Raw genomic sequence first — 55,792 nt, 5'->3', positions numbered from 1 at the left:
CGCGGCGGGGGCCAGGAGCGGCCGGGATACGCCTCGGCCAGGCAGGCCAGCAGCTCCTCTCCCTGCCGGGAACGGTAGGACTTGGGATAGGCCGCAAGCAGCAGACGATTCATGCCGGGGCCGCTCCGGCATCTCGCGAGTGTCCGATGACGAAGGCCGCCGCCTGCTGCATCCGCAGCGCCTCCCGGCCGAGCGCCTCGGTGCCGTCCTCGGTGAGCCGGTAGTAGCGCCGCGCCCGCCCGTCCACGATCTCCTCATCGCCGGCGGCCACCAGCCCGGCCCTCTCCATCCGCTCCAGCGCGCCATAGAGGGTGCCGACAGCGATCCGGAGCCGCCCGTCGGTGGCCTGCTCGGCAGCCTTGATGATGCCGTACCCGTGCAACGGGCCATCCATGAGCGCAGCAAGGATGAAGTACTGCGGTTCCGTCAAGGGCGGATTCCGTCTGGTCATGCGTCGAGTATATATCGAGCAACGAAATATATCGCCCAGCTCCGGGCGATCATCGGCAGCGCCTCCACTCCCGCGGCGAGCGTCGCCCTCTCCCGGCCGACGGGCGCGGCGGCGGTCTCCTCGACGCACCCGCGCGGCGTTGGCGCATGCTCACCGCGACCTGGTCCGGGCCGAGCGGGACATCACTCCCACCGTGTCCGCCGGACCCGCCCCGCCTCCGTTGCACCTTCCACGAACCAGACCCAGTTCGTCCGGACCGGAGACCAAAACGATCGCCAAGTACAAGCCAGCCGAACGCGGCCTGCCGTTCCCTATCTGAAGTTCAGCCAGGCTGGCCGACTTCACGGCAGCCGAGGGGGCGAGAGACGGTGTGTGGCGGGCGGTCGACCAGGACGGCAACGTCCTGGACATCCTGGTGCAGAGCCGCCGGAACAAGGCCGCGGTCAGGCGCTTTTTGCACAGGCTCGACCATCTGAAGCAGATCACCTTGCCGAGCTGCACCCCGCGCCGTGAGCACACAGCCCGAACCCGACTCCACCACGCCCCGGCACGCCGTCAGACACCACCACACCCGACAACGTGACGAACGCCGTATCACGCGATCTTCGGACCGCAGCGCATACCGATGTAGACGCAGCCCGTGCCGTCCCCCAGCGTGGAGAAGATCACGGGCATGTAGTCCTCGCTGAACGCCGCGCCCACCCCCGTGCCGGCGAAGACCGTCCCGGTCACCGGCACCAAATCGATCTCCAAGGGCTCGGAGAAGTCCTTCATGCCGTCGACGAACTCGTACACCGCATGGCCGACGCCGTTTCGCTCCGTCACGGTGATGACCACGCCCTCGCGCCGGTACGTGCCTACGAGCGGCGCGAAGTCGACCACGGGCGGCTGGGCCGGCGGGGCGAAGGGCTCCGGCATCCTCACCCCGGCCAGATCGGCGAGGAGTTCCCGGTAGAGCGCCGCGTACAGTTCTCGCGCACCACCGCCGTTGGTGAGCAGCACGACCGCGACGCCTGCCGGCGGCACGACGCGCAGGTAGCCGTACTGGCCGATGGAGGCGCCGTCGTGGCCGTAGCCCTGGACGCCGTTCCAGTCGTACAGGGTCCAGCCCAGCCCCCAGCCGTCCGCGCTCACTGTCCACTTGTCGGGGGAGTCGACGACGCGTCGCTGCATGAGTGCGACGGTTTCCTCGGACAGCACGCGTGTGCCGTTCTGCGCCACGCCGCCGTTGAGGTGCATCCCCGCGAGCCGCGCGACGTCCCCGGCCGTGGCGATGACTCTGCCGTACGGGCCCGCGGAGCGCGGCATCAAATCCCAGGACGGCGCCGGGTCCGGGTCTTGACCCGCCTCGCCCAGGTGTCCCATCGCCGCACGGAAGCGCAGTGCCTCTTCAGGCAGCGTCATGGTGTGCGAGAGACCGAGCGGTGTGAGGAGCAGGTCCTTCAGGGCTTCGTCCCAGACCTTGCCGGTCACCACCTCGATGATCCGGCCGAGGACGTTGTACCCGACGCTGCTGTAGGAGATCGCGGCGCCGGGCGGGCAGTCGAGGGCCACATTCCTCGCGGCCTCGACGTACTTGGCGAGGCAGTCGTCTCCCCGCCCGCTGTCGTAGGTGAAATCGCAGGTGAGGCCGCTGGTGTGGCTGAGCAGTCGGCGCGTGGTGATCGCCCTGGTCGCGTCGGGATCGGCGACAGAGAACTCCGGCAGCACGTCGACCACCGGCGCGTCCAGGTCCAGTTCACCTGCTTCGGCGAGCCGCATGATCAGGGTGGCCGTGTAGATCTTGGCGATCGAGCCCAACTGGAAGACCGAGTCGGTCGTCGCCTCCACGCCCGTGCCTCGGTGCAGCACACCACTGGCAAGCTCGTGGACGGTCCCGTCGACCAGAAGCGCCAGCGAGGCGGCCGGGACGTGATGCTCAGCGCGCAACGTGTCGAGGCGGGCCTGCCAGTGGGCGAGATCCAGCTTCCGGCCCGCTGAATTCCGGCTTCCCCACTCGCCGTTGACCTTCCAGCTGCCCTGCTCGTCCCAGCTCATGGCGTTCTTCGACATGTCGCCCCCTATTCGATGCGTACATCATTCCCCGACGCGAACACTGTACGCAGAGTGGAACGCTGTACGCAATGCGCGTACAGCGTGCGCTAAAGTTTGGAGACAAGCGTGACCACGCAGAGACGAGGGCGTATGCCAGCCGACAGGAAGCCGCACACATCGGTGTGGAGCCGTCCGCGCCCCCGGCAGCGGGAGCACCTGACCCGTGAGCAGATCGTCGCCACAGCCATCGAGCTGCTGGACGCGGAGGGCGTCGAGGCGCTCACCATGCGCAAGCTCGGTACCCGCTTGGACGCCGCGGCCACCTCCCTCTACCGACATGTGGCCAACAAGGACGAGCTGATCGAGCTGGTCGTGGACGACGTCTACGGAGAGCTGCGGATACCGGCCGCCGCCGACCGCACCCGGTGGCGCGCGGCGGTCACCCGCATCGCCGCCGATCTGCGGGCGATGACTCTGCGACACCCCTGGATCGCCCCCGAACTGGGCCAGGTCGGTCTCGTCCACATCGGCCCGAACGCCATGCGGATGGCAGCGGGGCTGCTCGCACAGTTCGAGGCGGCAGGCTTTCCCCCGGACGAGAAGGACCGGGCCGCGGGGACACTCACTGCGTACGTCGTCGGGATTGCGACCTCCGAGGCCGCGTACCTCTCACAGATCGCTCGCAGTGGCAGAACCGAGCAGGAGTGGGTGGCGGACCTGCGCCCGGCCTTCGACGAAGCCGCTCAGCAACACCCGCGACTGCGAGAGGGAAGCTCCGCCCGACAGGACGTACACCCCCAGCAGATCCGCGACGGCGACTTCGCGTACGGGTTGGACCGGGTCCTCGACGGCCTGACGGCCCGACTCGGCGCATGAAGCGACGTCCATCGCGACCATCAATCGCCCCTGGAGACCGTCGGGACCCGGCGGGACCCGGCGGGACCCGGCGGGACCCGGCGGGGGTCGCAGCCGCACCCAGCCACTGTCCTACACCGCCTCCCCCACCACCACGACCCAGCCGACCGGCCGCACCGGCCGCACCGGCCGCAGTCTGGGCGCGGTCTCCGAGCACCTCACCGACTTCCGCGAGGCCGGCCTGGTCACCAGCGCCCGCGATCGCGAGGGGGAGCGGGACCTCGGGACGGTGAAGGTGCAAAACGGGCCGGCAGCCATGCATCGATGTACAGCCCTCGTCGCCGGCACGGGATCCCACCGGCCTCCCTTCATCCACCGCATTGGGCGCGCCCCAAGCCCCGATGCGGCCATACATGGCACAAACATGTGTCCAGCGTCGCGGCCCAGGTGCATCCGAGCGGGACGGTTGGGCACAACTGTCCGCGACCGGCCCGATATCGACCAACTCGTCGAGAACGCGTTCAGCGAAGCCCTGCTGCCCACGGCGGCCGCGCTCGCCGCCGCGGGGCGTGGTGGACCTCAGCGATGTGACCTTCCTGGACTCCAGCGGTAGGTATCAATGCCCTCGTCGCCGTCTATGACGCGTCAGCGCCGCCGAAGGCCGACTGCGTATCGCCGCCCCGCAGGAATCGGTCCTGGGCGACTACAGGTGGTCGGCGTCGACGGGTTCATCACCTGCCACCCCACCCTCGAGCCGGCCCTGAACCCCGGAGCGTCCTACCCGGGCCGGCCTGGAGGGTCCTCCTGCCGCGAGTGGCGCTGCACGGTCTCCTCCAGCTCCCTGCGCACTGGCTCCGGCAGCGGCCGTCCCAGCGCCCGGCCGATCACCATCTCGGCCACCGTGTGCAGTTTGATGTTGGTGTGCTGCGAGACCTCACGCAGCACCTCGAACCCGGCGTCCGGCGGGAGCCGGCGCGCCGCGATGAGGACACCGATGGCCTGGTCGACCGTCGCATGGGAGCCGACCGCGTGCCGTAGCTGGGCATTCTCCAGCTCCAGGCGGGCCACCAGGACGTCGCGTGTACCGTCGGGCAGGTGCCGCGGTATGCGGGAGGTCGTCATGACTTCTCTCCATACAGGGCGGACGTTTCCATTACGCCTGCCCCGGACCCATCGCGGCAAGACGAACCGGCGCAACGCAAAGATCGCACACAGCGTGAAGAGGGGCTATTCACCGACCGTGGCCGGTGAATAGCCCGAGAGGCTGTCTTCCCAACCACTCCCCTGCCGGGTCACCCTCACTCGCATGCTCACACCACCGGTACCGCCAACGGAGCCGCGCCCGTGTCCTGGCCCCCTCCCGAGCGGGCGCCGGTTTTCGGGCACTTCCTGTTCATCTTGTTCCTGTGCACACGGCACCGCATCGTTGCGGCGCTCACCACCGACATCCAATCGTCCAGGACGACTGCGATGCGCCAAGGCCCGGATCATGCACGGAAGCGCGAGAGCCAAGATTCCCACCGGCAGCATCCGGAAGTAGTAGCTGGAGGAGCGTCGGCGGCAACCGCTTGTGAATCGAGTGGCTGGTGCAGGTCCAGGTAGCAGCGCCGCCGGACGCCGGGCCCCCCGCGTCCCGCGTCATCCGCTCCGTTGTCGCTGTTGCCCACCGTTCGGCGAGCAGTTGCTGAAAGGCGAGCGCGGTGTCGTCGTCGGCGGCCGCGACGTCGACGACGACGACCAGACACGGCTCACTCACGTGCGCCTAGTTGGCCGGGTTCACGTACACCACCGCGCCTGGCCTGCCAAGCGGGTCCCGCAGCGACAGTGCCTTCACCGAACCACTGCAGGCGGTCAGGGACTGTCGCCGCCCGCGTCCCGGCGGGCCAGCTCGCCGGGACGCGGGTCGTACAGCGCAGCCCGACGCACCGTACGAAGAACCGATCCGGCGTGAGGTAACGCCGTGGAGAGACTGGGTTCAGTGCCCGCACGAGCAATGGAGAAACCAGGGAAATCGACCGTGTGTTCCCGCGTTCACCGGGCACGAGGAGCGACGGAGGTTGATAACTATGGTTCCCCTGCTTCTCGTTCTTCTGCTGGCTCTGATCCTCTTCGGCGCGGGCTTCGCGCTCAAGGCGCTGTGGTGGATCGCTGTCATCGTGCTGGTCGTCTGGCTGCTGGGCTTCGTCATGCGCTCCGCGGGCGCGGGCGGCCGCAGGGGACGCTGGTATCGCTGGTAACCGGCTGAGCAGCAGCGTGCTGGTGGGCTCCGGATGCATCCGGAGCCCACAAGCATGTTCCGGATCAGGGCATCTCTCCGGGAAACCGGTGTAATTACCACCTTCCCGAGAACCGGGTGGGCCTCAAAGCCGGCCCGGTGGGCAGTGGAACCTGCGCCTCCGGACCACCGGACCTCAGCCGCCCCGACATCGCGCACCGCGCGCTCGCCAGACAGCCATCTGCCGTCGCAGGCCGCGGTGGCCCTACACCTTCCCAGCCCCAGTGCGACGGTCGCGGGCCGGGTGCGGAGAAGGCGTAGGATCCCCCGCTGACTGATTGAGGGAAGCGCTTCGACGCCTATCCTTTCGAAACTCGATGCAGGTTCCATGTGCATCAGCCCGTTCTCTCCGTCGCCTGGTTGCGCTAGGCTCCCCGACGTTTCGAAGCGCTTCGACTATGACGGCTTCGACACAGGCAGGCCTTTCGACTCAATGGAGAGTTCTATGCCGAGTTCAGCCGGTTTCACTCGCCGCCAGGTCATGACGACCTCCGGGGCCCTCGCCATCGCGGCGTTGTCCACCTCGACGGCCGCCGAGGCCGCCGCCCGGTCCACTGGTTCCGCCGCGTCGGCGTCCGCGCTGGACGTCGTCGCGAAGATGCAGCCCGGCTGGAATCTGGGCAACACCTTCGAGGCCATTGGCGCCGACGAGACGGCGTGGGGCAACCCGCGGGTGACCCGGGCGTTCTTCCGCAGGCTGAAGGCGCAGGGCTTCAAAAGCATCCGGGTCCCGGTCACCTGGGGCCAGCACGAGGGCCCGGCTCCGGCCTACACGCTCGACCCGGTGTTCCTGGCCAGACTCAAGCAGGTGGTCGACTGGGCCCTGACCGATGGTTTCTACGTTCTGATCAACATGCACGGCGACGCGTGGCAGTGGGTGCCGAACATGCCGACCCAGCATGACGCGGTCCTGGCCCAGTACACGGCCACCTGGAAGCAGATCGCCGCCGCCTTCCGGGACGAGCCGCGCCGACTGCTTTTCGAAAGCATCAACGAGCCCTTCTTCAACGGCAGCTCCGGCGACGAGCAGAACGCCGTTCTGATGAACGAGCTCAACACGACCTTCCACTCCGTCGTGCGCGCGACCGGCGGACGCAACGCCGACCGGCTGCTTGTCATGCCGACCCTGGGGGACACCCCGGATCAGCCCAAGATCGACACCCTGCTCGCCACCTTCGCCGCGCTCGACGACCCGAACCTCGTGGCCTCGATCCACTACTACAGCTTCTGGCCCTTCAGCGTGAACCTCGCCGGCTACACGACCTTCAACGCGGCCACCCAGCAGGACCTGACCGACACGTTCGACCTGCTGCACAGGTCCTTCGTGGCCAAGGGGATCCCGGTCGTCGTCGGTGAGTACGGGCTGCTCGGCTGGGACTCCGGCCCCGGCACGGTCGAACAGGGTGAGACGCTCAAGTACCTTGAGTATCTCGGCTACTACGCGCGTTACCGGGGTCTGACCACGATGTTGTGGGACAACGGCAGCCGCTTCAACCGTCGCACCATGCAATGGAACGACCCGAGCCTCTACGCGCAGATACGTTCCAGCTGGACCGGGCGCTCCGGCACCGCGTCCACCGATCAGCTCTTCGTGCCCAAGGGCAAGACCCCGACGGACGCGACGATCACGCTGAACCTCAACGGCACCAGGCTGACGAGGATCGATGTCGGCACCCGTCCACTGCTCCGGGGCGTGGACTACACCGTCAGCGGCAGCACCCTGACGATCGCGGCGGCGACGCTCGGCCGGCTGACCGCGTCGCAGGAACACGGTACGAATGCCGTCCTGTCCCTCCGGTTCACGGAGGGAATCCCCTGGGCCGTCAACGTCATCACCTATGACAAGCCGGTCCTGACGAGCGCGACGGGTACGACGACCTCGCTGGTGATCCCCACCGCGTTCAACGGGGACAGGCTGGCGACCATGGAAGCCGTCTACGCCGACGGCAGCCCCGCCGGTCCGCAGTCCTGGACAACGTACAAGCAGTTCAATGTGGCCTTCACCGTGGACTACGCCGCGGACACGATCACCTTGCCGACCGCGTTCTTCGGCGAGGTCACCGACGGCGCCCCCGTGACCCTCACCTTCCACTTCTGGAGCGGGGCGATCTTGACGTACACGCTGACCAGGTCCGGCACCGCGGTCACGGGCACCTCCGCCTGAGAGCGGGTCCATCAGGAATCAGACGGGTGCCCTGACGCCCGTCTGACCGGCACCGCGCGGCCCACTGACGACACCGGATGTCGCCTCTCCTTGCCGTTGGAAGACGTCCCCCGCCCCGTTCCGACGGCTTGTAGCAGGGCGGGCGACGGCTTCGATGCCGGACGCGGCCCCTACCCCACGGAGCGGGCGCGCGCCCGGGCATGGACAGGCACCTTCCAGGGCCACGCGCGCCCGTCGCCACCCCACGGCGGCGGGCTCGCTGACGGTCGTTTTCCCTTCCCGACCCTTCCCGGCCCTTCTCGCCCGGGTCGGACTGTCATACAATCACGCGGACCGCCTCACGGAGCGTCCGGACACCGGGGCCATGCATGGACCGCCCGCCGCTCAGCCGTGTGTCACCCGGTTGAACGTTCCGAGTCAGTCCGCGAAACTCGGGCGTGGAGGCTCGATGCCGCTTGGGTTGTACGATCGCCGTACCGTATCCTGATCCCGTGACCGCATCAGGCAACTCAGCGCCCCGTAGCCCCGGCGAATCCGTCGATCTGGCCGCCCAGGTCGGCCGGGTCGCCGCACCTCTGCGTCAGCAGGTGCTCGATGTGCTGCGGCAGGCCATCCTCAGCTTCCACTACGCGCCTGGTCAGCGACTGGTCGAGCGTGAGCTGATCGAGGAGATCGGCGTCTCGCGCACCACCATCCGCGAAGCTCTGCGCGAGCTGGCGGCCGAGGGTCTGGTCAAGACCATCCCGCAGAAGGGCGCCGTCGTCGTGGTGCCCTCACTCCAGGAGGCACTGGAGCTCTACGAACTGCGCGCCGCCCTGGAGGCGCTCGCCGTGCGCCGGTTCACCGAGGTCGCGTCGGACGACCAGGTGGCGGAGCTGCGCGGCGCGTTCGAACAACTGGCCGAAGTTGCGAACGGCGACGGTGACACCCTGCAGATCCTCAAGGCCAAGGGCCAGTTCTACGACGTCCTGCTGCGCGGCTGCGGCAACCGCTCGGTCCACTCCACGCTCGGCGGTGTCCAGGCCCGCCTCAGCCTGTTGCGGGCCACCTCCCTGGCCCAGCCAGGGCGCACCGCACGCAGTGTGCAGGAGTTGCGCGCCATGGTCGAGGCGATCGAGGCGCGCAATCCCGAGGCAGCCGTGCGTGCGTCGAACCACCACGTCGAGCAGGCGAAGCGGGCGGGGCTGGAGGGGCTGTCCGCCACCAGCGGGCTGCCGTTCAGCACCGCCTCGCGCTGAACCGCCTCACTGTGAGCCGTCTCGCTCTGAGCCGCACCGCCTGAACCGCACCGCCGGGAGTCAGGGGGCGCGGTCCAGAACACGTGCCTGCGGTAAAACGCGCTTGCGGTTCAGTGCATGACGTATCCGCCGTTCGGTGACAGCGTCTGGCCCGTGTAGAACGCCGATTCGTCGCCGGCGAGGAACAGGATCGTATGCGCGATCTCCTCCGCGGAGGCGGCCCGGCGCAGCACCCCCAGGCCGACGACCGCACGGCGGATCTCCCTGTCCGTCGGCAGCATCGGAGTGTCCGTCGCGCCGGGCGCCACCGCGTTGACCCGAATCCCGTCGTCCGCCACGAGCGCGGCCACCGCACGGGTGAGCCCCAGCACGCCGGCCTTGGACGCCGGGTACATGGCCGGCAGAGGGAAGTTGGCGAGGGCTCCCACGCTGGAGACATTGACGACGGACCCGCCCGGCGGGGAGTTGCGACGCATCAGACGCACGGCGGCTCGCACGGAGTAGAACGTACCGGTCAGGTTGACCGCGATGACCTCCGCGAAGTCCTCGTCGGTGAGATCGCAGATGTCGGCCTGGGCGCCCGAGATGCCTGCCGCGTTCACCGCGATGTCGAGTCGTCCGAACTCGGTGAGAGCGCGTTCGTACGCGGCGTCCACCTGACCGCTGTCCCGTACGTCGGCGCCGACCGGGATCGCCCCCTCGATCCCGGTCACCGCCCGGGCCGTCCCTTCGGCATCCAGGTCCACGGCCAGGACCCGCGCCCCCTCGTCGGCGAAGCGGCTCACCGTGGCCAGCCCGATGCCCGAGGCGGCGCCGGTGACCAGGGCGGTCCGGCCGGCGAGCAGGCCGCCGGCCCGCTGCCGGCGGCTGCTCCTCGATGACACGCTCATACGGCCCCGGTCCTCAGTTCGTCGCGGGGCCGGCGGGGTGGTCGAAGAACTTGTCGAGGTACGCCTGCGGCATCCACGCCTCGCCGTCCTCGACCTCTCCTAGATCGCTCGGCTTCGCGCCCTTGGGCAGATAGTCGGCCAGGTTCGCCTTGGTGATCAACGACGGCTCGCGGGTGATCGTGCCGACCTTCGGGCCCTCTCCCCCCATCACCATCATCCCGACGGAGAACCAGGCCTTCGTCTCCTGCGTGCCGTTGCCGCCCGTACCGGCGGTCTCATAGCCGTCGGCCGCCTCCAGCTTCTTCCAGGAGGCCAGCGACGAGGCGGACGCCCCGGCGTCCACCACTTTGGGGACCTTCCGTCCGGTCGAGTCGAAGGCCGCGTAGACGCCGGAGCCCATGACGCCGAGCTGCGCCACCATGTCGATTTTCTGTGGGTGGCTGGAGAGGAACTTCAGCAGCTCGGCCTTGGCCACGGGCGGCACGAAGGCGCCGTTGACCTCGCCGAGCACCTTCATGTCGGGGCATGCGGCCAGCACGTCCTTGACGGCCTGGTAGCCGATCTTCTCCGTCGACAGTCCCTGGAAGCCGCGGACGACGACGACATTGCCCTTGCCGTCGAGTTGCTTCGCGACGAGGGCGGCCGGCCGGGCGACGTTGAGGTAGGAGTTCTCCGCCACGTTCACGGCGTACTTGGAACGGATGGTGGAGGAGAGCGCGACCGTCACCACGCCCTTCTTGCCGGCCGCGTCGACCGCGGAGACCATCGCGTCGCCGGAGAGGGGCGTGACGTAGATGATGTCGACACCGGAGTCGACCAGCTCGTTGTAGCCGCGGATCTGCTCGGCCGGGGTCATGGTTGCCGGGTCGGTCATGATGCGCTTGACGAGTTTGCCCTGAACCAGCCCCTTGGCCTTGGCGGCGGCGAAGCTCACGTCCATCTGCTTGACGACGGACGCGGCGAACGCGTTCGAGGCCGGCAGATACGAGAAGCCGACCTTCGCGGCGCGGTTCAGCTTCTTCTTGTCCCGCCAGGCGCTCGCGAACACGTCCTCGCCGTAGGCGTTGTAGGCCTTCTGAAGCTCCGCGGGCAGGGCCTTGACAGCGCCGTCGGGGTCCTTGGGCGCGATGGTCGGCACCTCGCCGCAGCCGGCGGACGCCTTCCCCTGGGTGTCGGTCGCCCCGGAGGCGACCGTGCCGCCCGCCCCGCCACAGCCGGCGAGCAGGGCCGTGAGGACGATCCCGGTGGACGACGCCACGACGCTTCTGCGGGCGTGCCGGTAGCTGGATCTGTTCATGGAGAGCCTTTCTGAAACAGAGGATGAGGAGGGCGAAGAGGAGAGAGGGGGCAGGGAAGGGGAGAGGTCAGACCTGGTCGCGGAGCCTGCGCTCGCGGCCGTAGACCGCCATCGCGGCGAGGATCACGACGCCGTTGAGGATCTGCTGGTCGGCTTCCTGGAAGCCCAGGCCGACGAGCACGGTGGAGACCGCGGTGAGCAGCAGGACGCCGACGGTGGTGCGGGTGTAGCTGCCTGGACCGCCGAACGCCGTACCGCCGAGGACGACCGCGGCGATGCTCTGGAACAGGTAGGGGTTCCCCAGCCGGTTGTCGACGTTCCCCGCGAAGCCCGCCAGGACGACGCCGGCGAGGATCGCGAGGGCCGCCGCGATGGCGTACACCGTGACCCAGACCTTCCGGGTGCTGATGTGAGCGAGGTCCGCGGCCACCGGACTCGCGCCGGTGGCCAGCAGTCGCCGGCCGGGGCGGGTGCGGTGCAGCACCACGGAGACGACGGCGAGCGCGAGTGCCCAGACGACCACCACGGGGGGCACGGGGACACCGAGGGTCGACGCCGTGGGGGCGCTCAGCCGGCTCACCCAGCCGGGGGCGCCCTCTCCGGTGCCGCCGCCGCTGAGGACGGAGGTCACGCCGACGGCGATCGAGCCCGCGGCGAGGGTGACGATGATCGGGTGGATGCCGAAGCGGTGGCACAGATAGCCGACGAGACCGCCCATGGCGGCGCCGCAGGCGACGGCGACGGCGAGCATGACGGGCAGCGGCACTCCGGGGATGTCGCCGAACTGGGTGACGGTCACCGCGCCGGCCACGATGAACCCGGCGAGGGACAGGTCGATCCCCCTGATCAGTACGACGAGGGTCTGTCCGATCGAGGCGAGGCCGGTGAGCGCACAGAGCACCAGGACCGAGCGCATGCTCGTCGGTTCGAGGAACCCCGGCATGACGGCCGCGCCCCAGACGAGAACGGCCACGGTGAGCAGGAGCTGGACGAGCGGGAACCGTCGCTGGAGGGAGAGGAGCCGCTGTCCGACCGAAGGCCCTTGCGCGGCCACCGGTGCCGGGATGTCGCCGACGGGGGCGAGGGGGGCCCTGTCGAGCGAGCCTTGCTGCGTGGTCATCATCGCCTTTCCTTCAGTTCTCGTGCCGCGACGGCTCCGAAGAGCACTGCGCCGATGAGCAGGACGCCGTAGATCACCTGGAGCCATGTCTGCGGCACCTGGAGCACTCCGAGGAGGCTCTGCAGCAGGTAGATGGCGGCGGCGCCCGCGAGCGCGTTGGCGATTCCGCCGCCCCCGCCCTGCAGGGGGATGCCACCGAGGGAGACGGCGGCGATCGCGATGAGCGTGTAGGAGGTGCTCGTGCCGGCCTCGGCCGTGGACGCCAGCCCGATGAGGACCAGGCCTCCTACCGCCGCCATGGCACCGCCCAGGGAGTAGGCGAGGACGCGCACCGCGCCGACGGGTACTCCGCTGGTGAACGCCGTGACGTCGTTGCCGCCCACGGAGCGCAGCTGGCTGCCGTACGTCGTCAGTCTGGTGACCAGCAGCCAGAGGGCGGCCGGGACGGCCAGCGCGAGGAGGCCGCCCGGGACCGGTCCCATCGACCCCGCGAAGCCGGCCATCCAGGAGCCGGAGATGGTGGTGGGGCTGGGCGACAGTTTGAGGTCGACGCCGGTGAGTACGAAGAACATGGCGAGGGTGACGACGATGGGCTGAAGTCGGCCCAGGACGATGAGCAGACCGGTGAGGGTTCCGACCAGCGCGCCCACCGCCATGAGGACGGGCAGGGCGACATACCCGCCGAGGCCGGCCGGCTGGAGTTGGGTCGCGTAGAGGAGACCGCTCAGCGTCATCAGCGGGCTGACCGACAGATCGATACCGCCGCGTCCGCTCATGATCGAGGGCACGCTCGCCATGGCGGCGATGCCGAGCGGGGCCAGGGCGGCCAGTTGGGAGGTGGCTCCGAAGCGGGGTTGCAGGACGAGGTTGGCGATGAGGAGCGTGGCCGCCAGGAGAACCGCGAAGAGGTAGGTGTGGCGTGCGAACAGGGATCGGAGCGTGCGCCGGGGTGCGGGGGCCGTGTGCCGGGCTGTCCGGTCGGGCTTCGGTGCGGAGGTGCGGGAGGCGTGGTCGACGGTGCTCACGCGGCCACCGCCGCTCCGCCGAAGAAGGCGTCGACGAGCCGTTCCCTGTTCAGCTCTCCCCGGGTGAGTTCCGTGGCGAGCGAACCTTCCCGGAACACCAGGACGCGGTCCATCAGCTCGACGTGCTCGTCGACCTCCGAGGACAGCATGACGACGGTCAGCCCCTGCCCGGCCAACTCGCGCAGCAGGCGGTAGAGGTCGCGTTTGGCTCCCACGTCGATTCCCCTCGTCGGGTCGTTGAGCAGCAGGACGTCGGGGTCGGCGGCCAGCCAGCGGGCGATGACGACCTTCTGCTGGTTGCCGCCGCTCAGCGTGGTGATCGCGTCCGACGTACGGCCGAACCGGATGCCGAGCCGCTCCACGTAGTGGCGGAACCGCGTCTCGGCGGCGCGCTCGGACAGCAGCCCTTTCCTGACGTCCTGTTCGGCGGTGGCGATGGCGAAGTTGTCCAGGATGGACATCCACGGCAGGATCGACTCCCCGCGCCGGTCCCGCGCCACGTACGCGATGCCCAGGTCCCGTGCCTTGCCGGGGTCGGTCACCCGGTGTTCCCGGTCTCCCTCGATGCGTACGACGCCGTCGGTGTCGCCGTGGCCGACGAGGAGGCGGAGGAAGTCGTCCTGGCCGTGGCCCTCCAGGCCGGCCAGCCCGACGATCTCGCCCCGGCGCAACTGCGCCCGGCACGGCTCGGTGTCCGGCCGCAGCCGTGAGCCGGTGACCTTGAGGACGACCGGGGGTGCCTCGATGGCGGAATCGGTGGCGGTGGCCGAATCGGTGGCGGTGGCGGTGGCGGCGGGAACCGCGCGGGCCGTGTCCCGCACCAGGTGCGTGCCACCGGTCATCAGCCGGATCATCTCGTCGTGCGCCCAGTTGGCGCCGAGGGTGCCCACCGTGCGGCCCGACCGGAGCACGGTGACGCGGTCACCGATCTCCCGGATCTCGTCCATCCGGTGGGTGATGAGGACGATGCTCATGCCCAGCGCCGCCCGTTGCCTCACCAGCGCGAACAGGCGGGTGCGGGTGTCGTGGTCGAGGGCGGAGGTCGCCTCGTCGAGGACGAGCACCTTGGGGTCACGCAGCAGCGACCGGGCGATGCCGCAGGCCTGGCGGTCGCTGAGCTGGAGCGAGCCGAAGGGAGCGTCCAGCTCGGGCGGCGTGACGAGCAGCGCGGCGAGGATGTCCGCCGCCCTGGCACGGCGGCCGGCGTCACGGGTCACGGGGCGCAGCAGGCGGTCCGCGCCGAGCCACAGATTGTCAAGGACGGACCGGTTCTCGACGCCGAGCACCTCCTGGAACACCGTGTCGATGCCCGCGCGCAGGGCCTGCGCCGGGGTGCGCGGGGCGAAGGGCCGTCCGCCGACCGTGATGGAGCCGGTGTCGGGGCGGTGTACCCCGCTGAGGATCTTGACCAGCGTGCTCTTCCCCGAGCCGTTCTCCCCCACGAGGGCGTGCACCTCGCCCGGGAACAGACGGAGTGCGGCGTCCTGGAGGGCGATCGTCGGGCCGAAGTGCTTGCGTAGGCCGTCGACCGTCAGCACGGCTTCCGGCTCAGCTGTGAGCGGGTGGGTCGGCACTGACCCCTCCTGACTTGGGTGACTGATTCCAGACGGGATCCAGACGTATCCCAGATCGAATGATTGTCGTCTGGTCATACAATGTCTTGAGCGAGGCAGACGGTAGCGCGTCGCCGAAACCGGCGTCCAGAGGTGAATCGCCTCGAATTTGCTCGATGTTCGACGGGTGGACCAGGGGGATCCGCTGGAATACCCGAACCCGAGCGTGATTGTCGTCTCGTCATACAAAGAGTACGGTGGGCGAGCACCACCCGGGCGGGCCGGGTCGGCGAGCGCCAAAGGAGTGCACGTGTACCTCATCACCGGTGCCAGCGGAGGGCTGGCCCAGACCGCAGCGGAGCTGCTGCTGGAGTCGGTCCCCGCCGACCAGGTCATCCTGACGACGCGGGCACCCGGCAAGCTCCAGTCCTTCGCCGACCGTGGCGTCCACGTGCGGTACGCCGACTTCGCCGATCCGGCCGGCCTCGAAGCGGCCTTCAAGGGGGCGGAGCGGATGCTGCTGGTGTCCACCGCCCAGGTCGGTACGAGAATCGGTCTCCACCGCAACGCGATCGACGCGGCCCGGCGCGCCGGGGTGCGGTACCTCGCCTACACCTCGATCGTCGGCGCCGGTACCGCGGACAACGACGCCGTCGTCTGTCTGGAGCACCGCGCGACCGAGGAGATACTCCGCGAGTCGGGGCTGCGCTGGAACGCCCTGCGGGACGCCCAGTACGCGCAGGCGGTGGCCCACTTCATCGCGCCGGGCGCCGTCGCCATGGGCAGCATGGTCGGCGCCTGGGGGGAGGGCACGGTCGGGTTCGTCTCCAGGGAGGACTGCGCCGCGTCTGCCGTCGGCGCGCTCCTCGGACGCGGCGAGGACGACCGGGCCTACGAGATCACCGGCCCGGAGGAACTGTCCTACCGTCAGGTCTGTGCCCTGATCGCCGAGATCAGCGGCGCCGACATCGCGTACGTTCCGATCAGCGACGAGGAGCAGTACGCCGTCTTCGACTCCATGGGCGTGCCCCGGGAGTACGACGAGGCGGCGATCGCCGGCTCCCCGATCCCGTGGAACAGCGACGACATGGTCTCCTTCAGCCGGGCGATCCGCCTCGGCCACATGTCGTCCCTCAGCGACGCCGTCCAGATCCTGGCCGGGCGAGCGCCTCGCTCCATGCGCTCGGTGCTGGAGGAGGCCGCGGCCACCTGGCCGCCGGCCGCCCCGCCCGCCGACGGCACCGAGACCGTGGTGGAGGCCGCGCGATGAGCACCGACACGAACACGGACGCCGTCGACGACTCCACCTACCTCAGCGAGAAGGCACTGCGGCGCTTCGTCGACGTGCTCGGCGAGGACGGTGTCGTCCTCGGTGAGGGCCGCTTCCACGAGCAGTACCGCGACAAGTACTGGCACCGCGACGACGACACGTACGACCCCGCCGCAGTCCTGCTCCCGCGCAGCGCCGAGGAGGTCCAGGCGGTCGTCCGGATCGCGAACGAGTTCGGGGTGCCGATCTGGACCTCCTCGCAGGGCCGCAACTACGGCTACGGCGGCTCCTCGCCCCGCCTGAAGGCGACCGTGGTGGTCAGCCTGACCCGGATGAACCGTGTCCTGGAGATCAACCGCGATCTGGCGTACGCGGTGGTGGAACCGGGCGTGCGCTGGATCGACCTGTACGACGCGCTGAAGGAGTCCGGGAACGAGGATCTGATGGTGACCGTCCCCGACCTCGGCTGGGGCAGCGTCATCGGCAACTCCCTCGACTGCGGGATCACGTACCAGCCCTACGGCGCCGACTTCATGGCTCCGTGCGGGATGGAAGTCGTGCTGGCGAACGGCGAGTTGCTGCGTACGGGCATGGGTGCCATCCCGGACAACAAGTCCTGGCACACCTACAAGCGCGGCCTCGGACCGGTACTCGACGGCCTGTTCGTGCAGTCCAACTTCGGCATCGTGACGCGGATGGGTTACTGGCTGATGCCGCGCCCGGAGGCGTACGCCCCCTTCTTCCTGACGGTGCCGCGGGACGAGCACCTGGAGCAGGCCATCGACATCATCCGCCGGCTCCGCCTCGACGGCACGCTGCGCGGGGTGCCGAGCATGTACAACACCGTGACGCTTGCGGCCCAGTTCCCGGACGTGATGGGCCGCTTCGCGGGTGCCGACGGTGCCTTCAGCGAGGAGACCCTGAACGAGATGGCCGATGCCACCGGGCTCGGCCGGTGGGCGCTGCGCGGGGCGCTGTGGGGGGACGGCCCCGTCGTGGAGCACCAGTTGGCGAAGATCCGGGCGGCGTGGAGCGAGGTTCCCGGCGGGCAGGTGCTCTTCGCACGGACGTACGGGCCGCAGGAGTACGACGAGATCCGCTCGATCCCCGACAAGTGCCAGGGGGGTCTGCCCGGGCTCGATCTGCTCGACGCCATTCCGGAGGGGGTCGCCCATATCGGCTTCTCCCCCGCGATTCCGCTGGTCGGCAGCGATGTGCGGGAGGTCGTGGACCTCTTCGACCGGATCGTCAGGGAGCAGGTCGGGGTCAATGTGGCCGGAGGGCTGCTGATCATCAATGAGCGGACGGCGCTGTACGTCACCGGGCTCAACTACGACTATCGGGACGCGGAGCAGTGCCGTCGTGCCTACGACGCGCTGAAGGTGCTCGTGGCGGAGGCGGGGCGGCGCGGGTACGGTGAGTACCGCGCGCACCTGGACTTCATGGATCTGGCGTCCGCGCAGTACTCCTTCAACGACCACGCGTACCGGCGGTTCTGCGAGACGATCAAGGACGCGGTGGATCCGAACGGCATCCTGTCGCCGGGCCGGCACGGGATCTGGCCGGAGAAGCTGCGGCATCTCGCGGATCGCGGCTGACCTTCGTCACCCAGTTGTCACCGAGGTTCATGGCCGACGTGAATGAGGCCCCGGCTCGCTTGAGCCGGGGCCTCGGACGTGTTCTCGCTCGTGCTAGGTCAGCGCCGCCCCTCGTTCGAACGCGGCCTCGATCCTCGCCGCTCGCTCGCCCACCATCGGATACCACTCCGGATGCGTGACGATATGGGTCTCACCACGGGCCAGGGCCGCCAGTACGACGTCGCCCACCTCCACCGGGTCCAGCCAGCGCAGCTCGGCCAGTTCCGGGTCGTCGGAGATGTCGTTCTGGACGAAGGCGCTGTTCGCCGCCCCCGCGGGCCTGGTACGCAGCGACCGGGCGATGTTGCTGCGGACCGTTCCCGGCGCGAGGACCGCGGCGCCCACGGTCGAGTTCTCCCGCCGCAGCTCCTGCGCCAGCGCCTCGGTGAGGCCCATGATCGCGAACTTGGTCGTGGCGTACGCCCCGAGGCCGGGCATGTCGGCGACGAAGCCGCCCATGGAGGACGTGTTCACGATGTACGCCGGCTCGCCGTGCTGCTTGAGGAGCGGCAGGAACGCGTGCACGCCGTGGATGACACCGTCGAGGTTGACATCGAGGATCCACTTCCAGTCCTCGAGGGTCATGTCCGCGATGCGTGACTCCGGGGCCACACCGGCGTTGTTGAACACCAGGTGCACCTTGCCGAACCGGTCGACGACCTGATCGGCCAGCGTCCGCACGCTCGCGGCGTCGGAGACGTCGGTCCGCACTCCCACCGCCCCGATCTCCTCGGCCGCGACGTCCAGCGCATCCTGCTCGATGTCGGCGATCACCACATGGGCACCGCCCGCCACCAGCCGTTGCGCGATGCCCTTGCCGATGCCCGACGCGCCGCCGGTGACGACGGCGACGAGGCCGCTCACTTCCTTGATCACGGTCACTGGCCGGCCTTTCCGTCGATCGCGCCGACTGCCCGGCGGGCGGAGGGCCACACACCGTGCCGGCCCGGCGAGAGGATCCCGTTCGGGTCGACCGCGTCCTTGATCCGCTCGACGAAGCGGCGGTAGGCGTGGTCGTTGAAGGAGTACTGGTCGGCCGCCATGTCCATGAAGTCCAGGTGCGCGCGGTACTCGCCGTATCCGAGCGCCCCCACCTCGCTCACCAGCATCTTCGCGGTGTCCACCGCCGCGCGTACCTGCTTCTCGTCGCGTGTGTCGAAGCTGATGCTGCTGACGACGATGGCGCTGCGGTCGTTGATCGGGAAGATCGCGCAGACGAAGTTCGTTCCGGCCCGGTCGGTGACCAGCCGATGGATCACGTCCACGACGCGGCGCACCTCGCCACCGGTGAGCGGGACGACCGGCGAGAAGCCGATGTGGCCGACGAACTCCGGAACGACCTCCATCAGGTCCATGCTCGGGATGCCGGCCTGGACCTTCTCCATGAAGGTGGTCAGCTCGCCCCACTCGTGGCGCAGGAAGGTGCGGTGGTGGTCGACGCGCGAGCCGTCGATGGCCGCCCACGCCTCGCGGATGCGGCGCAGGTGGTGGTCGACGACGGGCCCGTCGCCCCACAGCGCGGTGCGCAACCCCCAGCGTCCGATGCCGGTGCGGGCGGCGAGGCCGTCCAGGGCCTCCTCGCTCGCCGGTCCCTCGGCGCCCATGAACTCCCCCAGCAGCTCGGGGAACTGGGCGGCCATGGTGATGGTGTTCTGCAGGTTCGGCACCCCGCGGATCACTCCGTCGAGGCGGAGTTCGCGGATGATGTCGACGGCCTGGGCGAGCTGGTCGTCCCGGGGGATGCTCAGGTAGAGCGGCGCGTACGCCTCCGGGCGGCGCTGGAGCCACACGCCCGCGCGCGTCACGATGCCGTAGTTGGACTGGATGAACAGCGGGTCGAGGACGGGGCCGAGGCCACGCTGGTAGACGTGCCAGGACGGGTTGCCGGGGACCGCCCCCATGCCGGTGCGCAGCAGCTCCCCGTCGGCCAGGACGACCTCCATTCCGCAGAGCTTCTGGAAGTCCGAGCCGTTCGGGCCGTAGGTGACCCCGTTGTCCAGGGAGTTGCCGATGACACTCCCCCACCCGAGGTCCGGGATCGAACACCACAGGCCGCCGTTGCCGGAGGCCTCCAGGGCGTCGTACAGGTCGAACCAGCGCACCCCGGGCTCCACGACGGCGTACGCCAGTTCGCGGTTGATCTCCAGGACCCGGTTCATCCGGCGGAAGCTGATCAGGAGGGAGCCTCGGACGCGGGGCGACGGGCCGCCGTAGCCGTTGTTGCGGCCCTGGGAGGAGGTCCACACGGGGATGCGGTACTCGTTCGCGATCCGTACGACGTCGCGCACCTGGTCGGTCGAGGTGGGGAGAACGACGGCGGAGGAGTCGTAGGTGCGGTCGCCCTGGAACCAGTACGGGTCGCGGTAGGTGTCGCGTTCGGCGTCGGTCAGCAGGACGGCGTCCGCACCGACCACCTCGGTCAGGAGGCGCACCACCTCGTCCGGCAGGTTGGTGTGTTCCTGCGTGGTCGTCGTCATCGTGAGCTCTCCAGTCCGTCCAGCCAGGCGATGACCGGCTTGACCGTCTCGGCGGAGTTGGCCTCCAGGATCAGCCCGTGGCCGTTGCCGACGATGCCGGCGTCGGCCAGCGGGAGCAGTTCGGCGTCCGCGCCCACCGTGCGCAGGAAGTCGACCAGGGGCGGGGACTGGGCGGCGCTGCCGGACGCGCTGCCGGTGACGACGGCGACCGGGGTGCCGCTGAGGCCGGGGATGCGATGGCCCGCGGGGTCGGCCTTCAGCCGGTCGGGGGAGTCGATGGCCGGCTCGGTGGTGAGCTCGGCGTACGTCAGGCCATAGGTGATCTCGCCGAGGCCGGGGAAGTCGGCGTACGGCGGTCCCATCGGTTCGATCGCGACGATGGCCTCGACCAGGTCGGGACGTCGGTTCGCGGCGAGCCAGCCGGCCGGGCTGCCCGCGGAGTGGGTGATGAGCACCGCCGGGCCGATCCGGTCCAGCAGGGCCGCGATGCGCTCCCCGTCCAGTCGCTGGCCCTCGGCGAAGTCGGCCAGGAAGAAGCCCATCGCCGAGGTGAGCTGCTGGAACTCGGGGCCGTCGAAGGTGCGGTCCCAGGGCCACTGGGTGTGGGACCCGGCGGCTTCCGGGGGCGCGAACAGGAAGCTCGCGAACTCCAGTGGCAGCGGCGGGGCCACCGGCCCCAGTCCGTCCGGGTGGTGCGGCGAGCGGCCGTGGCCGGGCCGGTCGACGACGTACACCGCGTATCCGGCGCGTACGAGGTCGTAGGCCCAGCCCGGTCGGCCGTCCGGGGTGCCGAGCCAGTCGGTGCCCTGGCCGCCGCCACCGTGGACCAGGACGAGCGGGTGGGGGCGGGTGACCTCCGCGGGTGCCAGCCACTCGACGTAGAGCGGTCCGCGCGGAAGGGTGCCGTGCGGGGTGGGGATCTGCTCGCCCGGTATCCAGAAGAAACCGGTGCGGAGGGTGATCGGCTCGAGCCGGTCGTCGAGATGGGGTGGGATGTCGGTCATGCTCGGTCGTCCTGTCTCGGCGGCCCAACAGGGAGGAGAGGGAAGGGAGTCGGCGGTCAGCGGGCCTCGGGCGGCGGGATCTCCAGGAGCAGGTTGGCCGTGTTGCGGAACGCCTGCTCGCGCAGCATCGGGTTGCGGTGGGTGAGGAGCGAGCTCATGTCGCGGAAGATCCGGTCGAATCGCTCACCCTGGCGCATGGAGCCGGAGCCGACGACGCGCAGCAGGTCGTGTTCGAGCGTCTCCCAGAGCTGGATGATGATCTCCCGGACCACGCAGGCCAGGCTCCAGTCGTCGACGAAGGTGTACTCGCGACTGCCGTCGACCGTGGCGCGGCAGAACTCCTCGTGCTGCGCGATGACGCCGTCCAGCGCCAGCTCGGCGGTCCTGATCTTCGTCCAGGCCGCGCCGTAGTGCCGCTGGTAGTCCACGTCGTACAGGCGGAGCTGGACGGGCGGGAGCGGGGTCTTGCGGGTGCGCATGAGGCGTTCGAACTCGTCGAGAGCGTGGTACAGGCCGCCCACCGCCAGGCTGGCCAGGGACACGGTGAAGGTGAGCAGCCCGCGTCCGGCGTACATGGGGTTGCCATGAAGCTGGGAGCCGACCGTGCCGTCCTTGACCGGGATGTCGATCATGTTGGCGTCCTCGACGACCAGGTCTGCCTCGACGAAGGCGTCGGTGAAGCGGATGCTCTCCGAGCCGGTGGCCTTCAGGCCGGTCGACTCGCCCCAGTTGTGCAGACGCTCGAAGGTCTCCTCGGGTGCGAGGAACATGCCCATCACCGGGGCGGAGCCCTCCTCCTGCTCGACCATGCACTGGCCGAGGTACCAGGTGGAGTGAGGGATGCCGGAGCAGTAGTCCACGACGCCGTTGAGAACGTACCCGCCGTCGGTCCGCTTCGCTCTGACCGTCGGCGCGGACACCGATGCGGCCCGGAAGTCGTGGTCACCGAACACCCGGTCCTGGACCTCCTTGGGGTACCAGGACGCGACGTGGAGGGCGTGGTTCGCGGCCAGTGCGAAGCACCAGGCGCTGCCCATGTCGCCGCGGGCGAGTTCCTTGCAGACCGCGAAGAACGTCCGGGGCGAGACCTCGAGGCCGCCGTACGTCTTGGGGACGAACATGTCGTAGAAGCCGTTCGCGACGAACTGCTCGTGGAGGTCGTCGGGGAGGTGGGTCAGCCGCTCCGCCTCCTCCTGGCGGGCGAGCAGTTCCTCGCGCATCGCCCGGGCCCGCCCGACGAGTTCCTCCTGCGAGGGCACGGCCAGGTCGGGCTGTGCGGCGGCGTGTGCTGTGGTCATCGATTCTCCTAAGCGGGGCGTGGCCGTGGTCAGGCGTGGGGGTTCGCGTCCGTGGCGCGGCGCAGTTGGTCCTCGCGGCGCATCTCCAGCGGGCGCCGCGCGTGCTGTCGGAGTACGCCGGAGACCTGGGCCAGGTCTCCGGCCTCGTATCCCTCGACGAGCCGGCGGTGGTCGTCGAGGAGGGAGCTGGAGGCGTAGCTCGCCGCGTCGAGCGCGCGCAGGTTGAGGCCCGGCAGGCAGAGACGGCGGTAGGTGTCGAGCAGGATCGTGGATCCGGCGAGTTCGACCATGTACTCGTGGAAGCGCTCGTTGGCGCGCACCCAGCCCTCGGGGTCGGTGAACCGGCCGTCCTTGACGAAGCCGAGGGTGTCCTCCATCAGCGCGCGCAGCCGCGCCAGTTGGTCGGTGGTCACCTTGCCGACGGTCAGTTCCGCGACGCCCGTCTCGATGGCGAGCTTGGCCTTGTAGACCTCGTCGATGATCGAGTCGGGGACGGGTGCGATGAGGTACTCCCCCGCCTGGCGCCGGATGAGCCCCTCGTCGGCGAGGGCGACCAGGGCGCGGTGGACGCGGTTGGTGTCCACCCCGAACTCCTCGGCCCAGCGGCCGGTGTCGATGACCTCCTCGATGTCGCTGCCGGCGTTCAGGACGCGGGCGCGGACCTCGCGCAGGACGTCGGCCTCCGGCGCCGTCTGCATCCGGCCGAAGCGGCCGCGGAAGTAGGCCAGCGGATGGCCGGGGTAGGACATCGCCTCCTCGACATGGGCGAGGAACACGTAGTGGGTGCCGGCCTCGACCTGTTCGGCGACCCGGCAGATCAGGTGGGCGATGGCACCGACCAGCAGGGGCGAGCCGTTCGACGCGGTCTCGGTGGGCACGCCGTCGTACTTGTCCGCTACGCGCGAGGCGAAGCGGGTCGCCAGCTCCACGTGGTCCTCGGCGAGGACGTTCACCGCGAAGGCACCGCTGTCACGCACCGCCGCGGCGGTGGCCGAGTTCCGGTTGAGGCAGATCAGCAGCATCGGGGGATCGTCGGTGAGCGAACTGACCGCGCTCGCGGTACTGCCGTACCGGATGCCGCCGCTCTCCGTCGTGATGACGGTGACGCCGGTGGCGAACCGTCCGATGACGTCGCGGAACTCCCGCGCGGTGACCGGACGGGAGCCGGACGGGGCGACGGATGACGGCGTGGACATCACAACCAACTCCTCTGAAGTCCCGGACCGGGGGCATGGGGCCTGCGGGGGACTGTATGACGATCGCACAATGACGTAAAGAGTGAGGCGAGGGCCGAGTACCAGAGTCGACGCACTGGTCGGCGAACCCATCTAGCGCCGTTTCCTGCATGCCTATAATATCGTCATACAAAGTTTCATGTCGAGAGGACAGCCCGATGAGCGCAAGCCTGTACGCCGCGGACTCCGCCCCCCAACCTGCGGCGGAGGGTACGGTCGATCACCTTCTCGAGGTGGCGACGAGGCTCCGCCCGGTCCTACGGGCTGCGCAGGCGGAGCACGAGGCGCTCGGTGGTTACTCGGAGGCGATCCACAAACAGCTCCTCGACGCCGGCTTCTACCGGATGCTCCACCCCAAGCGGTACGGAGGCCTCGAACTGCCGCTGGAGGACTTCCTCCGAGTGGCCGTGGAGATCTCCCGCGGCGACCCGGGGGTCGGCTGGTCCTTCGTCCTCGGCGCCGGACACGCCTGGCACGTGGCCTCCTTCTTTCCCGAACAGGCCCAGGAGGAGCTGTTCGCGGGCGACCTCATCGCGCCGGGGCGCACCATCCCGCGTGGCCGCGCGGTCCGCACCGCGCACGGTTACCGGCTGACGGGGACCTGGGACTACTGCTCCGGCTCGATGTGGAGCACCCACGCGATGCTCGTCGCCCACACCTTCACCGAGCGGGACGAGCCGCTCGGGCTGCGCGCGTACATCGTCCCGCGATCCGACTACGAGATCCTCGACGACTGGTCCGGCGTCCTGGGCATGCGGGCCTCCAGCTCGAACTCCCTCCAGGTCACGGACGCGCTGGTCCCCCAACACCTCAGCGTGGTCTACGACTTCAAGGACCACACGCTGGGCGACACGGGCACCGTCGGCTACCGGCTGCACCACAACCCGATGTACCTGGGCCGCACCCTCGCCTTCTTCAACTGCGAGCTCGTCGCCACCCAGATAGGCGCCGCCTGGGCGGCCTTCGACGCCTTCGACGAGCTCATGGCCACCCGCCCGACGAGCTTCCCGCCGATGATGCCGCGCACCGACTCCGCCGAGTTCCACCGCTGGTACGGCAAGATGCTCGCCCAGATCGACGCAGGCGAGACCCTGCTGCTCAGCGCGATGCGCCAGTACACCGAGCTGGGCCGGCGCTGGGAACGCACCCGCCAGGAGTTCACACCCGAGGAGGACGCCCGGCTGCGCGGCGTCATCCTTCAGGGCGCCCAACTGGCGAACCAGGCCGTCGACCTGGCGTTCTCCACCGCCGGATCCAGCTCGGCACGGCTCGGGTCGCCCATGGAGAAGTACTACCGGGACGTCGCGATGTTCAAGACGCACATCGCCGCCAAGTGGGACGTCACCTACGGGTCGGTCGCACGCTTCCACTTCGGACAGCCGCTGACCTTCTGACACCTCCGTCGCCATCCCTGCCGAAGAGAGAACTCCCATGGTCATCGACCCCGAAGACGTCGTCCAGGCCTTCGTCGACGCGCTCAACCGCCAGGACTGGGACCGTCTCGGCGAGCTGATCACACCAGACTTCACCTACACGATCCAGGCCTACGACCTGCCGGGCGCCGGCGCCCCGATGACCAGGGAAACCTTGGTCGGGGTCCTCTCGCAGATGCTCGCGCTCTTCGACGCGACCGGCCCGCAGATCGAGATCACCCGCCTCGTCGGCGACGGGAGCTGTGTCGTCGCCGAGGCCGTGGGCAGCGGCTTCTTCCGCGACGGCAGCCGCTACGACAACCGGTACGCGAACGTGTACGAAATCTCCGGCGACCGGGTCAGGGCGGTCCGCGAATACATGGACACGCAGCACACCGCGCAGTCGTTCGCCGCGGTGACCTCCGAGCGGGGAGACTGAGGCAGCACCCTGGAAACGGGACAGCGAAGGGGATCCAGGAGCGGCTGCGCTACAGCTCCTGGATCCCCTTCAGGCCCTCAAGGACGTTGGCGGCCACGCGCCGCATGTGCTTGGCATAGATCTCGACCGCGGTGTCCGCGTCCCGCTCCCTGACGGCGGCGACGATGTCGCGCAGTTCCTGGATCACTTCGGCGTGGTTCGTCGACATGCCCTTGACCACCAGGACGCGCACCTTGGCCTGGACGCCCTCCACCAGTTGCCGCAGCACCTCGCTGCCGGCACCGTCGTGCAGGACCGCGTTGAAGTCGCGCCGCGCGTCGAGCACGTCACGCGGCTCGGCGTCGTCCCGCGAGGCGACCTCGGCGAAGTGCTCCGCCGCCGCTTCGAGGGCGTACACCTTGGAACGCGGCGCCTTCTCGATGAACCGTCGCACCAGCAGCGTCTCCAGCGCGCACCGGACCTCGTAGAGGTCGCGCGCCTCGTCAAGGGTGGGCACCGCGACCACGGCACCCTTCTGAGGCACGACCTTGATCAGCCCCTCGGAGGTCAGTTCCCGCAGCGCCTCACGAACCGTGGTGCGGGAGACGTCGAGCTGCTCGACGAGCTCGCGCTCGACGAGACGCCGGCCCGGCTCCAGGCGGAAGTCGAGGATCGCCTCGCGCAGCGCCGTGACGACCTGCTCGCGCAGCGGCGCGGCGACACGGCCGACGGGGCTGGTGGTCCAGGCCGGGGCGAGAGAGGTCGAGTTCGAGGTCGTGGGCTTCGGGGCCGGAGGCATGATCCCTCACTCCTGCGTAGGTGGTTGATGGCGGAAGGACGTGATGACCCCGCTGAGGTCCCGGAGCTCTCCGGAGGCGTACAGCGCCTCGTTGATCCGGTCGAGGGTGTACCGCGCCGTCACGATCGGCCGTGCGTCGTACTCACCGCTCTCCAGGAGGTCCACGCAGCGGGGCAGGTCGCGGGACATCACGCTCTGGCCGTTCTGGCAGGACAGGACCCGTCTGCCGTGGATCGCGAGGGCGTTCTGCGGCAGCGAGATCCGGCCTTCCGCCCACTGCACGCCCGTCAGCACGACCGTCCCGGCCCGCCGCGACATGGCGACCGCCTGCTGCACCGCCTGTTCGGGCCCCGCGGCCTCGACGACCACGTCCGCGCCCCGCCCCTCGGTGAGGGACCGCACCTGTTCGACCGGATCGCCCTGCGTGGGGTCCACGACATCGGTCGCCCCCAGCCCGGCAGCCGTGGCACGGCGGTCGGCCAGCAGGTCCACACCGATGATCCGGCCCGCGCCGGCGACCCGGGCGGCCTGCACACACCACAACCCCAGGTGTCCCAGACCCACGACCGCGACGGACGCGCCCGGCGGGACCTCCGCCACGTTCACGATCGCGCCGTGACCGGTGGTGATGCCACAGCCCAGCAGGCTCAGGTGCGCAGCGGGCAGCGAACTGTTCACGGGCCACACCTGGCTGCGGTCCGCGAGGATGAACTCGGCGTACGCTCCGACGCCACCGGCCGCGCGGACCGGACGGCCCGCCGGGTCGGTGGCGACGACCGGCTCGGGCCTGTCGAAAAGACGGGCGCACTGGTCCGGCCGGCCGATGCCGCAGTAGAAGCACGCGTCGCACTGCGGTGTCCCGGCGACGATCACGAGGTCACCCACGCCGTAGCCGCGACCGCGGGCATGGGCGCCGCTGCCGCCGCAGCGCTCCACCACGCCCAACGCGGTGTGGCCGAGCACGACCGGCGGTTTCTTGCCGCGCATCGCCCGCCAGCCGAGCCAGTCGGTGGAGCAGAACGGCGCGGCGACCGTCCGTACCAGTACCTCGTGCTCGGCCGGATCGCGCAGGGCGACTTCCCGGACCGGCATGGGGGCGCCGAACGCCTCCAGCACCGCTGCTCGCATCTCGGCTCCCGTCAGAAGACGAACACGCCCGAGAGGTCCTCGAGCCGTTCGGACCGCTCGAGAGCGGTGTTGATGTCGTCGAGCCGGTACGTCGAGGTGATGACCGGCGACGGGTCGAGCACGCCACGTTCGAGCAGACGGATGTACGCGGGGAGGTCGCGGCGCATGCGGACGTTGCCGTTCTGGGTGCTGAGCACCTGCCGGCTCTGGACGGCGAGGGGGATCTGGCCGAAGGTGACCTCGCCGACCGCGTCCTTCAGACCGGAGAGCACGACGGTGCCGGCCCGCCGGGAGATCTCCAGCGCCAGGCGCTGCGCGGCGGGCGACCCGGCGGCCTCGATGACCTTGTCCGCCCCTCGTCCCTGAGTCACACGTCGTACGGCCTCCAGCGCGTCCTCGGGTGCGACGGCAGCCGTGGCTCCTGCCTTGGCCGCCACGCCTCGGCGCTCCTCCCGGGGTTCGATCACGACGACCTCGCGAGCCCCGGCCAGACGCGCCGCCTGGACGGCCCACAGCCCCAGGTGTCCCGCTCCCACGACGGCGACCACCTCGTCGGGCCGGACGCGTGCGACGTTGAGAACCGCCCCCACCCCGGTGGTGACCCCGCATCCGAGGAGCGAGAGCACCTCCCAGGGCAGGTCCGTGTCGACCGGGAAGACCTGGTTCTGCGAGACGTTCATGATCTCGGCGTAGCCGCCCACGCACCCGGCGGCGTTCACCGTCAGGCCGTCGGAGGTCCGGGCGACGTCCGGGTAGACACCGCCGAGGTCGAACAGTTCCGAGCACTGGTCGGGGCGGCCGATGCCACAGTAGAAGCAGTGGCCGCACTCGGGTGTGCCGGGGACGACGACGCGTTGCCCCACCTCGATGCCGCGGACCTGGCTGCCGACCTCGACCACCTCACCGGCCGAGGCATGGCCGAGGATCGTCGGCGGGACCTTGCCGAGGCGGCCGTGAAAGCTGGTGACGTCGGTGGAGCAGAACGGCGTCGCCTTGGTGCGGACCAGCACACGCGTGGGCGCGAGGTCGAGCAGTTCCACCTCCTCGACGGTCAGGGGCTGTTCGAAGCCTCGCAGCAGGGCTGCTCTCATCGTCGTCATCGGGTGGCCTCCCGCGTCCCGGCGGCTCCCGCCGCGTGCCGTGCGAGGAGCGCCTCGTCGGTCACCGCCACGTCCCAGAGCCCCGCTCCCCCGCCCCGGCGGTTGGTGTTCTGCACACTGGCGCCGCCGTCGACGGAGAAGATCTCGCCGGTGACGTAACTCGACTCGTCACTGAGCAGGAACGCCACGGTCGCGGCCACCTCCTCCGGCCGGCCCGCGCGCCGCAGCGGCGAGGTGCCCGCGCGTCGGCGCATGTCGGCCATCCCGGCCTCACCGAAGATCGGCGTGGGCACGATCCCCGGAGCGACGGCGTTCACCCGCACGCCGAGGGGACCCCCGTAGACGGCGGCGCCGTGGACCAGTCCCACCGTCCCGTGCTTGGACGTGGTGTACGCCAGCAGGTCGTTGCTGCCGCGCAGGCCGGCGATCGATGCGGTGACGACGATGGATCCGACGCTGCCGCGCTCCAGGTAGTGGCGGAAGGCCGCCCGTACGCCGAGGAAAGGGCCCCGCAGGTTGACCGCCATCACCTTCTCCCACTCCTCGACGCTCACGTCGACGAGGTCGGCCAGGGAGCCGGCGATCCCGGCGTTGAGATGGTGCAGGTCCACCCGACCGAAGGCGTCCACGGCAGCCCGCATGTAGGCGTCGACGCCGTCCTCGGTCGTCACGTCCGCACCGACGCCGACGGACTCGCCGCCGACAGCCGCGGCGACCTCCTTGGCGGCCGCCTCGTCCAGGTCGACGGCGACGACCCTCACGCCCTCCTCCACGAGCCGCTCCACCGTGGCCCGCCCGAGGCCACCGGCGGCCCCGGTGACGACGGCGACCTTCCCGTCGAGTCCGCGCAGTGTCATGTCTTTCCGCCTCACGTCTGTCGCAGTTGTCGGGCTTGTTCCTCGCGCAGCACCGGCAGAGCCTGGAGTGCACTCTGCATGCCCATGACCGAGGCGATCTCCATGACCTCCAGAAGCTCGCCGACGGTGGCGCCGTAACTCAGCGCGTTGTTCATGTGCGCCTTCCACCCCTTGACGTACAGGTGGGTGGAGGCACAGTCGAAGGCCGTGTAGACGAACTCCTTCACCTTCGGATCCAGGGAGCCGTGCCGCCACGACACCGAGGAGAAGTCGGTGTAGGCCTCGAACATCTCCGGGTCGAGTTCGAGGATCTCGTCCCAGAACTCGTGCCAGTAGCCACGGTTCTCGGTGAACCGCTCCTTCAACTGCTGTTGGTACGCGTCGATTTCGCCGGGTCCGTCGCGCAGGCCGCGTTCTTCGAGGATCTCGGCGAGCAGCGGCACCCCGAGGTTCATCGCGTGGATGCCCAGGGTCGTCGTCAGCTCGATGACCTCGGTGATCTCACCCGGCGTGGCGCCGAGGTCGAGCGCGCGGCGGATGTGGCGCCGCACTCCGGGGGCGTACAGGTGGGTCGCCGCCGCGTCGACGGCCAGGTAGATCAGTTCGCGCGTCTTGGGGTCCAGGTGCCCCTTGCGCTGGGGCACACCGGCCAGCCGTACGTACGCGGAGAGCAGTTCGGGCGCGAGTTCGAGCACCGCCTGCCACTGCTCGTCCCAGGCGCCGTGCAACTCGACGACGGCGTCCCGCAGATCGTTCTCGGGCGGCGCGCTCATCCGGCCACCGGCTCTCGGTCAGTGGAAGCGTCGAACGCCCAGCGGGCGATCTCGGTGTGGTCCGCGGTGTCGGGCAGGGCTTCGAGTGCGCGTTCCCAGAGGGCGACGGCCTGGTCGGCGAGCGGGCTCTCGGCGCCGAGCTGGTGGGCCAGGTGGACGGCGATGCGCATGTCCTTGACCATCAGCTTCATGGCGAAGCCGGAGTCGTAGGTGCCGGGCAGCACGAAGTTGGGGAACTTGTTGTCCGTCGAACCGCTGCGCCCGCTGGAGGAGTTGATCAGTTCGACCATGACGGCCGGGTCGAGCCCGAACCGCTCCCCCGCCAGCACGCCCTCGGCCGTGGCCAGCAGATGGGTGGCCGACAGCAGGTTGTTGATGGCCTTGAGCGCGTGTCCCGCACCCACCGGGCCGGCACGACGGGCGGTGCCCATGGTCGCCAGCAGCGGTACCAGTCGTTCGACGTCACCCTCGGCGCCGCCCACCATGATCGTGAGCTTGCCGTTCTCGGCGCCCTTGACCCCGCCTGAGACAGGGGCGTCGACGAGGGTGACCCCGCGGCTGCCGAGGACGGCGGCCAGGCGCCTGGTGGACAGCGGGTCGGAGGAACTCATGTCCACGACCGTGCTCCCCGGGGCCAGCGCCTCGGACAGCGCCGAATCACCGAGCACCGCCTCGACCACCGCACTGCCGGGCAGCATGAGGACGACGACGTCGGCGCCTCGCGCAGCCTCCGCCGCGGTCTCGGCGGTAGCGGCTCCGGCGGCGGCCGACGCGGCACGGGCGTCCCGGATCAGGTCGAACGCGGTCACGGAATATCCGGCGCGGACCAGGCGTACGGACATCGGCGCGCCCATGTTCCCCAGGCCGATGAAAGCCACCGACGGCAGGGCGGCGGGAGTCTCGGTGCGGTCAGGCATCGCCGTTGACCTCACCGATCACCTGCTCGGCGACACGGAAGGACTCCAGTGCCGCCGGGACGCCGACGTAGATGGCCGTCTGGAGGAGCACTTCCTGGATCTCCTCGGTCGTCACGCCGTTGGTCAGCGCGCCCTTGACGTGGACGCCGAGCTCGTGATTGCGGCCCAGGGCGGTCAGCATGGCGAGGTTGACCAGGCTGCGCGTGCGTCGCCCGAGTCCGGGACGGCTCCACACGGCGCCCCAGCAGTACTCGGTGACCAGCTCCTGCATCGGCCGGGCGAACTCGCTGACGTTGGCCAGCGAGCGCTCGACGTGGTCAGCGCCCAGGACCGCCTTGCGGATGGCGAGGCCTGCTTCGTAGGTGTCGCGGTGGGTGGCGTCCTGAGGGCTGACGTCGGCGTTCAGGGGCTCGGTCGCGGTGGTCGGGTGATCGGTTGCCATGGGTCTCAGTCCTCTGCGGTGACGGGAGCGGGGTACTGCTCGTGGCCGACTTCCTCGGCCCAGGCGGTCTTCCCGAGCGAGATGGCCGTGTGGGTCAGATAGGAGTCGGGGGCGGCGCCGTGCCAGTGCCGCTCGCCCGGCGGGCACCACACGGTGTCGCCGGCTCGCAGTGGGCGGACGCCGTCCTGTTCGGTCGCGACGAAGCCGCTCCCGGCCAACACCTGGAGGATCTGGCCGTGCTCATGGGTGTGCCAGTAGGTGCGGGCGCCCGGTGCGAAGTTGACGGTGTTGATGGTCACGCCGTCGGTGGCGGGCATGGTGAGGTGGGCGTGCACCGTGCCGGTGAACCGCGAGCCGGTCTTGGCGCCGGGGCCGTGCTGGGTGGTTCCGTGGATGAGTTTCACGACTTGTCCTTCCCGGCGTCGTACGCGCCGTCGTGGACGCGGACGCGCCCGGAGACGTCGCCGAGCGCGTCGACGACGGTGTTGCTGATGTCCTGCGCGTAGCCCAGCTGGAGGGCGAGGCCGAAGGAGGCGAGCGGGGCGGCGGAGTTGGGGCTCGCGACGCCGAGGCTCGTGACGAGGTCGACGTAGGCGAGGACGTCCTTCATCATCAGCGCGTTGGTCAGGCCGCCCTTGAGGTAGTCGCCCTGGATGATCTTCGGAAAGCGGTTCTGCGTCGCGAAGTTGACGCCCGAGCTGGTGTTGAGCACGTCGAGGAGCACCTGGAGGTCGAGTCCGGCCTTACGCCCGGCGACCATCACCTCGGCGGTCGCCGACAGGGCGATGGCGTTGAGGAAGTTGTTGAGCAGCTTGGCCGTGTGGCCGGCGCCGACGGGCCCGCAGTGGAAGACGTTGACGGAGAAGGCCGCGAGCAGCGGGCGCACCCGGTCGAGGGTCTCGGTGTCCCCGCCGACCATGAGGGTGAGCGTGCCCTTGTCCGCCGCGGCCGCGCCGCCGGAGATTCCGGCGTCGAGCAGGGTGGCGCCCCGCTGGGCGAGTTGTTCGTGCAGGTGCGTGGTGGAGGCGGGCGCCGACGTGCTGAGGTCGACGACGACCTGGCCTTCGCGGGCGCCTGCCAGCACGCCCCGCTCCCCGAGGACCACCGCTTCGACGACCTTGCTCTCCGGCAGGGACAGAAGGACGACGTCACACCTGCGCGCCACCTCGGCGACGGACTCGGCGGGGGTCGCCCCGCACGCGGTGACGTACTCCGAGCGCATGTCGTGGCCGAGAACCTCGTACCCGGCGGCCACCAGGCGGCGGGCCATCCGCCCGCCCATGTTGCCGAGGCCGATGAAGCCCACGGGCGCTGTCGTGCTGGTCATACTGCTCCTCCGCCTTGGGGAACTCGGGTGCCGCCGCCGACGGCACCGGGGACGTCCTCGGTGACGCGCGGGCCACCGATCACCGCGACGAACTCGCCCATCGGGCCGTCGAGCCGCCGGTGGCGGTCGAGCACGCCCGGGTCGTGGCCGGGGACGAGGATCGCCTGGCGGTCGGCGATGAGCTGGTTCATGTAGTCGAAGCCCCGGTACATCGCCTCGAGGTCGGCCACGACCAGGAACGGCAGGTCGCGCTCCAGCTCCTCGTAGTAGTGCGTGGCGTCGGAGGCCAGCAGCACCAGTCCCTCGCTGGTGTTGACGGTGAGGATCGCCTGTCCGGGCGAGTGGCCGCCCAGCTCGATCAGCTCCACGCCGGGCGCGATCTCCTCGTGGCCGTGGTGGAACACCATGCGCCCCTGCTCGTGGACGGCCCGCAAATGGTCGATCTCGGTCTCTTCCACGGTGTGGTGGAACTGGAACCGCCGCGCGCAGTCGCCCGTCCAGAAGTCGAACTCGGTCCGCGGCACGATCACTCGGGAGTCCTGGAACAGGTCCACGTTGCCCGCATGGTCGTAATGGGCGTGGGTGAGCACCACGGTGGCCTCGGCCGTCTCGACTCCCAGGCGGCGGTACGCCTCCCCGGGACGGATGAGATGACCCCGGTTCCGGTTGCGCCCGCCGAGCTCGCTGTAACCGGTGTCGACGACGATCGTGCGCCGCTCGTTGCGCACGATCCAGACGTAGTAGTCCATCCCGATGGGGCCGTCCGGCTCGCCGTACAGATGGTGGTTGAGGAAGACCAGACCGCGGGTCGTCGTACGGGAGGCGTACCGCACGATGAGCACCTCGTACGTGTCGTCGGCGAGTGATGGGCTCACTGTCACCCCGTATGATTGTCGGACAATTACTCGAGACGCACGTTAGCGCAGACCAGGGCGCCCCGCAACGGCCGAAGCGACCCCCTTGCATCGCCGGCATGGCCACAAACGGCGAAACTCCGTATTGACCTCGGGCGTCATATCGTATGACAATCATACGGCCTGCTGAGAGCCTCACTTCCGGCACGGCACTACCAGACAAGGAGACCCGAGCTATGACGTATCTCGTCGGCTCCCACCACGTGACGCTGTCCGTGGGTGGTGCGCAGGAGGACGTGGACTTCCACACGCGAGTCCTGGGCATGCGCTTCATCAAGAAGACCGTGCTGTACGACGGTTCGACGCCGATCTACCACTTCTACTACTCCAACGCGAACGGCGACCCGTCGTCCGTGGTGACCACGTTCCCGTGGGCACAGGCGGGGCTGTACGGCAAGCGGGGCACCAACCAGGCGCGCGAGGTTCTCCTCTCCGTTCCGGCCGGCTCCCTCGACTACTGGGTGAAGCGGCTGGGCGAGCACGACATCGAGGCCAGGCGCTTCGAGGCCCTCGGCCGGGGCCGGGTCGCCTTCCTGCACCCCTCCGGCATCGAGTACGTTCTGGTCGGCAACGAGAACGACCCGCGCGAGGGCTTCTCCGGCAACGGCGTGGCCCCCGAGGCCGCCGTCCACGGCATCCACGGCATGGGCATCCACGTGTACGACCAGGACCGCATGGTCGACTTCGGGAACGAGGCATTCTTCTCCCAGGGCAAGGTCGAGGAGGACGGCGACCTTGCCTCCTTCCAGGCCGGCACCCAGGAGTACGGCAACTTCATCGAGCTGCGCGGGAACCGCTCCGACGACCAGGGCACCTGGCGCTACGGCGCGGGCACCTACCACCACTTCGCCTGGAACCTCGACACCCTGGAGAACCAGGCCGCCGTCCGGTTCGACATCGAGGGCGCCGGCTACACCGACATCTCCGAGCTGAAGAACCGCACCTACTTCAAGTCCCACTACGTGCGGACTCCGGGTGGCGCCCTGTTCGAGCTGGCGGTCACCGATGACGAGGGCGGCTGGGACTGCGACGAGTCTCCCGAGGAGCTCGGCAAGAACTTCATGCTGCCGCCGCAGTTCGAGAGCGAGCGGGACGACATCCTCGCCCGTCTGGAGCCGGTCACGACCGACTGACGCTCCCCGCCCCTCCGCTCTCCCGGATCCGCCCGGGGCCCGGGCGCACCCATCACGCCCGGGCCCCGGCGCGCACCACCGTCCCCGCCCGCCCCCGACAGGAACGAACAGTGAGCCTCACCTTCGAGAACATCACGCTCGGCCAACGCGTCCTCTTCGGGTACGGCCGTGCCGCCCGCAACCTCGCCGCGGAGGCCGGCCGCCTGGGCGCCCGCAGAGTCATGGTGATCGCCGCGCCGGCCGAGGCCGCGATCGCCGACCGCGTCACGGCGGACCTCCCGGTGGTGCTGCGGCACGCCGACGTCCGGCCCCACGTACCCGTGGAGCAGGCCGAGGCGGCCCGCGCCGCGGCGTCCGCGTGCGACGCCGACCTCGTCGTCTGCGTGGGCGGCGGTTCCACGACCGGACTGGCCAAGGCCGTGGCGCTCACCACGCGACTGCCCATCGTCGCGGTGCCGACGACGTACGCCGGCTCCGAGGCCACGAACGTCTGGGGACTCACGGAGGCCGCCCGCAAGACCACCGGTGTCGACGACGCAGTCCTCCCGGTCGCCGTGGTCTACGACTCGGAACTCACCGTGTCGCTGCCCGTCGGTCTGTCCGTGGCATCCGGACTCAACGCGATCGCCCACTGCGTCGACTCCATGTGGGCCCCGCGGACCAATCCGGTCAACCAGGCCTTCGCGATGGAAGGCCTGCGGGCCGTCGCGGACGGACTGCGCCGGATCGTCCGGGCACCGGACGACATCGGCGGACGGGACGCCACACTGTACGGCTGCTACCTGTCCGGGGTGGCCTTCGCCTCCGCCGGCTCGGGGCTGCACCACAAGATCTGTCATGTGCTGGGCGGAGCGTACGACCTGCCGCACGCCCAGACCCACGCCACCGTGCTGCCCTACGTGCTGCAGCTCAACGCGCCGGGTGCGCCGGACGCGGCCCACCGGATCGCCGCCGCTCTGGGCAGCGCCACGCCGGTGAGCGGTCTGAACGCGCTGCGCGAGACGCTCGACGCCCCGCGCGCACTGGCCGACCACGGAATGCGCCGCGAGGACATCCCCGAGGCGGCCTGCCTGATCCTGCCGTACGTGCCCCAGGACAACCCCGTTCCGGTCGGCGCCGAGGAACTGACCGACCTGCTCACCCGTGCCTGGGCCGGGGAGCCACCACGAGACAGCGAGGCGGTCCGAGATGCCTGAGAGGCCCGGGACAGAGACGACGGCTTTCACCACCGCGCCCGACAACCCGCACCTGGCGCGCCCGCCACTGCCGCACGGGGCGCCCCTCGACCGGGCCGGGCTGGTGGTCTACGCGGTGCACGGGCGCGGGCAGGGCCCGGGCTTCATGGTCGAGCAGGCCGATCGGGTCAACCTCCCCGGCGTGGCCTGGGTCGTCCCGGGGGCGGCCGGCGACACCTGGTATCCGCGCGGCTTCCTGGCACCGCTGGAGGAGAACCAGCCGCACCTGGACCATGCCCTGGACACGGTACGCACCCACCTCGCCGACCTGGAGCGCATGGGCTGGGCCGCACGGGACGTGGTGCTGTTCGGCTTCTCCCAGGGCGCCTGCCTGCTCTCCGAATACCTGCTGCGGGACCAGCCGTCGTGCGCCGGCGCGTTCCTGCACACCGGCGGCTACCTCGGGCCGGTGGCCAAGCCCTGGGCCTCGCGGCCGGAAAGCGGCCTGCCCGGCACCGAGATCGTGCTGTTGTGCGCACAGGAGGACGAGTTCGTCCCCCTCGTGCGGGCCGAGCGGACGGCCGGCGCCCTGGCTTCCCTGGGCGCGAGGATCGAGCTGACCACGTACGACGACCCGCTGCACCACCTCAACGAGGACTCGGTCGTCCGTCTGCGGCGTATGCTGCGCACGCGCCTGCTGGAGCGGGCCGAGGTGGTCACGGAGAGCGGGCACCGGAGCGAGAGCCGTCCCGCCCCGTGACGACGACCGCGGCGACCGCCCCCGACGCCCCGTGCGGGCTCATACGGCGAAATCGCACCACACAAGGCATTGATTGTATGACGAGCCGGCCGTAGCCTCGCTGCCGTGGAGCACGAAGGCTCATGGGCGAGGAAGCCCCACTCGCGCCTGGAGTCGGCCTCGCTGATGGCCGACTCCAGGGACCGCGTGCTGCGGACGGTGCGCGAGGACATCTGCTGGTCACGGCTCATTCCAGGGCAGCGGCTCGACGTGAACCTCGTCGTGGGACGTACCGGCGTCGCGCGGAGCGTGGTACGGCAGGCCCTCCGTGACCTGTGCGACCAGGGCTGGCTGACCACCGTGGACGAGGAATGCGTGGTGGGCGTGCCCTCGCCGGAGGAGGCCGCCGAGATCGACGAGGTCCGGCGTGCTCTGGAGGAGGTCACGGTGCGGCGCTTCGTCGCACATGCCTCCGACTCGCAGCTGAGGGCACTGCACGGCGCCTTGATGGAGTTCGAGGACCTGGCGGAGCTTCCCCCGGACCCGTCGGCCCTGCTGCAGGCACGGGACAACTTCTACGGACTGCTGCTGCGTGCCGCCGGCGTCATGGTCACGCTGGACGCCCTGGTGAAACTGCGGGCACGGATCATCGTGCTGATGTGTGCCTCCCTGTACTCGCCCGGCCGCGCGCGTGCCGCGGGAGCCGAACTGCGAGCCGTCTACGAGGCGCTGGCCGATCGCGACGCAGAACGGGCCGTCCTGGCCTGCGCCACGCATGTGGACCGTTCGTACGAAGCGGGCTTCCGGGCACTGGCCGCCCTGGGCGACCCCGAGCCCGGCACCTCGCTGAACTGAGCGCGGCCCGCGGGCCCAGGCGGCGGCCCGGGCTCGAATCCCTTTGATCCCACTCCATTGCTCGGACTCATGCCTCGAAGTATTGTATGACAATACTACGCACACACGGTCTGACGTGACGGTTTCGTCAGTCGGTGCCGACATGCGTGTACTCGCTCCCCCTTCCCGACTCACAGGAGCCCTCTGATGAGCACCGGCACCTCCGCAGCAGCCCCGCCCCTCACCCAGGGCCTCGACCTCCGTCGAGCCGTCCGCCGACGCCGACTCGCCTTCTACGGACCTGCTTTCGTCGCCGCCGTCGCCTACGTCGACCCCGGCAACTTCGCCACCAACTTCCAGGCGGGAGCCCGGCACGGCTACCTGCTCGTCTGGGTCCTCGTCTCGGCCTGTGCGGTCGCCATGTTCATCCAGTACCTGTCGGCCAAGACGGGTCTGGCCACCGGACGTGACCTGCCGACGCTGTGCCGGGACAGCTTCCGCCGCCCGGTCGTGGTGGGACTGTGGGCGCAGGCCGAGGTCGTGGCCATGGCCACCGACCTGGCGGAGTTCGTGGGCGCGGCGATCGGTCTCTATCTGCTCTTCGGTGTGCCCATGCTGCCCGCCGCGCTGATCACCGCCGTGGTGAGCTTCGCCATCCTGGCCCTCCAGCGGCGCGGCTACCGCCCGTTCGAACTGGCGATCGTCTTCCTGCTCGGCGTCATCGCCCTGGGCTTCGCCTACACCCTCGTCGCCGCCGGCGGCCAGTCCGCCTCGGGGCTGGCTTCGGGGATGACTCCGGCCTTCCGCGGCACCGACTCGGTGGTGCTGGCCATCGGTATCATCGGTGCGACGGTCATGCCACACGTCATCTATCTGCACTCGGCCCTCACCGCGCAGCGGCAGGCGCCTGACGGCCCGGCGGAGCGCAAGCGTGCCCTGCGCACCCTGCGCGTCGACACCACGCTGGGCCTGAGCCTGGCCGGACTGATCAACCTCTCGATGCTCTGCGTCGCCGCCGCCGTCTTCCACGGTGCCCCCGGGGGTTTTGACGGCAGTCTCAGCAGCGCCCACCAGGGCTTCGACCGGCTCGTCGGCGGCGGCGCCGCGCTCGCCTTCGCCGCCGCGCTCCTGGCGTCGGGCCTCTCGTCCTCAGGCGTGGGCACCTACTCAGGCCAGGTCATCATGGAGGGCTTTCTGCGGATGCGGATCCCCCTCTTCCTCCGACGGGCCATCACCATGGCACCCGCGCTGGTCGTCCTCGCGCTCGGCTTGTCGCCGGACACGGTTCTGCTGGCGTCGCAGGTGGTGCTCTCCTTCGGCATCCCGTTCGCGCTGGTTCCCCTGGTACTGATCAGCCGCCGCCGGGATCTGATGGGAGATCTGGTCAACCGCCGCGTGACCACGTTCGTGGGGTGGGTGGCGGCCCTGCTCATCTCCGGTATCAACCTCTATCTGCTGCAGCAGGTCTTCTTCGGCTGAGGTCAAGGGAGTCGGGCCCGGCCGGTCCGCTGTCGGACGGACGGGGTCCGACGCCCCTGACACCCGGCCGGGCGACCTCCCTACACGTGCTCGAAAGGATGCGTGCACCGCTCGCGCCGACGGGATCGCCGAGCGAGATGCCGGAGCGCAGCCATCGAGGCGCTGCTCGTGACTCCTCCCCCGGCCGGAGCCGGGGGTTTCTCGTCATGCCGGGTCTGCGTGGCGAGGGACTTCTCTCCAGCCGCCTGTTCACCCGGGAAGCGGCACCTCGTCTTTTCCGCCTCGAAGTGACCCGTCATAGGTGTGACGGATGTGGAGGAGAAAACTCGTCACCCGGGTCGGCCGTGGGCACGGCGCGGACGTGGTGGCGGAACACGAGCAGGCCGGCGAGGGTCGCGCCCGCGAACCAGGTCAGCTGGACCGCCAGGTCCCGGAGCGGAACCGTGGCGGAGAAGCCCGCGGCGGTGGCGGTCTGCATGGCTCCGTACGAAGGCAGCAGGCGGACCAGCGGGCTGTCGGCTCCGGAACTCATGACGGGGTTCTGCAGCGCCAGATCGATGATGCTCGTCATCACGATGACGAACATGCCCTCGACCTCCCGGTTCAGCACGCAGCCGAACCCCACGCCTAGGGCGCCGTACGTCAGGGCGGCGCAGAACAGCGCGGCGAAGAGCGCCAGGGGCCGGCTGGGCGACACGGTCAGGAACGTGACCGCGGTGGCATAGGCCGAGACAGCTGCGGCGGACAGGGCGAGGGCGGCCACCTTGGCGAGGACGAGGTGCGGCCAGGGGTAGCCGGCCGCAGCCAGGCGCCGGTCGAAAGCGCTCCGCTCGAAGGCCGCCGCGAACATCATGAACCCGGCGATCAGGGTGACGGCGTTGAGCGCCCCGCTGATCGCGGTCAGCTCGTTGCCCGGAGGCGTCAGCCACTGCCCGGTGGTCCGCAGCCGCACCGGCGAGGGTGTGTCGGGCATCGCCAGATACGTCAGAGACGTCCACAGCGGCAGGAAGACGGCGACCAGGACCAGGGCGAACCGGTTACGGGCGTGTTCGATCAGCGCGTAGCGGGTGGCGGTGACGAGCAGGGACACGTGTCCCTTCATCGGGCGTCCACCGGCCCTGGCCGCAGTAATCCGTCGCTCAGCGTCCACACCTCGTCCAGGCGGTCGATGTCGTGGGCGAGATGGGAGACGACGAGGATCGAACGACCGGAGTCCCGCAACTGCCCGGCGAGCTCCCAGAACCTTCGACAGGTGTCCCAGTCGAAACCCTGATACGGCTCGTCCAGCAAAAGCACGGCTCCGGGCCTCCCACCTCACCTTCCGCATCGACTACTTCCGTCCGACGGCCACCCTGACGGTCCGGATGCTGCCGGAGGGGATCGACGTCATCGAGGGGGCGACGGACGTGCGCCCGGACGTACGGCTGGCCATGTCCGCCGACAACGGCGACCGCTTCTGGCGCGGCGAGTACAACGCGGCCGTCGGTCTCGCCACGGGGGAGGTCCGTGCCCGGGGGCCGGTGAGCAAGCTCCTCGGTCTGCTGCCCCTGGCCAAGCCCGTCTTCCCGCTCTACCGGGAGATGGTCGCCGCCAAGGACCGGAAGACCGGGCGGTGAACCCCCGTGCCCCAGCACGCCGTTGAGGCGACAGCCGCCCTGCAGCACACACCCGGTGCGCCCTTCGCACTGGAGTCCGTGGAGCTCGGCCCGTTGGCGGCGGACGAGATCCTCGTCCGCATGGCCGGGGTTGGTGTGTGCCACACGGACTGGACGGCCGCCGCCGGCACGGTACCGCTGCCGACCCCCTACGTCCTCTGGCACGAAGGCGCCGGCACCGTGGCAGCGGTGGGTGCGGAGGTGAGAGCACTGGCCGTCGGCGACCAGGTGGTGCTGAGCTTCGACGCGTGCCGGTCCTGCCCGCAGTGCAGGGCGGGCCATCCCGCCTACTGCGTCCTGTCCGCCGCCCTGAACTACACCGGCACCCGGCCGGACGGCACAACGACAATGAAGCTCAAGGGACGGCCCGTGCACGGCAGTTGGTTCGGGCAATCCTCGTTCGCCACGCATGCCGTCGCGAGCGTCCGCAACGCCGTCAGGGTCCCGGCCGGGTTGGACGGCCCGCCCCTCGACCTGCTCGGTCCGCTCGGCTGCGGGCTGCTGACCGGCGCCGGGACCGTCTTCCGGGTCCTGCGCCCACAGGCCGGACAGAGCATCATCGTCTTCGGGCTCGGGACGGTCGGGCTGAGCGCCGTCATGGCCGCTGCCGTGACCGGCTGCGACCCCCTCGTCGGCATCGACCCCAACCCCGGCCGCCGTCGGACGGCGGAGGCCCTGGGATGCACGCACACCCTCGATCCCGCCCACACCCTCGATCCCGCCGCGGTGGAGGACATCGGGTGGGCCCTCGCCGAGATCACCGGCCTGGGAGCGGACTTCACGGTCGACACGGTCGGCTCCGGGACGGTGGTCCGTCAGGCGCTGGAAGCCCTGCGCACCCCCGGTTCCTGCGCGACGCTCGGCCTCCAGGCCCTGGAGAACGAGATCACCATCGACCAGGGGCACCTGATGATGGGCCGCACCCTGACCGGCGTGATCGAGGGGGACGCGGAGCCGCGCGTCCTCGTCCCCCGGCTGATCGAACTGTGGCGCCAGGGACGCTTTCCCTTCGACCGGCTCGTCGAGCGCTACCCGTTCCACCGCGTCGGGGACGCCGTGGACGCGGCCCGCGCCGGGAAGGTCATCAAGCCCGTGCTCGTCTTCGACTGACCAGGACCTGCACGCCCCCACTCCCTGTCGAGAACCATGTCCGCCACCGACCGCGCAGGAGGCCCACCAGTGCACGAGGTTCCGCACGCACTGATGCACATCGACGGAAAGTGGATCGACAGTCCGGACCGCTACGAGATCCGCAGCCCGGCGACGGAGGAACTCGTGGCGACCCTCGCCAAGGGCCGTCGTGAGCACGTCGACCAGGCGGTCGCCGCCGCGCAGGCGGTCTACGAGCAGAGGACCTGGCGCGCCACACCGTCCACCGAACGGGCGGCCGTGCTGCGCGAGGCGATCGACCACCTGGTGCGACGCTCACACGAACTGGCCCAGATGCAGGTCAGGGAGAACGGCGCTCCGGTGCGTCTTGCCGAGGCACTGCACATCGGGACGTCCCTGGCCCATCTCCGCTACCAGGTCGACCTGGTGGAGCGCTACGAGTTCGAACGGCCGGCGGCCATGCTCTCGCCCGTGCTGGCGGCCGGGCTGGTCCGGCGTGAGCCGCTCGGCGTCTGCGCCGCGATCGTGCCGTGGAACTTCCCACTCGTGCACGCCGGCTGGAAGGTCATCCCCGCGCTGGCCGCGGGCAACAGCGTCGTCACCAAACCCGACGAGCGGGCTCCGCTCACCATCGTGGAGCTCGTACGCGAACTCGAGGCGGCGGGTCTGCCGCCCGGAGTGCTCAACCTCGTCACGGGGGAGGGCCCCGAGGTCGGGGGACGGCTCGTCGAACACCCCGACGTCCGCAAGATCGGTTTCACCGGCTCCACCCGTGTCGGCCACGACGTGCTGCGCCGGGCCTCGGGCGGCTTCCGGCACCTCACCCTGGAGCTGGGAGGCAAGTCGGCCAACATCGTCCTCGATGACGCCGATGTGACGACCGCCGTCGACGGTGCCCTCTTCGCGTGCATGACGTACTCGGGTCAGATCTGCGCGGCCAGGACCCGCCTGCTGCTCCCCGACGCCCTGCACGACACGTTCGTGGACCAACTGGTCGAACGGGTTCGGGACTTGCGCATCGCCGACCCGCTGGACCCGCTGACCGATCTCGGCCCGCTGATCTCACGAGACAAACGCGACCACGCGCTGGCCTGCGTGTCCGCCGCCGTCGAGCAGGGCGCCCGCGTCGTCCATGGCGGCGGGGTACCGTCCGGTCCGTCGTTCGTGCGCGGGCACTGGATGGAACCCACCATCCTCACCGACGTCACCCCGGACATGCGGGTCGCCCATGAGGAGGTCTTCGGGCCCGTCCTGGCGGTCATGCGCTACCGCACGGCCGAGGAGGCCGTGCAGATCGCCAACGGCACCGAGTACGGCCTGGCCGCCGGTGTCTGGAGCCGCGACAACCAAGCGGCGCTGGACATCGCGGAACGTCTGGAGACCGGGGTGGTATGGATCAACGACTGGTACGCGCTCCCGCCGCACTTCCCGCTCGAGGGCTGCAAGGAGAGCGGGATCGGCCGGGAGAGCGGTGAGCACGCCCTCGACGAGTACACCCAACCGAAGGCCGTCTCGATCGACCTCTCCGGCGGTGCGGAGTCCAAGCTCTACTCACTGCTGCTGGGTGAGCGCTCTTCCTGACGCCTGCCCGGTCTGGTCCCACCACCACGAGACGCTCGGACAGGGCAGCGGATCGGGATCGCCGCTCGACGGCTGGTCCGCCCAGCAGCCGGACAGTGAACCGACCGGACCGACCGCTGCCCCGTTCTCCGCCGACACGCCCGTGTGGCGCGGGGCCGTCATCCCCCATTCCACGTGGCCCCGCAGGGCCTGGCCCAACTGCTCCAACAGATAGCGCAGGGGCGCGGGGGCGCCGACCAGGAGCTCCTCGCGCAGCCCCAGGAACAACCGCATGGCCCGATCCCGTACCTTCATCGTCTCGTCGACAGCCTGCTGAACCGAAAGCCCCCGGGTCGCTTGCAGGACATTGATCAGATTCAGGTCGTGGACGGATTCCTTGCGGTACGAGAACAGGTCGTTGTCGAGGGCGCCGACCATTCCGGCGCTCTCCAGGCACGCCAGCACCGCCGGGGACTGCCACATATCGTCGGGCAGCGGATCGGAGCCGCACATCTCGATGAGCACGATGGTGAGATGGCCCGCCACGTCGTCCAGCCGGATCGACAGGTACTGATCCTCGGTCAGCGGTCCGGGGCCGTGCAGGGCGCTGATGCCGCGAACCGCGCCCGCGAAGCAGCGACGCATCTCGTGGGTCAGTCTGCCGACCCGGCCCGGGGAACTCGCCTTCCTGAGCCGGTTCATCACATCGACCAGGGCCAGGGTGTAGGGGTCGTCCGCCCCGGAGACCCGGTAGCCGGGCGACTCCATCACCCGCATGACTCTCCCTGCCTGTTCAATGATTGCTCCGAACCCGCCTGCCGACGGGGAGCCGTCGAAGAGCAGGTCCTCCGCGAGCAGCACCAGATGGGCAAAGCAGGTCAGCGTCCGGAAGACCTCCTCGTTCTCCGGCTGAGGAATCATCAGGCCCATCAGTGAACGCACGCGGATTTTGCATTCCCCGCAGTTTCCCGTCACCCATTCGCCCCGGCAGAGCGCACGGACTCACACCGAGGGCTGGTACGACAAGCGTGCACCGTGAGTCCTGCGTAGTGCGCCCGGGCGGCGCCGGTTGACAGCCGTCCAGTACAGCGTGTCGTCGTTGCCGCGGAGACACCGCGACTCTTGTTCGAATGTGCTGTCCTCTCGGACGCACCGTGACACGTGCGACCGAGACAGATCGCGGACCGGACGCTGTGAAGCGGCGAAAACCGCGAGGGTGCCAGCGCCCCGGCCGGACGTCTGCCCCGAAGGGCCGTGCTGCCGGGCCACCGGACGGTGGCCCGGCAGCACGGCACGGGCTGGACCTACTTGGCGAACTCGCGGCCGAAGAGCGCGCCCTTCTCCGGCGCCCCCAGGACCGAGGGCCCGAACGACGTGATGTTGGTCGTGGTCAGCCCGGCCCTGGAGCCGCGGAACAGCCACACCGCGCCGGAGTTCTTGTACGTGCCGTCCTCCTTGGGCGCGGCGACGGCGAGGTCGGCGCGGTCGTTGGCGTTCACGTCGAGCAGGGCGACGTTGCCGCCGAACTCGTCACCGGCCTCGGAGGCCCCGGGCACCCCGGAGTCGGACTGGTCGAAGGCCTGGGCGCCGGTGCCGGTGAGCCCGGAGGCACCGCCCTTCAGCAGGACGACCGAACCGGCGTCGCGTATGGAGCCGATGTCCTCGCCGGGGACGCCGGCCGCGATGTCCGGGTAACCGTCGCCCGTCACATCGCCGGCGGCCAGTGAGGCGCCGAACTGGTCCCCGTAGTCGCTGTCGTCGTCGTTCCGGTAGCCGGCCTCGGAGACGCCGGGCACACCGGCCGTGTTCTGCGTGATTCGCGTGACCCGGGCGCTCGGTCCGTCCGGGCCGCCGTAGACGACCCGGACGTTGCCCGCGTCGTACATCCGCATCTCGGAGACGGCGTCGACCTGCCGTCCGACATAGTCGCCGTAACCGTCCATGTTCACGTCGGCGACAACACCGCCGACGGATGCGGACCCGGTCGACCTGGAGTGCTCGGTGTCGATGCCGGTCGCGGTGCCCGGCCACCAGAGGGTCCCGTACGACCGCTCCTCGAAGCCGTGGGTGGTGACGAGGTCGTCCTTGCCGTCACCGTTCATGTCACCGGCGATGACGTCCCAGGTCTCCTTCTTCTCGTTCACCGGGAAGACATTGGTGCCCGCCGGCGCCCCGTCACGGGTGAACGGTCCCAGGCGGACCTGGAGGATGCCGTCATTGCCGAGGGCGAGGTCGTCCTTGCCGTCGCCGTTGAAGTCGCCGCCGGCCAGTTTGCTGACGGTGCCGCTGAGCGCCGTGGCGGAGGTCAGGCCGCTCGCGGAGCCCCACAGCACGGCGGCACCCTTGTAGGCGCCGACCACGAGGTCGGTGTAGCCGTCCCCGTCGAGGTCGCGTGCGGCCGTGGACATGCCGAAGCGATAGGGCGAGGGCTCGCCGGGCACCCACGACAAGGCCTGCGAGACGATCAGAGGGTGCGCGGTGTCGGCGCCGGCCGCGGAGCCGTAGACAACGGCGACATAGCCGGCGAACTCGACACCAGAGACGGTGGCCTCGGGCGCCGCGGTCGCGAGGTCGGCGAAACCGTCGCCGTTGAAGTCGGCGCTCGGTGCCTTCGGGACCGCGGCAGCCGGGGCGGCGACGACGAGCGGAGCGGCCAGCAGCGCGGCGACGACGGCCGCGCTGCCCGCGACCGTGCGGCTGCTCGTACGACGGGCGGTGCCGGGGATCGTACGACGGCTGGTGCGAAGAGGCACAGATTCTCCAGGAGTTGGATGAAGTGACGGGATGCCGGTTGTTCACATCCGATCGTTCGACCATCGAGGGTGCGCAACGGTTGCTGGGTTTCACCTGCATGTCGCGGCGTGCGGACTGGTCCGGTGTTCACCCTTGTCGATGACGTCACTCATGTGCGCACGACGACAGTGGTGGCCGACGAGAACTCGCCAGTTGTTCAGGCGAGCGATGCCCTGCTCGACGCGGATCCGCCGTGAGGACCATCCTCGACGATCTCCACCGCGGGGCCGTCGGCCGGAAGTCTGACCAGCCCTGACTCGCGGGCTCAGCCGGGCTGCAGTACAGGAGGCGGCCGTCGGCGGCCGCGAAGACCTTGGGCTTGGCTGAACGCTGTGCCTGCTCTCCGGCAAGCGGGCCTTTGCGCGCGCGTCGTAGCGGCCCTTCGGTGGGGAGACCGGTTCTCGCCGGGCGTGATGAGCGCAGATGAGCTTCGGTGCCTAGGGATTGCTCCGGCACGCGGACCAGATCTCTTCGAGCAATGCCGGGTACTCCTCGCCGTAGGTGACCACGCCCGCGTATACCGCGTCCAGGGCGGCCTGGAGCGGGTCGGCTCCGGCGGCATCGACCAGTGCGGGCAGGGCCATGTGCGGCTGCGACATCCGCAGGGACGGGTCGGGAGCACCGAAGACGATGGCCATGGTGTGCGAGGCCGGGCTGTCGTCGGGCTGCGGTGCGGACGGGCTCGGCGGCTTCACCGCAGCAGCCGCGGGGCCCACCACCGGCGGTGGCACCGGTGAGGGCTTCCGCAGAAGCACCTGTCCTCTTGAGGGGCCAGGCGCGCGGTAGGGCGACCGTCGAGGCGGGATGGCCCGAGCGACGGTCCTGTTCGGGACGCGCGGGTCCGAATCCAGTACCCGCCACAGGCGGTCCGGGTCGTCGAAGGGCGGCGGCAGCGGACGGCCGGCGGCCAGGGCCGTGAGTGCGTCGGCGATCCAGTCCAGGCCGGTCAGACCGGCCCTCTCGCAGGCCCGGCGGGCCGCGAACAGGGCCACCGCGCGTTGGGTGGCGGGGCCGGCGGCGTCGATGGCGTGCAGGAGTGCGGGGTCGAAAGCGAGCAGGCCTCGGACGTTGCCGCCGACGGTGCGCAGGGCCTGACTGGGCAGCTGTCCGCCCCATTCCCACCGCTCGTGAGCGAGCAGGCTCTCTCGTCCCGAGTTGACGTTGTCGCCGAACGATCCGCTGACGTAGACGGGCGCATCCGAGTCCGGACATACCAGGCTCGCCGGGCACCTCCAGAGTGACGGCCGATTCCCCGTTCGTCCCGAGCCCGAGGTACGACGGCAGCAACCGGCCGGTGCACCAGCCAGCGGCCGACAGCCCGCGTCCGGAGGGCTCGAGCGCTGGCACCATCGAGGTCGAGCCCCCTCACGGCCACTCCACGGGAAGCCGACACTGCAGCCACCAGTGGTGTGTGGCCCCACTGCCCCCGGAGGCTCGCCGGCTCGAACACCTCCTTCACCGCTGAGCTGCCCCCGTCGCCGACTCACCCTGGCCCGGCCGGACCGTACGAGGCCCCGACCGGAGGCGGTCCACAGCCCAGCGCGCTACGCCACGGTCAGCAGGAGAGACGGCGGAGGCGGGGCCAGGTCTCCTCGCCGACCAGACCGTCCTCGTCCAGGCTGCCGTTGCAGGCGTCGTTGTAGATTTCTTGGAACCTCTTCGCCGCCGCCTTGGAGTTGTTGCCGAAGATGCCGTCGACCGTCCCCGGGTTGTAGCCGTGGTACTTCAGGATGCACTGCGCTTCCTTGCCGGCGGCGGTCACCTGCGAGGAGGAGGGGATGACGGTGTTGCCGTTGTAGTAACCGGCGGAGAGCCGGCCGCTGGAACTCATGTTGACGTCGCACGGGAAGACCGCGGCCGCGGCGGTTCCGGCTGCGACGGCGACACCCCCGGTGGCCGTGCCGCCCACCAGGGTGAGGGAGGCGAGCATGATCGCGGTGCGTTTGCGGGCTGCGCTGAGTGCCATGGGGTACCCCCGGAAATGTGATCTGGATATCGGTCGTGTTCGGCGGACGGCCCGGTGAACCGTGCCCTCCGGTCGAACGAGATCCATGCTGGAGGGTCGGGCTCCCCATCGGCGACAGAACCCGCCCGGTTGGGACAGCACGGGATGCATCCCACTCTGACCTGCTGGGACGTGATGCGGGACGACGCGGCGGCGGGATGTGGGGGTGGCGTGAAGGCGCGAGGGGCGAAAGAGGTGGGGAACGTGAGTCCGGAGGGTCGTATCTCCGTACGCTTAGCCAAACGTTGAAGCCGCACACAAGGAGTGCGCGAAAGGGGGTGGGCATGGCGCGTTGGAAGGCGCTGCCCGAGTCGTTGGATCCGCGGATCCGGCAACTCGTGGTACAGCTCAGACAGTTGAAGGACCACAGCGGTCTGAGCCTGGCCGCACTGGCGAGCAGGACCTCGTACAGCAAGTCGTCGTGGGAGCGCTACCTCAACGGGAAGGCGGTGCCGCCCCGGCACGCCGTCGAGGCCATGGCGGACGTATGCGGCGGTGATCGGATCAGCCTGACGGCACTGTGGGAAGTGGCCACATCCGCTGTCGAGGCGGACCCCGCACCGCCGGGTCCGCAGGAGCCGCAGGAGCCGTCGGAGCCGTCGGAGCAGCCGAAGCAGGAGGCGGCGCGGGAGGACGAGCGGCCACAGGAACCCGCGCAGCCGGAGTCGGCATCCCCGAGCGAGCGGAAGGGCTCCGGCCGACTCCCGCCCAGGGGTCCGCTGGTCACGGCGTCGGCGACCGCCGTCGTGGTCGTGCTCGCCGCGGCGGCCCTGCTGGCCGCACGGCCCTGGGAGTCGGCGGCGGAGCCGCGCGAGCGGAGCAGGAGCACGAGCGTGCCGACCTCCACATACTCCGCGCGGACGTTTCCGTGCCACTTCACGGTGCGCGACGGCCTTCTGTACGCCGGGCACAGCACGACCCTGACGGACGAGTACGGCGTCGGCACCACCGTCGAGGCGGTCGCGGAGGTGCAGTGCCTGGTCAAGGAACACGGCTTCGACCCCAAGGGGATCGACGCGTCGTTCGGGCCCAACACCAAGGCCGCGGTCCAAAGGTTCCAGCGATCCCGTGGACTCGACGACGACGGCATCGTCGGTCCGATGACCTGGCGCGAACTCAGGAAACCGAGTGGCTGAGGGCGCTCGGCCGCAGCCGGGCGGCCGCATGTCGGAGCCGACCGCGCCCGAGGTCCGCCACCTCATGGAGCGGCTGCGGGAGGCCAAGGACGGCACCGGACTCAGCTTCGCCGCGCTGGCGGCCAGGACCTCGTACAGCAAGTCGTCGTGGGAGCGCTACCTCAACGGCAAGACGCTGCCGCCTCGCGACGCGGTGGAGGCGCTCGCGAAGCTGAGCGGCGCGGATCCGGCGAGAATGCTGGCACTGTGGCGGCTCGCGGACCGTGCCTGGAGCGGACGGGACGCGCGCGGCACCGCGGCCGCAGGGGAGACCGGAGAAGCGGAGAACAGGCGCGAAAGCGCGGTGGCCTCCCCGGCGCCGGCGGACGTCCGGGCCGACACGCCACCGCTCGCCCCGAGAGAGGGGAACCTGAGCCGCAGGACCGTGGTGGTCGCGGCGGCGGGGGCCGCTCTGGCCGCCGCGCTGGGCGCGGGGACCTGGACCACCTGGGCATGGACGCACGGCGGCGGGCGCGAGGAAGCAGCGCCCCGGCTGAGCACAGGCCCGTGCCGAGGTGAGAGCTGCACGGGCCGCAACTCCGAACAAAGGGACACGGACTGCTGGACGGACGCGGACACGCGTGCGCGGCGGGAGACCGCCGGCCGGGTCGTGGAGCTGCGCGTCAGCCTGATGTGCCGGGCGTCATGGGGCCGGATCACCGAACCGCGGCGCGGGGACCGGGTGTGGGTCGAGACCACCGACGAGCAGCACCAGTCGGGGCAGGTCGCCGTTCCGAACCGTGCCATCTACACCCTGATGATCGGCATCGAGCGGCCGTCTGACGCACGGGCCTGCTTCGAGTTCGCGGATGGACGGTCCGGTTGCACTCCCTGGGGGCGTTGAGCGGGTGCGGGCTGCACCCCGCCCCGGTCTGCCGACCACGCCCTTCGGCGTAGACGTCGCCCTGTGCCTCCACCCGTTCCACCAGGCACCCGTTCGCGACACCCTCCGCCTGGAGGTCACGGACACGCTCTCCCCCCTGACCAGCCAGGCTCCAGCGCCGCGTGTCTCTACGTCGACGGAACGGGCGTCGGGCCACACGGTCCCGCACCTGTACGCCACTGGCCGCCCACCGGCACGCCGATGGATGACTCGGACCGGTCCGAGGGGCTCGGCCCGTGGTGTCGACGCCACCGTCCTCTGCCGGCCGGCGATCGCCCGGCAGAGCTTCGTCCCCGACGGGTAACGGCCGTGCCGTCGGCTGCCGTGGCACAGCTGATCAGCGGCTGTCGCCGGTGGAGGCGGTCTTGGTGTGGATCGTTCGGCCGTCAGTGAGGACTACGGCGGCAGAGTCGTAACGGTGGTCGAGGGCGGCGATCACGTAGCCGTGGCTGGCCAGTTCCTCCGCCCAGGCAGTGTTCTGGGTGCGCACTCCGCCCGACCCGGGGGAGAACAGTACGACCGGGAACCGTCCGCTCCTGGCGGCCCCTTGGGCGTTGAAGACCGAATGGGTGTGGGCACACGGAATCCCGTGGACGAGGAAGCCGGGCAGGCCAACCTCACACTGCTTCACACACAGTGATCTTCCGTCGGTGCCCCACGTCAACTGAGTCTGGAGACCTCACAGATCGCAGTGGCCCTGGCGGGCCAGAAGGCCCTACCGGCAGTGGAGGCGCTACCGCACAGCGATGGCCCACCCTGGCCCTGTAAACGGGCTGAGCGGGCCGAACTGCTTCGTGAAAATCCGCCGACCCGGCTGCTCCCCCTCCGGAAGCAGTGGGGTCGGCGGAGCCGGTCGGTCTACGTGTCGGAGATGTCGAGCTTGCTCACCAGGATGGCCGAGGTGTCGTGCTCCCAGACGATGAAGTACTTGCCGGGCGCGTACTCATCGCCCATCGGGTACGTGTCCCAGCCGGCGCCGGTGCCGGCCGGTGTCGGGTCGGTGGGGCCGGCGGGGTTGGCGAACACCTTGCTGCTCGACCAGGCCGCGCCACCGGGGTTCTTGGTCCGGTAGTTCAGGACCTGTCGGATCGGGTTCGAGTCGGTGTTGTAGATGGTCAGATACCGGCCGGTGCTGTCCTTGGTGAAGTAGCTCTTGGAGTCGTTGTTGGGCACGTTGGTGTCCAGGGCGAGGTTGCTCCAGGACTCGCCACCGTTCGTGCTGGTGGCCGTCAACGCGAACGTCGGTGATGTGCCGTCAGGGGGACTGCTGCGTGCAACCATGAGCAGCTTGTTCGGGTCGTCCTGGGAGATGACCAACTGCGGTTCGCCGGGCAGGTGGTCGGTCGGGTTGGGGGCGGCGGTCCCGGCCGTCCAGTCCTGGAGGTTGTCGGAGTACAGCGCCCCGACCTGCCTGCCCGTCCACCAGGCCGGCATGACGTATCTTCCGTCGGCCATCTGGACCGGACGTCCGGCGAGGGCGAGATTGCCGTGGTCGGCGAGCGGCAGATTGACGGTGAAGTCGTGCCAGGTGTGCCCCCCGTCGGTGCTCTCCTTGGCGACGATGGCGTCGATCGGCAGGCCTCTGCGGTTCGCGGGCGAGGTTCTGCCCATGTACGCGAGGATGCGGTTGCCCGTCTTGTAGAGCTCGACGTAGTGCCAGGAGTGCTCGCTGGTCTCCTGCGCCAGCGTCTGCGGACGACTCCAGTTCGTGCCGCCGTCGGTGGTGTACGAGTACCGGATGTACCCGTGGTCGACGACCGGTCCCGAGGTGTCGGTGATCACCGTGGCGGTGGTGCCCTCCCGCCACACCACGACCGCGTCGTTCGCGCTGGTGCTGATGATGTCGGGGGTGCGGGGCCCGTCTCCCTCGGTCGCCGTGTTCTGGTAGGCGACCTTCGGGACGGAGATAGTCGCGGCGGATGCGCGGTCCGGGGCGATGAGCAGGGTCACGAGCAGCGCGGCGACGAGACCGAGGAGACTTGCCAGGAGGGCCGGCCGGGGCAGTCGCGTGAACCGTCGTTCCGTTACCAGAGCCATTGCTGATCCTTGTTCGTGCCGCAGGTCCACTGAGCGGGCTTGACTCCGTTGGCCGTTTCGGTGCTGAGGACGGCCAGGCAGAACTTGCTGTTGGCGTTCGTCAGCCGGTCGATGGAGTCGTGTGCCCAGACCTGCTCGACGCCGTTACCGCCGCCGCAGGTCGACTGGACGGAGACGGCCCCCTGCACCTTGCTGTTGCCCGCGACGGCGAGACATCTTCCGCTCGCCAGGTTCTTCACCTGGTAGCCGCCCGTCACGGGGATGAGCGCCCAGTACTGGGTCTCGCTCGTGCTGCACGTCCACTGGATCAGCTCGGCGCCTTCGACGTCCGTGTAGGGGCCCGGAACGGCGAGGCACTTTCCGGTGCCCTGGTTGTAGAGCCGGGCGTAGACGGGGTCCGCGGCGGCCTCGGCGGTGACCGCCGCGGCCGTGGTGGTCGTGGTGGCGCTGGTGGTCTGTGCCGCCGTCGCCGTGCCGGTGAGTGAGGAACCGGTCAGGACAGGCGCGGTCAGCAGGGCGACGACCGCCATGGCGAGGGGAATCCGGAAGGGTCTACCCATGGAGGAGTTCTCTCGATTCGGGTGAAACGTACGTGCTCATCACGTCACCAGAATGCGGAGCGGGTCCTGAGGCTGTCGTTACCACCGGGTCTACAGAGTATTTGACGCTGCGTCTACTCGCCCTCCACCTCGCCTCGCGGCTGCCGTCCGCCGTCCGCCCCGCTGCGCCCGGCTTGAGGCCTGGCGAGCGGCGCGCCCCACTCGCCCGGTACGACCATCACCAGGCCGGCCGCGCCACCGAGCACCGAGCACCGACCGAACGCACAGCGGCGATGGCCGACTGGGCAAGGGCGGAGGAGATCGGCAGCGCTGCTCTTGTCACCGCCCCGGTCCCACACTTGCCGGACTGCCGACCGACGGTGCGCCGACGTTGGCCACTCGTGGCGTAGCCCCGGTCGAGAGAGCGTCGTTGGCGGTCACATCGGCGCGGACCGCGACCGCCGAAGTGGCCAGCCGGGCAAGCGCGAGGTCACGCTCGGACTTCCGGGGCGCCGACAAGGTGGACGGTAGCGCCGGCGATGAACCCCTCGGCGGCGCCGAGCCCCGGGCCGGTGGAGCCCCCGTGACGGCCACCGTGCACCCCTCGCATCCCTACATCGCGACCAGGCTCCTGTCACGCATGGTCGGGGACCAGGACGATCCGGCCTCGGAGCCCGCCCGCAGCGAGGGCGTGGTGGGCATCGGCGACCTGCTCCAGGGGATAGGTCTTCGCCACTCGCAGGCTGATCAGACCGGCGCCCGCATGGGCCGCCAGCTTGTCCAGGCGCCCGGCGTCGGTGTGCCACGCCAGATCGGTCATCCGCACATGGCGGCGCGCTTGGCGCGCGGAGTTGCCGAAGATCCATTTCTCGGGCGCTCTCCGGGCCGGGCCTTCGCGATCCGGGCCTTCGCGGGCCTGGCCCGGACAGTCACCACCGTGATACAGCCGGAGTTACCGGCCCCGGGCGGCCATCGCGCGACTGGCAACGGTGCACGTGCTCCTCAAGAACTGGAAGACGGTTTCTGAACTGCGTCGATCATGATGTCCACCACCTCGGTCACCGGCTTGGATGCATCGATGATCGCTGCGCCATGGCTTTCGTAGATGGCTCGCATTCGAGGATTCCACTTCAGGGCCGCTGCGAGCTCTTCGGGATGTTGACCGAATGGGTTCGTCGTGCGGGTCGCGAGCCGGTGGCGGAGGGTGTCCTCGTTGATCACCAGGCACACGATGACGTCGAAAAGATCGCGGACGTCCGCCTCGTTCTCCGCCGACCCACACAAGAACGCGATTCGGGAACGAGACTCCTTGACGAGGGTCTCGACGCGCTCGCGGACGATCGCCCACCCATATCGATGGAGCCAGCCCTCGGGAACCGGATACGGAGGCTCCATCACGACCTCGCCCGTAGCTCGGTCGATCCAGCGGCAGAAGCCGTCCTCGTCGGCGTCGATCGCGACGTAGCCACGCGCTCGCAACACCCCGCAGACCGTGGACTTACCAGTTCCTGAATTGCCCGTCACCCATACCACTGTCACGCCACCAGCGTAGACACATGACGACCCCGGCCGGCGACGCAGTCGCCACGATCGGGCAAGACGTAGCTTCGACCGATCGACTGCTTTCGGCACAGCAGGCGATTGACGGACGACGGCTGCCCGATCGGCTCTGCCCGTTGATCACCACAACGACACCGCAGCCCGGCGACCTCCGATCCCCCGTCGACAGAGCGGTGCCATCAGGCGCGTGACGGATCCGCGACGGGGAGCCGTTCCGTCCCGCCGCCGAAGGGGAGAAAGACAGTGCGGCTGGCGAGGAGCCAGGAGCCGTCGATGTTGCGGAAGACGTCCTCGTAGTGGCCGATGTTCGCCGGGAGCCGGGGCTCGATCATTCCACCTGAGTAACCGTCGACGCGGTATGTCGTCAGATAGGAGACGGACCGCGCTGTCACCTCGGACTCCACCGTGACCAGGATGTTCGTCATCAGACGCCGCGACAGCCTGTCCTCCGGGCGAGAGGCGAAGTAGCCGCGCAGGGCCTCGCGCCCCTCGACGCGCCGGTCCCCGAAAGGCCAGTGCCAGACGCCGTCGGGCGTGAACAGCTCGGCCACCGAACTCGGGTCGCCGAGGTCAAGGCGGTGGATGAAGTCCACAATGATGCGCTCGCAGGCGCGTTCCGCGAGCATCCGCTCGACCGGGGCCATCCTCTTGTCGTCCATACTCTTCTCTATCAGCACCAACAGGCTTCAGGGCAAAGGCTTTTCTGAACCAACACGAGCAGGAGACGCACTTCGCTCCCCGCCCCACCTCACTCCGTTCACCAGCGGGCGAACCGAGGTCGAGATCGGCCGTGGAGTTCGGACTCTGTCCGCAGTTTCGTGATGCAGCCGGTCAGTAGTGACGCTCTTCGACGACGTTGGCGTTCTCGTCATTGAGGGCGATGAGCTGCCATTCCTGGCTGGTCCCGCCGGTGTCGGGCCACCGGATGATTGCGGCGCCGTCCGCGGTGGAGGCGTACTTGGCGTCGGCGCACCAGCTGTTGGCGACGTTGACCACGCGGTGGCAGCCGCTGGTCGCGGGGCCAGTTTCCAGTCGCACACGAACCAGCAATTCAGAGACCGTTGTCGAGGTAGCCCATGCTCCGACGCGCCCTCACTCTCGTGCCGGCTCGTTGAGCTGGACACCGGCCCCAGGCCGTCCGCAGCCTCCCTGGACGCCTCCGGCATATGGGTCTCGGGGGGGGGGGGGGGCGCCGCCCCGGGCCC

At 69.8% G+C, this 55,792-nt stretch carries 54 protein-coding genes and 3 pseudogenes (1 of these 57 cut by a window edge); 19 read left to right on the top strand and 38 right to left on the bottom strand.

The genetic code is table 11. The annotated features are described in order from the left end of the window. Both ACWCRJ_RS38950 and ACWCRJ_RS38945 read right to left on the bottom strand, forming a co-directional pair. Positions 1–113 carry the start of a hypothetical protein gene (locus ACWCRJ_RS38950; RefSeq protein ID WP_450943735.1) on the bottom strand. The gene continues 844 nt to the left of window position 1, outside the view, so the window shows 113 of its 957 coding nt (coding positions 1–113); it begins with the start codon at positions 111–113; the stop codon falls past the left edge of the window. Next, on the bottom strand, positions 110–451 hold the full coding sequence (locus ACWCRJ_RS38945) for a PadR family transcriptional regulator (RefSeq protein WP_450943734.1): 342 nt from the start codon (positions 449–451) through the stop codon (positions 110–112). Before ACWCRJ_RS38945 ends, ACWCRJ_RS38950 begins: the two co-directional genes overlap by 4 nt. 370 nt (positions 452–821) lie before the next feature. Here ACWCRJ_RS38945 and ACWCRJ_RS38940 point away from each other — a divergent pair. Continuing rightward, positions 822–917 (top strand): annotated as a pseudogene (locus tag ACWCRJ_RS38940) (DDE-type integrase/transposase/recombinase); the annotation flags it as partial. A gap of 128 nt (positions 918–1,045) precedes the next feature. Here the strand turns inward: ACWCRJ_RS38940 and ACWCRJ_RS38935 are convergent. Next, positions 1,046–2,503 (bottom strand): serine hydrolase domain-containing protein, encoded by a 1,458-nt coding sequence (locus tag ACWCRJ_RS38935; RefSeq protein ID WP_450943733.1) that lies wholly within the window; start codon positions 2,501–2,503, stop codon positions 1,046–1,048. A 132-nt stretch (positions 2,504–2,635) separates the two neighbouring features. On the opposite strand from ACWCRJ_RS38935, the gene ACWCRJ_RS38930 reads away from it, so the two are divergent. Then, on the top strand, positions 2,636–3,361 hold the full coding sequence (locus ACWCRJ_RS38930; RefSeq protein ID WP_450943732.1) for a TetR/AcrR family transcriptional regulator: 726 nt from the start codon (positions 2,636–2,638) through the stop codon (positions 3,359–3,361). A 756-nt stretch (positions 3,362–4,117) separates the two neighbouring features. Here the strand turns inward: ACWCRJ_RS38930 and ACWCRJ_RS38925 are convergent. Both ACWCRJ_RS38925 and ACWCRJ_RS38920 read right to left on the bottom strand, forming a co-directional pair. Then, a complete protein-coding gene (locus ACWCRJ_RS38925; RefSeq protein WP_450943731.1) occupies positions 4,118–4,462 on the bottom strand; it encodes an ANTAR domain-containing protein in 345 nt (114 codons plus the stop codon). Between the two features lie 313 nt (positions 4,463–4,775). Next, complete coding sequence (locus ACWCRJ_RS38920; RefSeq protein WP_450943730.1) at positions 4,776–5,096, bottom strand: DUF6207 family protein; 321 nt, start codon at positions 5,094–5,096, stop codon at positions 4,776–4,778. A 310-nt stretch (positions 5,097–5,406) separates the two neighbouring features. Between ACWCRJ_RS38920 and ACWCRJ_RS38915 the strand changes: the two genes are divergently transcribed. The 3 genes from ACWCRJ_RS38915 to ACWCRJ_RS38905 all read left to right on the top strand — a co-directional run bounded on the left by ACWCRJ_RS38915 (position 5,407) and on the right by ACWCRJ_RS38905 (position 9,017). Then, the gene (locus ACWCRJ_RS38915; protein WP_190148394.1) at positions 5,407–5,577 is read left to right on the top strand and encodes a hydrophobic protein; all 171 of its coding nucleotides are present in this window, start codon (positions 5,407–5,409) and stop codon (positions 5,575–5,577) included. Positions 5,578–6,060: 483 nt separating this feature from the next. Next, complete coding sequence (locus tag ACWCRJ_RS38910) at positions 6,061–7,779, top strand: cellulase family glycosylhydrolase (RefSeq protein ID WP_450943729.1); 1,719 nt, start codon at positions 6,061–6,063, stop codon at positions 7,777–7,779. Between the two features lie 491 nt (positions 7,780–8,270). Beyond that, positions 8,271–9,017: a GntR family transcriptional regulator gene (locus ACWCRJ_RS38905; RefSeq protein WP_450943728.1), complete on the top strand. Its 747-nt coding sequence runs from the start codon at positions 8,271–8,273 to the stop codon at positions 9,015–9,017. Positions 9,018–9,127: 110 nt separating this feature from the next. On the opposite strand, the gene ACWCRJ_RS38900 is transcribed toward ACWCRJ_RS38905, so the two are convergent. The 5 genes from ACWCRJ_RS38900 to ACWCRJ_RS38880 all read right to left on the bottom strand — a co-directional run bounded on the left by ACWCRJ_RS38900 (position 9,128) and on the right by ACWCRJ_RS38880 (position 14,923). Beyond that, the gene (locus ACWCRJ_RS38900) at positions 9,128–9,907 is read right to left on the bottom strand and encodes an SDR family NAD(P)-dependent oxidoreductase (RefSeq protein WP_450943727.1); all 780 of its coding nucleotides are present in this window, start codon (positions 9,905–9,907) and stop codon (positions 9,128–9,130) included. A 13-nt stretch (positions 9,908–9,920) separates the two neighbouring features. Further along, positions 9,921–11,204 carry a substrate-binding domain-containing protein gene (locus tag ACWCRJ_RS38895; RefSeq protein ID WP_450943726.1) on the bottom strand — a complete coding sequence of 428 codons (1,284 nt, stop codon included), beginning with the start codon at positions 11,202–11,204 and terminating at the stop codon, positions 9,921–9,923. A 67-nt stretch (positions 11,205–11,271) separates the two neighbouring features. Next, the gene (locus ACWCRJ_RS38890) at positions 11,272–12,324 is read right to left on the bottom strand and encodes an ABC transporter permease (protein ID WP_450943725.1); all 1,053 of its coding nucleotides are present in this window, start codon (positions 12,322–12,324) and stop codon (positions 11,272–11,274) included. Further along, positions 12,324–13,349, bottom strand: coding sequence for an ABC transporter permease (locus tag ACWCRJ_RS38885; RefSeq protein ID WP_450943724.1), 1,026 nt, complete (start codon positions 13,347–13,349; stop codon positions 12,324–12,326). Before ACWCRJ_RS38885 ends, ACWCRJ_RS38890 begins: the two co-directional genes overlap by 1 nt. Next, positions 13,346–14,923, bottom strand: coding sequence for a sugar ABC transporter ATP-binding protein (locus ACWCRJ_RS38880; protein ID WP_450943723.1), 1,578 nt, complete (start codon positions 14,921–14,923; stop codon positions 13,346–13,348). Before ACWCRJ_RS38880 ends, ACWCRJ_RS38885 begins: the two co-directional genes overlap by 4 nt. 289 nt (positions 14,924–15,212) lie before the next feature. Between ACWCRJ_RS38880 and ACWCRJ_RS38875 the strand changes: the two genes are divergently transcribed. Both ACWCRJ_RS38875 and ACWCRJ_RS38870 read left to right on the top strand, forming a co-directional pair. Further along, on the top strand, positions 15,213–16,172 hold the full coding sequence (locus ACWCRJ_RS38875) for an SDR family oxidoreductase (protein WP_450943722.1): 960 nt from the start codon (positions 15,213–15,215) through the stop codon (positions 16,170–16,172). Next, entirely contained in the window at positions 16,169–17,770 is a 1,602-nt protein-coding gene (locus ACWCRJ_RS38870; RefSeq protein WP_450943721.1) for an FAD-binding oxidoreductase, read from the top strand. Before ACWCRJ_RS38875 ends, ACWCRJ_RS38870 begins: the two co-directional genes overlap by 4 nt. 93 nt (positions 17,771–17,863) lie before the next feature. Here the strand turns inward: ACWCRJ_RS38870 and ACWCRJ_RS38865 are convergent, their stop codons facing one another. The 5 genes from ACWCRJ_RS38865 to ACWCRJ_RS38845 are packed head-to-tail and all read right to left on the bottom strand — an operon-like array spanning position 17,864 to position 23,784. Then, positions 17,864–18,691, bottom strand: a complete 828-nt coding sequence (locus ACWCRJ_RS38865; protein ID WP_450943720.1) for an SDR family NAD(P)-dependent oxidoreductase — start codon at positions 18,689–18,691, stop codon at positions 17,864–17,866. Continuing rightward, on the bottom strand, positions 18,688–20,286 hold the full coding sequence (locus ACWCRJ_RS38860) for an FAD-binding oxidoreductase (RefSeq protein WP_450943719.1): 1,599 nt from the start codon (positions 20,284–20,286) through the stop codon (positions 18,688–18,690). The genes ACWCRJ_RS38865 and ACWCRJ_RS38860 overlap by 4 nt, the downstream gene beginning before the upstream one ends. Further along, positions 20,283–21,290, bottom strand: a complete 1,008-nt coding sequence (locus tag ACWCRJ_RS38855) for an alpha/beta fold hydrolase (RefSeq protein ID WP_450943718.1) — start codon at positions 21,288–21,290, stop codon at positions 20,283–20,285. The genes ACWCRJ_RS38860 and ACWCRJ_RS38855 overlap by 4 nt, the downstream gene beginning before the upstream one ends. Positions 21,291–21,346: 56 nt before the next feature. Then, a complete protein-coding gene (locus ACWCRJ_RS38850; protein WP_450943717.1) occupies positions 21,347–22,588 on the bottom strand; it encodes an acyl-CoA dehydrogenase family protein in 1,242 nt (413 codons plus the stop codon). 29 nt (positions 22,589–22,617) lie between these two features. Beyond that, positions 22,618–23,784, bottom strand: a complete 1,167-nt coding sequence (locus ACWCRJ_RS38845; protein ID WP_450943716.1) for a flavin reductase — start codon at positions 23,782–23,784, stop codon at positions 22,618–22,620. Between the two features lie 272 nt (positions 23,785–24,056). Here ACWCRJ_RS38845 and ACWCRJ_RS38840 point away from each other — a divergent pair, with 272 nt between their 5' ends. Beyond that, positions 24,057–25,217, top strand: a complete 1,161-nt coding sequence (locus tag ACWCRJ_RS38840) for an acyl-CoA dehydrogenase family protein (protein ID WP_450943715.1) — start codon at positions 24,057–24,059, stop codon at positions 25,215–25,217. A gap of 37 nt (positions 25,218–25,254) precedes the next feature. Further along, on the top strand, positions 25,255–25,674 hold the full coding sequence (locus ACWCRJ_RS38835) for a nuclear transport factor 2 family protein (protein WP_450943714.1): 420 nt from the start codon (positions 25,255–25,257) through the stop codon (positions 25,672–25,674). A gap of 49 nt (positions 25,675–25,723) precedes the next feature. Here ACWCRJ_RS38835 and ACWCRJ_RS38830 read toward each other — a convergent pair whose 3' ends face one another. The 10 genes from ACWCRJ_RS38830 to ACWCRJ_RS38785 are packed head-to-tail and all read right to left on the bottom strand — an operon-like array spanning position 25,724 to position 33,745. Beyond that, positions 25,724–26,452 carry a GntR family transcriptional regulator gene (locus ACWCRJ_RS38830; protein ID WP_450943713.1) on the bottom strand — a complete coding sequence of 243 codons (729 nt, stop codon included), beginning with the start codon at positions 26,450–26,452 and terminating at the stop codon, positions 25,724–25,726. A gap of 6 nt (positions 26,453–26,458) precedes the next feature. Next, positions 26,459–27,580, bottom strand: coding sequence for a zinc-binding dehydrogenase (locus ACWCRJ_RS38825; protein ID WP_450943712.1), 1,122 nt, complete (start codon positions 27,578–27,580; stop codon positions 26,459–26,461). Between the two features lie 11 nt (positions 27,581–27,591). Further along, complete coding sequence (locus ACWCRJ_RS38820; protein ID WP_450943711.1) at positions 27,592–28,680, bottom strand: zinc-binding dehydrogenase; 1,089 nt, start codon at positions 28,678–28,680, stop codon at positions 27,592–27,594. Next, entirely contained in the window at positions 28,677–29,537 is an 861-nt protein-coding gene (locus ACWCRJ_RS38815; protein ID WP_450943710.1) for an SDR family NAD(P)-dependent oxidoreductase, read from the bottom strand. Before ACWCRJ_RS38815 ends, ACWCRJ_RS38820 begins: the two co-directional genes overlap by 4 nt. Positions 29,538–29,548: 11 nt before the next feature. Then, a complete protein-coding gene (locus ACWCRJ_RS38810; protein ID WP_450943709.1) occupies positions 29,549–30,310 on the bottom strand; it encodes a carboxymuconolactone decarboxylase family protein in 762 nt (253 codons plus the stop codon). Next, positions 30,307–31,227 carry an NAD(P)-dependent oxidoreductase gene (locus tag ACWCRJ_RS38805; RefSeq protein ID WP_450943708.1) on the bottom strand — a complete coding sequence of 307 codons (921 nt, stop codon included), beginning with the start codon at positions 31,225–31,227 and terminating at the stop codon, positions 30,307–30,309. Before ACWCRJ_RS38805 ends, ACWCRJ_RS38810 begins: the two co-directional genes overlap by 4 nt. Then, positions 31,220–31,669 (bottom strand): carboxymuconolactone decarboxylase family protein, encoded by a 450-nt coding sequence (locus tag ACWCRJ_RS38800; protein WP_450943707.1) that lies wholly within the window; start codon positions 31,667–31,669, stop codon positions 31,220–31,222. Before ACWCRJ_RS38800 ends, ACWCRJ_RS38805 begins: the two co-directional genes overlap by 8 nt. A gap of 5 nt (positions 31,670–31,674) precedes the next feature. After that, complete coding sequence (locus tag ACWCRJ_RS38795; RefSeq protein WP_450943706.1) at positions 31,675–32,073, bottom strand: cupin domain-containing protein; 399 nt, start codon at positions 32,071–32,073, stop codon at positions 31,675–31,677. Further along, positions 32,070–32,996 (bottom strand): NAD(P)-dependent oxidoreductase, encoded by a 927-nt coding sequence (locus ACWCRJ_RS38790; protein WP_450943705.1) that lies wholly within the window; start codon positions 32,994–32,996, stop codon positions 32,070–32,072. Before ACWCRJ_RS38790 ends, ACWCRJ_RS38795 begins: the two co-directional genes overlap by 4 nt. Next, the gene (locus ACWCRJ_RS38785; protein ID WP_450943745.1) at positions 32,993–33,745 is read right to left on the bottom strand and encodes an N-acyl homoserine lactonase family protein; all 753 of its coding nucleotides are present in this window, start codon (positions 33,743–33,745) and stop codon (positions 32,993–32,995) included. The genes ACWCRJ_RS38790 and ACWCRJ_RS38785 overlap by 4 nt, the downstream gene beginning before the upstream one ends. 341 nt (positions 33,746–34,086) lie before the next feature. Here ACWCRJ_RS38785 and ACWCRJ_RS38780 point away from each other — a divergent pair, with 341 nt between their 5' ends. The 5 genes from ACWCRJ_RS38780 to ACWCRJ_RS38760 all read left to right on the top strand — a co-directional run bounded on the left by ACWCRJ_RS38780 (position 34,087) and on the right by ACWCRJ_RS38760 (position 39,270). After that, on the top strand, positions 34,087–35,043 hold the full coding sequence (locus ACWCRJ_RS38780) for a hypothetical protein (RefSeq protein WP_450943704.1): 957 nt from the start codon (positions 34,087–34,089) through the stop codon (positions 35,041–35,043). A gap of 110 nt (positions 35,044–35,153) precedes the next feature. Then, a complete protein-coding gene (locus tag ACWCRJ_RS38775) occupies positions 35,154–36,239 on the top strand; it encodes a maleylacetate reductase (protein ID WP_450943703.1) in 1,086 nt (361 codons plus the stop codon). Continuing rightward, positions 36,232–36,978, top strand: coding sequence for an alpha/beta hydrolase (locus tag ACWCRJ_RS38770; protein ID WP_450943702.1), 747 nt, complete (start codon positions 36,232–36,234; stop codon positions 36,976–36,978). The genes ACWCRJ_RS38775 and ACWCRJ_RS38770 overlap by 8 nt, the downstream gene beginning before the upstream one ends. A gap of 105 nt (positions 36,979–37,083) precedes the next feature. Further along, a complete protein-coding gene (locus ACWCRJ_RS38765; protein WP_450943701.1) occupies positions 37,084–37,812 on the top strand; it encodes a GntR family transcriptional regulator in 729 nt (242 codons plus the stop codon). 186 nt (positions 37,813–37,998) lie between these two features. Next, a complete protein-coding gene (locus tag ACWCRJ_RS38760; protein ID WP_450943700.1) occupies positions 37,999–39,270 on the top strand; it encodes an Nramp family divalent metal transporter in 1,272 nt (423 codons plus the stop codon). Positions 39,271–39,565: 295 nt separating this feature from the next. Here the strand turns inward: ACWCRJ_RS38760 and ACWCRJ_RS38755 are convergent, their stop codons facing one another. Together ACWCRJ_RS38755 and ACWCRJ_RS38750 are read right to left on the bottom strand one after the other, a co-directional pair. Beyond that, positions 39,566–40,372, bottom strand: a complete 807-nt coding sequence (locus ACWCRJ_RS38755; RefSeq protein ID WP_450943699.1) for an ABC transporter permease — start codon at positions 40,370–40,372, stop codon at positions 39,566–39,568. After that, positions 40,369–40,566: pseudogene (locus ACWCRJ_RS38750) on the bottom strand (ABC transporter ATP-binding protein); the annotation flags it as partial. The pseudogene ACWCRJ_RS38750 and the gene ACWCRJ_RS38755, both read right to left, overlap by 4 nt. Positions 40,567–40,634: 68 nt before the next feature. On the opposite strand from ACWCRJ_RS38750, the gene ACWCRJ_RS38745 reads away from it, so the two are divergent. From ACWCRJ_RS38745 to ACWCRJ_RS38735, 3 genes are all read left to right on the top strand, one after another. Beyond that, positions 40,635–40,886, top strand: a complete 252-nt coding sequence (locus ACWCRJ_RS38745; protein WP_450943698.1) for a hypothetical protein — start codon at positions 40,635–40,637, stop codon at positions 40,884–40,886. A 6-nt stretch (positions 40,887–40,892) separates the two neighbouring features. Beyond that, positions 40,893–42,035: an NAD(P)-dependent alcohol dehydrogenase gene (locus tag ACWCRJ_RS38740; protein ID WP_450943697.1), complete on the top strand. Its 1,143-nt coding sequence runs from the start codon at positions 40,893–40,895 to the stop codon at positions 42,033–42,035. A gap of 69 nt (positions 42,036–42,104) precedes the next feature. After that, positions 42,105–43,616, top strand: coding sequence for an aldehyde dehydrogenase family protein (locus ACWCRJ_RS38735; RefSeq protein WP_450943696.1), 1,512 nt, complete (start codon positions 42,105–42,107; stop codon positions 43,614–43,616). Here the strand turns inward: ACWCRJ_RS38735 and ACWCRJ_RS38730 are convergent. From ACWCRJ_RS38730 to ACWCRJ_RS38715, 4 genes are all read right to left on the bottom strand, one after another. Then, positions 43,587–44,537, bottom strand: a complete 951-nt coding sequence (locus ACWCRJ_RS38730) for a terpene synthase family protein (RefSeq protein WP_450943695.1) — start codon at positions 44,535–44,537, stop codon at positions 43,587–43,589. The genes ACWCRJ_RS38735 and ACWCRJ_RS38730 overlap by 30 nt on opposite strands. A 362-nt stretch (positions 44,538–44,899) precedes the next feature. Further along, positions 44,900–46,348 carry an FG-GAP-like repeat-containing protein gene (locus tag ACWCRJ_RS38725; RefSeq protein WP_450943694.1) on the bottom strand — a complete coding sequence of 483 codons (1,449 nt, stop codon included), beginning with the start codon at positions 46,346–46,348 and terminating at the stop codon, positions 44,900–44,902. A 477-nt stretch (positions 46,349–46,825) separates the two neighbouring features. Continuing rightward, the gene (locus tag ACWCRJ_RS38720; protein ID WP_450943693.1) at positions 46,826–47,380 is read right to left on the bottom strand and encodes a hypothetical protein; all 555 of its coding nucleotides are present in this window, start codon (positions 47,378–47,380) and stop codon (positions 46,826–46,828) included. 563 nt (positions 47,381–47,943) lie between these two features. Continuing rightward, positions 47,944–48,354 carry a peptidoglycan-binding domain-containing protein gene (locus ACWCRJ_RS38715; protein WP_450943692.1) on the bottom strand — a complete coding sequence of 137 codons (411 nt, stop codon included), beginning with the start codon at positions 48,352–48,354 and terminating at the stop codon, positions 47,944–47,946. A gap of 323 nt (positions 48,355–48,677) precedes the next feature. Between ACWCRJ_RS38715 and ACWCRJ_RS38710 the strand changes: the two genes are divergently transcribed. Next, positions 48,678–49,529 carry a helix-turn-helix domain-containing protein gene (locus ACWCRJ_RS38710; RefSeq protein ID WP_450943691.1) on the top strand — a complete coding sequence of 284 codons (852 nt, stop codon included), beginning with the start codon at positions 48,678–48,680 and terminating at the stop codon, positions 49,527–49,529. After that, positions 49,522–50,412 (top strand): helix-turn-helix domain-containing protein, encoded by an 891-nt coding sequence (locus tag ACWCRJ_RS38705; protein ID WP_450943690.1) that lies wholly within the window; start codon positions 49,522–49,524, stop codon positions 50,410–50,412. Before ACWCRJ_RS38710 ends, ACWCRJ_RS38705 begins: the two co-directional genes overlap by 8 nt. A 385-nt stretch (positions 50,413–50,797) precedes the next feature. Here the strand turns inward: ACWCRJ_RS38705 and ACWCRJ_RS38700 are convergent. The 7 genes and pseudogenes from ACWCRJ_RS38700 to ACWCRJ_RS38670 form a co-directional block, all read right to left on the bottom strand. Beyond that, a pseudogene (locus ACWCRJ_RS38700) lies at positions 50,798–51,067 on the bottom strand (alpha/beta hydrolase); the annotation flags it as partial. 242 nt (positions 51,068–51,309) lie between these two features. Next, positions 51,310–52,488: a sialidase family protein gene (locus ACWCRJ_RS38695; RefSeq protein WP_450943689.1), complete on the bottom strand. Its 1,179-nt coding sequence runs from the start codon at positions 52,486–52,488 to the stop codon at positions 51,310–51,312. Then, positions 52,476–53,048: an RICIN domain-containing protein gene (locus ACWCRJ_RS38690; protein WP_450943688.1), complete on the bottom strand. Its 573-nt coding sequence runs from the start codon at positions 53,046–53,048 to the stop codon at positions 52,476–52,478. The genes ACWCRJ_RS38695 and ACWCRJ_RS38690 overlap by 13 nt, the downstream gene beginning before the upstream one ends. 613 nt (positions 53,049–53,661) lie before the next feature. Next, on the bottom strand, positions 53,662–53,889 hold the full coding sequence (locus tag ACWCRJ_RS38685; RefSeq protein ID WP_450943744.1) for a zinc-binding dehydrogenase: 228 nt from the start codon (positions 53,887–53,889) through the stop codon (positions 53,662–53,664). A gap of 140 nt (positions 53,890–54,029) precedes the next feature. Further along, positions 54,030–54,566: an AAA family ATPase gene (locus ACWCRJ_RS38680; protein ID WP_450943687.1), complete on the bottom strand. Its 537-nt coding sequence runs from the start codon at positions 54,564–54,566 to the stop codon at positions 54,030–54,032. Positions 54,567–54,766: 200 nt separating this feature from the next. Further along, complete coding sequence (locus ACWCRJ_RS38675; protein ID WP_450943686.1) at positions 54,767–55,246, bottom strand: nuclear transport factor 2 family protein; 480 nt, start codon at positions 55,244–55,246, stop codon at positions 54,767–54,769. Positions 55,247–55,418: 172 nt separating this feature from the next. Further along, positions 55,419–55,625 carry an RICIN domain-containing protein gene (locus ACWCRJ_RS38670; RefSeq protein ID WP_450943685.1) on the bottom strand — a complete coding sequence of 69 codons (207 nt, stop codon included), beginning with the start codon at positions 55,623–55,625 and terminating at the stop codon, positions 55,419–55,421. Positions 55,626–55,792 lie beyond the last annotated feature (167 nt).

This window comes from Streptomyces sp. NPDC002324 (genome assembly GCF_053593335.1).
The sequence above is the reverse complement of the archived record's forward strand: the minus strand, read 5'-3'. Positions and strand labels throughout refer to the sequence as shown.

What these genes read in the sequence shown, in the direction of transcription:
- ACWCRJ_RS38945 (WP_450943734.1), bottom strand. Translation starts at nt 451, where the DNA reads ATGACCAGACGGAATCCGCCCTTGACGGAACCGCAGTACTTCATCCTT.
- ACWCRJ_RS38935 (WP_450943733.1), bottom strand. Translation starts at nt 2,503, where the DNA reads ATGTCGAAGAACGCCATGAGCTGGGACGAGCAGGGCAGCTGGAAGGTC.
- ACWCRJ_RS38930 (WP_450943732.1), top strand. Translation starts at nt 2,636, where the DNA reads ATGCCAGCCGACAGGAAGCCGCACACATCGGTGTGGAGCCGTCCGCGC.
- ACWCRJ_RS38925 (WP_450943731.1), bottom strand. Translation starts at nt 4,462, where the DNA reads ATGACGACCTCCCGCATACCGCGGCACCTGCCCGACGGTACACGCGAC.
- ACWCRJ_RS38915 (WP_190148394.1), top strand. Translation starts at nt 5,407, where the DNA reads ATGGTTCCCCTGCTTCTCGTTCTTCTGCTGGCTCTGATCCTCTTCGGC.
- ACWCRJ_RS38910 (WP_450943729.1), top strand. Translation starts at nt 6,061, where the DNA reads ATGCCGAGTTCAGCCGGTTTCACTCGCCGCCAGGTCATGACGACCTCC.
- ACWCRJ_RS38900 (WP_450943727.1), bottom strand. Translation starts at nt 9,907, where the DNA reads ATGAGCGTGTCATCGAGGAGCAGCCGCCGGCAGCGGGCCGGCGGCCTG.
- ACWCRJ_RS38895 (WP_450943726.1), bottom strand. Translation starts at nt 11,204, where the DNA reads ATGAACAGATCCAGCTACCGGCACGCCCGCAGAAGCGTCGTGGCGTCG.
- ACWCRJ_RS38890 (WP_450943725.1), bottom strand. Translation starts at nt 12,324, where the DNA reads ATGACCACGCAGCAAGGCTCGCTCGACAGGGCCCCCCTCGCCCCCGTC.
- ACWCRJ_RS38870 (WP_450943721.1), top strand. Translation starts at nt 16,169, where the DNA reads ATGAGCACCGACACGAACACGGACGCCGTCGACGACTCCACCTACCTC.
- ACWCRJ_RS38860 (WP_450943719.1), bottom strand. Translation starts at nt 20,286, where the DNA reads ATGACGACGACCACGCAGGAACACACCAACCTGCCGGACGAGGTGGTG.
- ACWCRJ_RS38855 (WP_450943718.1), bottom strand. Translation starts at nt 21,290, where the DNA reads ATGACCGACATCCCACCCCATCTCGACGACCGGCTCGAGCCGATCACC.
- ACWCRJ_RS38850 (WP_450943717.1), bottom strand. Translation starts at nt 22,588, where the DNA reads ATGACCACAGCACACGCCGCCGCACAGCCCGACCTGGCCGTGCCCTCG.
- ACWCRJ_RS38845 (WP_450943716.1), bottom strand. Translation starts at nt 23,784, where the DNA reads ATGTCCACGCCGTCATCCGTCGCCCCGTCCGGCTCCCGTCCGGTCACC.
- ACWCRJ_RS38835 (WP_450943714.1), top strand. Translation starts at nt 25,255, where the DNA reads ATGGTCATCGACCCCGAAGACGTCGTCCAGGCCTTCGTCGACGCGCTC.
- ACWCRJ_RS38830 (WP_450943713.1), bottom strand. Translation starts at nt 26,452, where the DNA reads ATGCCTCCGGCCCCGAAGCCCACGACCTCGAACTCGACCTCTCTCGCC.
- ACWCRJ_RS38825 (WP_450943712.1), bottom strand. Translation starts at nt 27,580, where the DNA reads ATGCGAGCAGCGGTGCTGGAGGCGTTCGGCGCCCCCATGCCGGTCCGG.
- ACWCRJ_RS38820 (WP_450943711.1), bottom strand. Translation starts at nt 28,680, where the DNA reads ATGACGACGATGAGAGCAGCCCTGCTGCGAGGCTTCGAACAGCCCCTG.
- ACWCRJ_RS38815 (WP_450943710.1), bottom strand. Translation starts at nt 29,537, where the DNA reads ATGACACTGCGCGGACTCGACGGGAAGGTCGCCGTCGTCACCGGGGCC.
- ACWCRJ_RS38810 (WP_450943709.1), bottom strand. Translation starts at nt 30,310, where the DNA reads ATGAGCGCGCCGCCCGAGAACGATCTGCGGGACGCCGTCGTCGAGTTG.
- ACWCRJ_RS38805 (WP_450943708.1), bottom strand. Translation starts at nt 31,227, where the DNA reads ATGCCTGACCGCACCGAGACTCCCGCCGCCCTGCCGTCGGTGGCTTTC.
- ACWCRJ_RS38800 (WP_450943707.1), bottom strand. Translation starts at nt 31,669, where the DNA reads ATGGCAACCGATCACCCGACCACCGCGACCGAGCCCCTGAACGCCGAC.
- ACWCRJ_RS38790 (WP_450943705.1), bottom strand. Translation starts at nt 32,996, where the DNA reads ATGACCAGCACGACAGCGCCCGTGGGCTTCATCGGCCTCGGCAACATG.
- ACWCRJ_RS38785 (WP_450943745.1), bottom strand. Translation starts at nt 33,745, where the DNA reads ATGGACTACTACGTCTGGATCGTGCGCAACGAGCGGCGCACGATCGTC.
- ACWCRJ_RS38780 (WP_450943704.1), top strand. Translation starts at nt 34,087, where the DNA reads ATGACGTATCTCGTCGGCTCCCACCACGTGACGCTGTCCGTGGGTGGT.
- ACWCRJ_RS38770 (WP_450943702.1), top strand. Translation starts at nt 36,232, where the DNA reads ATGCCTGAGAGGCCCGGGACAGAGACGACGGCTTTCACCACCGCGCCC.
- ACWCRJ_RS38760 (WP_450943700.1), top strand. Translation starts at nt 37,999, where the DNA reads ATGAGCACCGGCACCTCCGCAGCAGCCCCGCCCCTCACCCAGGGCCTC.
- ACWCRJ_RS38755 (WP_450943699.1), bottom strand. Translation starts at nt 40,372, where the DNA reads ATGAAGGGACACGTGTCCCTGCTCGTCACCGCCACCCGCTACGCGCTG.
- ACWCRJ_RS38745 (WP_450943698.1), top strand. Translation starts at nt 40,635, where the DNA reads ATGCTGCCGGAGGGGATCGACGTCATCGAGGGGGCGACGGACGTGCGC.
- ACWCRJ_RS38715 (WP_450943692.1), bottom strand. Translation starts at nt 48,354, where the DNA reads ATGGCACTCAGCGCAGCCCGCAAACGCACCGCGATCATGCTCGCCTCC.
- ACWCRJ_RS38710 (WP_450943691.1), top strand. Translation starts at nt 48,678, where the DNA reads ATGGCGCGTTGGAAGGCGCTGCCCGAGTCGTTGGATCCGCGGATCCGG.
- ACWCRJ_RS38695 (WP_450943689.1), bottom strand. Translation starts at nt 52,488, where the DNA reads ATGGCTCTGGTAACGGAACGACGGTTCACGCGACTGCCCCGGCCGGCC.
- ACWCRJ_RS38690 (WP_450943688.1), bottom strand. Translation starts at nt 53,048, where the DNA reads ATGGGTAGACCCTTCCGGATTCCCCTCGCCATGGCGGTCGTCGCCCTG.
- ACWCRJ_RS38675 (WP_450943686.1), bottom strand. Translation starts at nt 55,246, where the DNA reads ATGGACGACAAGAGGATGGCCCCGGTCGAGCGGATGCTCGCGGAACGC.